This window comes from Mycobacterium sp. DHQP2018-32-09, from assembly GCF_058148405.1.
Map to the genome: position 1 here is coordinate 1 of NZ_JBYVYK010000020.1, position 56,549 is coordinate 56,549.

Genomic DNA, 56,549 nt, shown 5'->3' on the forward strand with positions numbered 1-56,549 from the left:
GGCCGCCGCGCCCGGCTGGCGTCGCACGCCCATGCACCAGCGCGCCGCCTGCCTGATCCGCGCCGCGGCCGAGGTCGACGCGCACGCCGAGGAGTGGGCGCGCGAACTCGCCCGCGAGGAGGGCAAGCCCATCGTCGAGGCGCGCGGCGAGGTGGGCCGGGCCGCCCAGGTCCTGCGCTACAACGCGCGGCACGCCGATGCCGCGACCGGCGAGATCTTCGCATCCCCCCGCCCGGGGGAGAAGATCCTGGTGGAGCGGACGCCGGTGGGCGTCGTCGCCGTCATCACGCCGTTCAACTTCCCCATCGCCATCCCGGCGTGGAAGATCGCCCCCGCCTTGGTCTATGGCAACGCCGTGGTGTGGAAGCCGCCGACCAGCGTGCCGCTGCTGGCGCTGCGACTGGCCCAGGCGCTGCAGGCCGCCGGGCTGCCCCAGGGCGTGCTGTCGCTCGTCCACGGCGACGGCGACGTCGGCCGCTGGCTCACCGAGCACGACTCCGTCGACGCGGTGACCTTCACCGGTTCCACGCCGGTGGGCCGCGCGCTGGCGGGTTCGTGCGCGACCCGCGGCGTGCCGGTGCAGGCCGAGATGGGCGGCAAGAACGCCGCGGTGGTGCTGCCGGACGCCGACCTGGACCGCGCCGTCGCCGAGGTGGTGGCCGGCGCGTTCCGCTCGGCAGGGCAGAAGTGCACGGCCACGTCCCGCGCCGTCGTGCACGGCGCCGTTTCCGAGCGGTTCCTGTCCCAACTGGGCGACGCTGCGGCCGCGCTGCGCGTCGGCGACCCGGAGGACGCCGAGAACTACGTGGGTCCCGTCGTCTCGGACGCCGCCCGCCGCCGGCTGGACGCCGCGGTCGCGCGCGCCGTCGACGGCGGCGCCATCGTGCGGGGACGGGCCACGCTGGACGGCTCGCTCGCGGGGCACTACGTGGCGCCGACGGTGCTGAGCGTCGACTCGCCCGCTGGAGAACTGTGGGACGAGGAACTGTTCGGCCCGGTGCTCGCCGTGACGGTGGTCGACGATGCGGAGGCCGCGATGCGGGCGGCGTCGGCAGGCCCGTATGCGTTGTCGGTGGCGGTGTTCACCGCCGACCTCGGTGCGGCCATGACGGCCATGGAGGAGTTGGGCACCGGCATGGTGCACGTCAACTCCGAGACCGCGGGCGCGGATCCGCACGTGCCCTTCGGCGGCAACGGATCCAGCGGTTACGGCCCGCGCGAACAGGGCACCGCGGCGCGGGACTTCTTCACCACCACGAGGACCGTCTACCTGAAGCCCTGACGTCGACAGGGCGGCCCGCTGAACGCCCAAGGCCCGCAGCCACCTCCCCCTCGGGTGGCTGCGGGCCTGGAGCGGTTCCGTCAGTCGGACGTGGACTTCGTGCCGGTGCCCGACTTCTCCGACGCACCGGACTTCTCCGACGCACCGGACTTGTCCGACGTGCCGGACTTCGTTGCACCCGAACCGGTCTCGCTCGCCGTGCCGGTGCCGGTGCCCGTGCCAGTCGAGGACGTCGCGCCACTGCCGGTCGAGCCGGAGTTCGTCGACCCGGTGGCGCCTCCCGGCTCCACCTTGTTGCCACCCTTGACGTCGGCGCCCTTGGTGCCGGCGGTCTTGTCCGTGGTGGGCTTGGCGGTCGGCTTGGCCGGTGCCGTGGCCGTCGCCTCCTTGGTGGCGCCGGTACCGGCGGTGATGGTGCCGGTGGTGCCGGTGGTGCCCGTGCCGTCCGCGGGAGTGGTCGAGTCGGACTGCTCGGTACCCGTTGCCGGCGTGGTGCTTTCACCGGTGGGCGTGGCGTCCTTGGCGCCGGTTTCGGTGGTCGCCTTCGCCGGCGGCGTGGACTGCTCCGCCGCGCCGGTGGTCAGTGTCACCGTCTTGGCCGCGACGTCGGGAAGTGCGGCCGGGTCGGCGGCGGTGCCGGCGGCGATGGTCGCGGCCGGCGTGATGGCCGTCTTGATGATGTCGAGCAACGACTGGATGGCCCCGAGCGGGCCCGACGTGCGAACGACGATGTTGCCCTGGTCGTCCAAGGTCAAGTCGGTGCTGCTGAGCCAGCCGCCCATGAGGACCTTGCTTCCTGCGGGAAGCAAGGGGACGAACTGCGCGAGGTTGGGACCGTAGCCACCGTTGAGGACGCCGTCCAGAACGGTGGCGGGAGCCGTCAAGATGGCATTGGCCACCGCTGCGATGTCGCCGGAACCTGCTGCGTTGATGACGTTCTGAATGGCGGCGCCGATCGCGCCGGGCGTGCTGATGAGTGGTGAGATGAGGCCACTCACCAGGAGCATGGCCGAGAGTTCGTCCTGCCCGGTGATGCCGTTGATCACGTTTGCGAAGTTCTGCAAGGGTTTGGCGAGGGCGGCGCCCAATGCCGGGATGACGCCCTGCAGCGGCAGTGCCACCCCCAGGGGTGCGGCGAGCAACGTGTTGACGGCGCCCTCGACGTTGCCGGTCACCAGTTGGTTCGCCGCCGTGAGCACCGCGGCGGGGACCTTGCCCAGGGCGTCGACGATGTTGGGACCCGCAGTCTGAAGTGCCTGACCGAGTGCGTCGAGGCTGGCCTGCTGGTTGGCGAGGATCTGCTGCAGGACCTGTCCGGGCAGCGCGTTGGCCGACAGGGTCTGGTAGTTCTTCCAGGCGTCCTGGAACACCTTCTGGTACACCTCGAGCGGGTTGACGGCCGCGGCGAGGCTCACGTCGAACGCCCGGATCGCGGGTAGGGGCGCGTCGGCCAGGTGGACGGCGGGCAGCTGCACGTCGGGCAGCGGCGCGGCGGCAGACGCGGCGAATACGCTTGCGCCCACCAGCGCGGCGCCGAGCGCGGCGCGCGGACGAACGGCAACTTGCATGAGAGACCCCTTGTACTGTGTGGTCGCCGTCACCGGCGGAACTTACTTGCGAGTAATGTCACAAGTAGCGATGACTCAATCACCGTTGCGGCCCCCTGCCCATCGCACGAATTGATGATCTTTGGCAGGTGGCGCAGCCACTTCGCTGGCATCGCGGTGGCGCCCCGGCCTACGTGATCCGACGTGCTCGCGATCCGTGCCTGGCGCGTTGCCAGGGGTGCCACGACCGCGGCCCGTGACGCCCGGTCCGCCGCCGCCGTCGCCGCCGCGCGGCGGCCGACCGTGACATCGACGTCAATATCGTTCGTTCGCGTGAGGCGCGTTGCTCGGCGCCGGATTCGTCGTGCGTCGGCGCCAACGGCAACGTGCATAGCCGGACTAGTCACCGTTGCGGGGCCCTACGGTGCGCCGACGTAAAGGCGGGCCACCGAAACTTACCTTTGGGTAATGTTTTCGGTCATCATGATCAGTCCCCGCTGCCGCGCACGGAATCCCTCGGCGGACCCCGGCGTTATGCCGTGCGTCACGTCCGCCCGGGCGTGCATCGAGGCGTCGGGATCGAGGGCGAGATGACCCGCTGATGGCGCGTGTCACGCTTCGGGGTCGCAGCGACCCGATGGCGCGGGCGCTCGGCGCCGTCGACCGAGCCGCCCGCACCGGACAGGGGGCGTTGCTGACGGTGACGGGCGAGCCCGGAATCGGGAAGTCCGCGGTGCTGGCCGAAATCGTCGAACAGGCCGTCCGGGCGGGTTTCGCGGCGGGTAGCGGGAAGGCCGAGCAGGGCGACCAGATCGCCCCCGGGGCCCCGCTGCTGGTCGCGTTGCGGTCCGGGCCGCACCCCCTGTTGCCGCGCGAGGCGTTCGAAAGCCTTGCGCCGCTGTACGACCGGCCGCTGTGGCTGATCGATCGGATCAGCGCGCTGCTCGAGGAACTCGCGGTACACGGCCCCGTGCTGGTGGCGATCGACGACCTGCAGTGGGTCGATCGGTTGACCCGGTTCGCGCTGCGCGTGCTGCCCGCCCGACTGGCCGGATGGCCCGTGGTGTGGGCGGTGGCCAGCCGGTGGGCGCCCGCCGAGCCGTTGAACGACGTGGTCGCCGGTGCCGACGCGGCCACCACGGTGACACCCGTGCCGTTGGGGCCGTTGACGAGCGCCGACATCGACGACATGGCGGCCGACCGGCTGGGCAGGCCGCCGTCGGATGCGGTGCGCCGAGTGCTCGCCGGCGTGGGCGGCAATCCCTTCTGGGCGGTCCAGGTGCTCGAGGGACTCACCCGACGGCACCAGCGCGGCCAGGGTCTCGGCTCGGACCTGGCGGCGGGCGTGCGGGCGCGGCTCGACCAGGTGGAGCCCGAGGCCGTCGCCCTCATCGAACTGGCGGCGATCTGGGGTAAGCCGCTGCCCGCCGAGGACGCCGCGCACCTGCTCGCCGACGTCACCGGCGGCCACCTCGGTCCTGCGGTGCGCGCCGCCGTCGACGAAGGCCTCCTCGGGGACGCCGACGGCGAGTTGTTCTTTCCCCACGATCTGGTCCGCGAGGCGGTCTACACCGACATCCCTCCGGCGCGCCGCCGTTCGCTGCATCGCCGGTGCGCCCGCTACGTCGTCGCGGGCGGAGGCTCGGCGCTCGCGGCGGCCACGCACTTCCTCGCCAGCGCCGTCCGCAACGACGAAGAGGCCGTGGTGGCGCTGGAACAGGCGGCGGGCGAGTGCATGGTCTCGATGCCGGACCAGGCGGCAGAGTTCGCTCAACGGGCCTTCGCGCTCTGCGACGAAGGCGATCCGCTGTGGGTGGTGGCCGGGTTGCGCAGCGCGCAGACGCTGGTCGACACCCAGCGGGAGGGCGAGGCGCTCGCGATCGCCGACCGCCTGCTCGCCGTCGCCACCGATCCCGTCGAGCGCGCCCGGATCGAACTCCAGGCGTGCCGCGCGCTGTGGTGCCTGGGCGACTGCGATCGGATGGAGCGGCGCGCGGCGGCCGCGCAGGCGATCGAGGACGTCGACGACGTCCTGCGAGCCCGGTTGGCCGCCATTCGGGCGCTCGCCGCCACCCGCACCGCGGCGGCGCCGCACGCCGAGAGCATGGCCGTCACCGCGCGCGCCGACGGGCAGCGCGTGGCCGACGAGTACGCCCAGCGGCTCGCGCTCGTCGCGCTCATCGAGACCGCGCGCAACGAGGGCAGGCACCGCCTGGCGCTGGACCGGTTCACCGATCTGCGTCGGCTCTCCGACACCGCCTACGAGGCCGAGGAGATCCGCACGCTGCAGCACCTGGACCTCTACGACGACGCCGAGGCGATGCTGGCCAAGGTGCGCGAGGCGCACGGTGGCGGCGGCGCCCTGCCCTCGGTGCTGTACGCCCAGATGTGGCAAGACCACAACCTGGGCAGGTTCGACGCCGCCGAGACCGGTGCCACCACGCTGTTGCGGCTTGCCGACGAGACCGGGAACACCGGGTTCGCCTTCAACGCCAGGTTGGTGCTGGCGATCGTCGCGAGCCACCGCGGCGAGCCGGCCAGGGCGATGGCGCATCTGACGTCACTGACCGGGGCGTGCGCGGCGTCGGCGGAGTCGCCGCGCCATCGGTTGGCACTGGCCTGGTTGCACGCCGGAACGGCCGATGCGCGGGGCGCGGCCGAGATGCTGCGGCCCCTGCTCGACGGCGCCGACCGGTTCCGGGATTCGTGGCCGTGGTCGCCGCCCTGGATGCGTGTCCTGGCGCGCGTCGCTCTGGACGCCGGCGATCGCGCCCTGGCGGGGGAGGCGGCGCGCATCGCCGACCTGGCCGCCCGGCGCAACCCCGGGGTGGCATCGCTGGAAGGCACGGCCCGCCACGTCGCGGCCCTGCTCAGCGGTGACCCGGTGGATCTGGACGACGCCGTGCGGGTGTTGCGTTCGTCGCCGCGGCCGATGTTGCTCGCCGATGCGCTACGAGACCTCGGCGAGGTGCTGCTGGGCCACGGCCTGACCGATCGCGCCGTTCCGGCGCTGGTGGAGGCGGCCGGCCTCTACGAGCGCCTCGGCGCCACCAGGGACGTCCACGTCGTGTCGAAGACGTTGCGTAGCAGGGGCATTCGCCATCCTGGCATCGCGACGGCGCAACCCCGGCCGCACAGCGGTTGGGCGGCGTTGACGCCGACCGAGCTGCGGGTCGTCGAACTCATCGGCACCGGACACACCAACCGGTCGGCGGCGACCGAGTTGGGTGTCTCGCCCAACACCGTGAACACGCACCTGCGCGCGGTGTTCCGCAAGCTCGACGTGAAGTCTCGCGTGCAGCTGACCATCGTCTACCGGGAGCGCGACGCGCAAGCCGACGCCACGCCCTGACGCACGCTCGTGAGATCGCTGGGTATTACCTACTGAACCCAGAGTGACCGACGTCACGCTCCCGAGCGGAAGGATCCCCGCGGTGGCGGCCTTACCTCCTGTGGGAGCCGGGCGAGGCGGCCCGAACCAGACTCGAGGAGACGGGCGGACACATGACGACACATGCGGCCACGGCGGACGGCGACCTTCGCGACGCGGGAATGCCGGCGCCGCCCCTGCCCGACGTGGTGGCCGCCGCGAGCGCCCCGGGGCAACGTCTCACCGGCGTCCTGGAGACGTTGGTGCGCGGCTACGCCGACCGGCCGGCGCTGGCCCGCCGCGCCACCGAGGTGGTGACGGATCCGGAGACGGGTCGTCGGCGTCGCCGGCTGCTGGCGGACGTCGAGACCACGACGTACGGCGCACTGTGGCAGGACGTCGCCGCCGTGGCCGCGGCGTGGTCGAACGATCCCCAGCCGCTCCGCGAGGGCGAGTTCGTGGCCACCATCGGATTCTCCAGCGCCGACTACCTCACCGTCGATCTCGTCACCAGCTACCTGGGCCTGGTCAGTGTTCCGCTGCAACACAATTCGCCGGCATCCCGGTTGCAGCCCATCTTGACCGAGGTGGCGCCCGCGGTGTTGGCGGTCGGGGCCGACTACCTCGACCTGGCCATCGCCGCCATGGTGCCCACCGTGCGGCGCGTGGTCGTGTTCGACTACGACGAGCGCGTCGACGACCACCGCGACGCCATGCTCCGGGCCGCCGAGGCCCTCGGTGACTCCGTCGACGTCGAGACCCTGGACCATCTGATCTCCCGCGGGCGCACCATGACCGCCCCACCTCCGTTCACCGGCGCGGATGACGAGCGCCTGGCGATGATCCTGTACACCTCGGGCAGCACGGGCCTGCCGAAGGGCGCGATGTGGACCGAGCGCATGTTGGTGCTGCTGTGGACGTCGTCGTTCTTCGGCGACGGCGACGTTCCCGTGGCCAACGTGAACTTCATGCCGCTGAACCACCTCGGCGGCCGCATCCCGCTGGTGTCGTCCTTCCAGGCGGGTGGCACGAGCTACTTCGTTCCCGAGAGCGACCTTTCGACGCTGTTCGAGGATCTGGCGCTGGTCCGCCCCACCCAGCTCGCCCTGGTGCCCAGGGTCGTCGAGATGCTGTATCAGCGCTACCAGACGCGCGCCGACCGGTTGCACGCCGACGGGCTGTCGCTGCAGGCCGCCGACGCCACCGCCAAGGCCGAACTGCGCGACGGCCTGCTGGGCGGCCGCGTGGTGACGGCGTTCGTCAGCACCGCACCGCTCGCGGCCGAGATGCGGTCGTTCGTCGAATCCCTGCTGAGCGTGCATCTCATCGACGGCTACGGCCTGACCGAGGTCGGCGCCGTCACCCGCGACGGCGTCATCAGTCGTCCGCCCGTGCTCGACTACAAGTTGATCGACATCCCGGAGCTGGGTTACTTCACCACCGATCGGCCGCACCCCCGCGGAGAGTTGCTCGTCAAGACCGCCACCGCCACCCCCGGGTACTTCAAGCGGCCGGAGGTCACCGCCGAGGTGTTCGACGCCGACGGGTACTACCGCACCGGCGACGTCATGGCCGAGATCGCGCCGGACCATCTGGTGTACGTCGACCGGCGCAACAACGTGCTCAAGCTGGCGCAGGGCGAGTTCGTGGCGGTCGCCAACCTGGAGGCGGTGTTCGCGAATGCGCCGCTGGTGCGGCAGATCTTCGTCTACGGCAACAGTGAACGAGCCGCACTGCTCGCGGTGGTGGTCCCCACCCCGGAGGCGCTCGAGCGGTACGCCGGTGACCAATCCGGTCTGCGCGCGGCCCTGCACGACGCGCTGCGCAACACCGCGCGGGCCGCCGAATTGCAGTCCTACGAGGTGCCCGCCGACCTGCTCGTCGAGGACCAGCCCTTCACGGTCGAGAACGGCCTGCTCTCGGGTGCGGGAAAACTGTTGCGGCCCAAGCTCAAGGAGCACTACGGTGCTCGCCTCGAACAGATCTACGTCGACCTCGCCGAGTCCCGCGACGACGAGCTGCGCGCACTGCGGGAGGCCGCACGAGACCAACCCGTCCTGGACACCGTGACGCGGGCCGCGCAGATCCTGCTCGGCCTGCCCGGTGACCCGCCGGGGTCCGGGGAGCGCTTCACCGACCTTGGTGGCGACTCCCTCTCGGCGCTGACGTTCTCCAACCTGCTCGGCGAGATCCTCCACGTCGACGTCCCGGTGGGCGTGATCATCGCGCCCGCGACCTCCTTCGCCGCGCTGGCGGACTTCGTGCAGACCGAGCGCGGCTCCGCGGGGCGCCGCCCCAGCGCCGCCGGCGTCCACGGCGCGCCGATCACCACCATCACCGCTGCGCAGCTGCGACTGGAGGCGTTCCTCGACGAGGCCACGCTCGCGGCGGCGCCGACGCTACCCGCCCCGACCGGCACGGTCCGCACCGTGTTACTCACCGGGGCCAACGGGTACCTGGGTCGCTTCCTGGCGCTGGAGTGGCTGAATCGCCTGTCGCGCAGCGATGGTCGGCTGATCGCGCTGGTACGTGGCGCCGATTCCGACGCGGCGTACCGCAGGCTGGAGCAGGCCTTCGACACCGGAGACGCCCAACTGCTGCAGCGGTTCCGCGACCTGGCGGCCCGCCACCTCGAGGTGATCCCCGGAGACGTGGCCGAACCGCGGTTGGGACTCGACGGCCCGACGTGGGAACGCCTCGTGCACGAGGTGGACGTGGTGGTCCACCCTGCCGCGCTGGTGAATCACGTGCTGCCCTACGACCAGCTGTTCGGCCCGAACGTGGTGGGCACGGCCGAGGTGATCCGGCTCGCCATCAGCGGCCGCATCAAACCGGTGACGTACCTGTCGACCGTCGCCGTGACGATGGGCGTACCCAACTTCGTGGAGGACGGCGACATCCGCACCGTGAGCGGCCGCCGCCCCGTCGACGCCGGGTACGCCAACGGATACGCCAACAGCAAGTGGGCCGGCGAGGTCCTGCTGCGCGAGGCGCACGACCTGTGCGGCCTGCCGGTGTCGGTGTTCCGCTCCGACATGATCCTGGCGCACAGCACCTACGCGGGTCAGCTCAACGTGCCAGATGCGTTCACGCGCCTGCTGATCGGCGTGATCGCGACCGGGTTGGCGCCCGCCACCTTCTACCGCGGCGACGGGTCGGGGGCACGGCCGCGGGCGCACTACGACGGCCTGCCCGCCGATTTCGTGGCCGAGGCCATCACCACCCTCGGCGCCGCGGGCGGCACCGGATTCACGTCCTATGACGTGATGAACCCGCACGACGACGGCGTCTCGCTCGACGTCATCGTCGACTGGCTGGTCGCCGCGGGCATCCCCATCACGCGGATCGACGACCACCAGGAATGGGTGACGCGGTTCGAGGCGGCCCTGCGGGCTCTGCCCGACGGGCTGCGGCAGCGGTCGATCCTGCCGTTGCTCGACGCCTACCGCGCCCCGGAGCAGCCCGTGCGCGGCGCCATCGCGCCGACCGAGGTGTTCCGCGGGGCCGTACGAGCGGCGAAGATCGGTGTCCAGCACGACATTCCGCATCTCGACGAGTCGCTGATCCGCAAGTACGTCGCCGACCTGAGGGCGTTGCAGCTGGTGTGACGGCCGCCGGAGCCCGCCTCAGGCGGCCCGCTCCAGGTCGAGCAGCTCCCTCTTGACGGCCGCACCCCCGACGTACCCGCCGAGGGTGCCGTCGCTGCGCAGCACACGGTGACAGGGCACCACCACGGGCAGGGGATTGGTGGCACACGCGGTGCCAACCGCCCGAACCGCCTTGGGATTCCCGACGGCGGCGGCGACCTCGGCGTAGGTGGCCGTGTGGCCGTAGCCGATGTCGGGCAGCGATCGCTGCACCCGCGCGCGGAAGCCGCCCGACAACGCATGGTCGAGGGGCACGTCGAACGTGCGGCGCGTGCCTGCGAAGTACTCGTCGAGTTGGCGCGCCGGCTCGTCCAGCCGCGCGGGGGCCGCCAGGATGCGGCTGCTCACCCGGGCGGCGAGCGCGTCGAGCACGGTGTCGAACCCCTCGCGCTCGAACGCGACCCGCACCAGTCCGCTCGGAGTCGAGGCCAGCAGCAGCCGTCCGACGGGCGTGTCGACGGTGCGGTACGCGACGTCGAGCAGTCCGCCGTCGGCCGCTGCCGCGGCGACCTTGCCGGCCAGGCCGGCGAGCTGGTCGCGGGTGATCGGGAACGCCTCGGCGAGTTCGGTGTTCACGGGGTGCCTCCTTCGGTGGCGAGGGTGATGCGCAGGGTCTTCATCCCGTCGGCGGCGGCGCGGCGCACGGCCTCCGGGGTGCTGCCGAGCAGTTCGGCGGTCTCGGTGTGCGGCAGCCCGCCGAAGTAGTGGTAGGCGATGGCCAGACGTTGCCGCTCGGGGAGGCGGGCCACGGCGGCCCATACGTCGTCCGACGGGGTCGGCGGTGGTGCCCGGTCGGGCAGGGTGGCGGTGGGTACGGCGTGGCGGGCCCGGGCCCGGGCCGCGTCGATGGTCTTGCGTTGGGCCACCCGCACCAGCCAGGCCTCGACGTTGGTGTCGTCGGCCAGGTCGGGCCAGTGTCGCAGCGCCGCCAGGAACGTCTCGGCGGCGGCGTCCTCGGCGTCCGCACCGGGCCCGAGGGCGGCCGTGCACACGCGCAGCACGGTCGCACCGTGCCTGCGCATCGCCCGTTCGAACGGAATCTTCGCTGTCATCACCCCGTAGACGCGCGGTCCACGCCGAACGTGAGGTGGACGTGCCGAGGATAGGCGCAGCGGCACGCGCGCGGTGGGGGTGGGCGGTGACCTTGCTAACGAATGGGTCGCGGTTCGGCGTCGGCGCTCGCATCTGCGGCGGCGGCGTGGTGTCGTGGACGGTGATGTCTTCGACTCGAGCGTTCGGACTTGGCCTCGCGACGGCGGCGGGCGCGGTGCTGCTGGCGATCGGCGTCCCCGCCGCGGTCGCCGAACCACCGGCCACCGACGACCAGGGATACGTCGACTCGACGGCGCGGTGTGCCCTGCCCGCCACGGCGGTGACCTTCGGTGCCACCAAGACCTCGCGCATCGCGATCTGTCGGGACACCGACGGTGACTACCAGTACCGCGGGGTGCGCATCCGTGACGGCGCCCGGCTGATCTTGCCTGCCACGCGCAACGCCGACGGGGCGTACCTCGCCGAGAACGGCCCCATCCACTACCTGATCACCTCCGAATCGCTCGTCGTGAGCGAGAACGAGAAGGTGGTGCGCGAGGAGGCGTGGGTCGACTTCCGCGGCCCCGGCGCAGCCAGTTCGGCGGGGACGACCACGTCGGGGAGCAAGCCCACCACCTCGACGTCGACCACCCCGCTGCCCCCGCCGCTACCCGCCGAGGTCGGCGGCACCCGCTGACCCGGGCCCGCGGCTTCCGCGGCGACGAGACACGTTTTGGCCGTCCTCAGGCGGGCACCGTCGAAGCATGCTGACACGACGACCACGCAGATTCGCCGGCTTCCGCACCCACCCGGTGATCGGGTTCGCGCTGCGATTCGTCGCCGGCGTGCATGCCGGCCACGGCGTCGCCCACGGGGTGGTCAGCCCCGCTCAGCGCGGGGACGCGTCCGCATCGGCGGGCGGGTCCGAATCGTGGCGCAGATCGTCGAACCTCACGCTGACGCGCTGAGAACCCTTGACCCGCTCCGCCTTTGCCTTCTTGATGTAGGTCCGCCGGTCGGCGGTAGTGAGTTCCACGTCGTCGACGAACGGGGTCATCAGGGCCCGCGGGTGCAGCTTGTCGACCCGCACCACGTTGATCTCCGCGCAGATCACCAGGCACACCGACGCCAGGAAGAGGAAGGCCAGCAGGCCCAACACCAACGCGAAGACGCTGTTGACCGCGCTGGCATTGCGCATCACGCGGCCGACGTAGCCGGCGCCGAAGGACTGCAGCAGCTGCCACACGACGGCCGCGGCCAGGGCCCCTGGTAGCACCTGGCGGTAGCCGAGTTGCCGGTTCGTGGTGACGCGGAAGGCCACCAGGCAGATACCCGCGTTGATGATCACCGCGGCGGCCGTGACCCCGGTGGTCCCCAGCCAGCCCAGCGATCCGCTGACGCGACCGATGGCGGTCAGCGCGGTGGCCGTGACGGCCGCCGTGCCGAGCACCACCAGCAGCAGCAGACTGCGCAACCGGGACCGGAACGGGTCCGGACGGTTGCGGCGGGGGACCGCCCACACCGTGTCCATGGCGTTCTGCACGGCCTGGCCCACGCCGAGGCCGCCGTACAGCGCGCCCACGATGCCGATGACGACGGCCATCGGCCCGCCGCTGAGCCCCTCCGGCTGCGCCAGTTGGTCACCGATCACCGGGAACTGCGCCAGCGTCGACTGCATGACGCTGCTCTGCACGTCGGGATGACCGGCGAGCACCACCCCGAGCACCGTGGTGAGCAGCAGCAGCATGGGGAACAGCGACACGAAGGCGTAGTAGGTGATCAGCGCGGCGAGATAACCGCCCTGGTCGTCGACGTACTTGTAGACGACCGCGATCGTGAACCCGAGTGGCCGGTGGGTGCGTTGCAGTTCGTCGAGTCGAGCCAGCACCTACGTCACCCCACTCTCCGCTACCGCCCCGTGGGGAGACCGACCGAATCCGAGCCGGAGTACCCCGGCCGGCCGTTCGGCAATCCCGCGACCGAGGTGGCACCGAGGTGGCTCGGTGGACGGCTTAGTGGGCGGCCTTCTTGCCGAAGGGCAGCACGTGCACCACCGCGGCGACCAGGCCACCGACGACGACGCCGATCACCGCCGAGACACCGGTGTTGGCGAGCCAGGCCAGGACCCCGCCGACGCCGGGCACGGCGTGCTCGATGGCCTCTTCCCAGTGGTGCACCACCCCGTACGGCCAGTGCCAGCCGAGCGTGTCACTACCGACGAGCAGGATGTGGCCGCCGACCCACAGCATGGCGACGGTGCCGACCGCCGACAGCGTCGCCAACACCTTGGGCATGGCCGCGACCAACCTGCGGCCGAACCGCTGCGCGAACGCCGACGACCGCTGCGCGAGGCTCAGCCCCACGTCGTCCATCTTGACGATGAGGGCCACCACCCCGTAGACGGCGACGGTGATCACGAACGCGACGACGACGAGGATGATCAGTCGTGGCCAGAAGGACTGGTCGCTGACCTCGTTGAGCGCGATCACCATGATCTCGGCGGACAGGATGAAGTCGGTGCGGATGGCGCTGGAGGTCATCTGCTTCTCGGTGTCCGAGCCGTTCTGGCCGCCCGTGCCGGTGGGCGCGGCGTGCGCGTCGTGACCGCGGACGTACCCCCAGGCCTTCTCGGCACCTTCGAAGCACAGGTAGGTGCCGCCGAGCATGAGGATGGGCGTCAGCAGCCACGGCGCGAACTGGCTCAGCAACAGCGCCGCGGGCAGGATGAAGAGCACCTTGTTGCGTAGCGACCCGAGCGCGATGCGCCGGATCATCGGCAGTTCCCGGTCGGCGGTGATGCCGTGCACGTACTGCGGGGTCACGGCGGTGTCGTCGATGACGACGCCCGCGGCCTTGGCGGTGGCGCGCCCGGCGGCGGCGCCGACGTCGTCGATGGAGGCGGCGGCCAGCCGCGCGAGCGCAGCCACGTCGTCGAGAAGCCCGAACAGACCCGCACTCATGGGCCGAAGGCTACTCCCACAGCCGACTGTCAGCCCGCGTGGAGCCCGATCAGCGACTCGATCCAGCCGCGCGCGAAGTAGACCACGAAACCGGCGGTGACGACCCACAGCAGCGGGCTGACGTCACGCGCCCTGCCGATCGCCGCGCGGGTCACCACCCAGGCGACGAACCCGATGCCGATGCCGTTGGCGATCGAGTAGGTGAACGGCATGGCGGCCACCGTCAGCACCACCGGCATCGCGACCGAGAAGTCCGAGACGTCGATGTGCCGCAGCTGCGACACCATCATCACGCCGACGATGACGAGCGCGGCGGCGGCCACCTCGGTCGGCACGATCGACGCCAGCGGCGAGATGAACATCGCGGCGAGGAACAGCACGCCGGTGACGATGTTGGCGAGCCCGGTGCGCGCGCCCTCCTCGATGCCGGCGCCGGATTCGATGAACACGGTGTTCGACGACGACGACGTGGCGCCGCCGACGGCCGCACCCGCGCCCTCCACGATCAGTGCGGCGCGCAGCCGCGGGAAGTTGCCCGCCGCGTCGGAGAGCCGCGCCTCGCGCGAGAGCCCGGTCATGGTGCCCATGGCGTCGAAGAAGTTGGCGAACACCAGCGTGAACACCAGCATGACGGCGGCGAGCACGCCGATCCTGCTGAAGCTCGACAGGCTGAACTCGCCGATCAGCGACAGGTCGGGCAGCGCGAACGGTGAGCCCGACAGCGTCGGTACCGACAGGCTCCAGCCGCCGGGGTGATCGACGGCGGAGCCCAGGTGCCAGATGGCTTCCACGGCTACGGCGACGAGCGTGCCGACGACCAGGCCGATGAGGATGCCGCCGCGGATCTTGCGGACCACCAGCACCCCGGTGAGCAGCAGCGTGAAGACGAAGATCAGGGCGGGCACGGTCCCGATGGAGCCGGTACCGCCGGCCCCCAGTCCGACGGGTGGCGACGGCCGTCCCGTCGAGCCGACGAAGCCGGCGTCGACGAGGCCGATGAACAGGATGAACAGGCCGATGCCCGCGGTGATCGCGAGCTTGAGTTCCATCGGGACGGCGTCGAACACCATGCGGCGCAGGCCGGTGGCCGCGAGCAGCACGATGATGAGGCCGTTGATGACGACGAGCCCCATGGCCTCCGGCCAGGTCACCGTCCCGACGACCGTGGTGGCGAGGAACGAGTTGATGCCGAGCCCCGCCGCGAAGGCGAACGGCAGCCGCGCGATGACGCCGAACAGGATGGTCATGACGCCGGCGGCCAGCGACGTCGTCGCCGACACCTGGGCGAAGTCGAGCGAGTTGCCCTCGACGTCCTGGGACCCGGACAGGATGATCGGGTTCAGCACGATGATGTAGGCCATCGCGATGAAGGTGACGACGCCGCCGCGGATCTCGTTGGGGACGGTGGAGTGCCGCGCGCTGATCTCGAAGAAGCGGTCGAGACGGTTCATGGGGGCAACCCTAGGGTCGGCGGTCCGAGTTTTCGCGGTGGCATGCTGGTGACGTGGGTATTTTGTTCCGGTTGGCCGAGCTGTTGCTGCTGCTCGTGCCGCTGGCCGGCGCGTTGTACGCGGGGTGGCGGACGTTCCGCCGCGTCAACCCGGGGCGCCAGGAACCGGTCGCGTCGGCGCCACCGGAGCCGGTGCGTGCGGTCGATCCGGGCCGCGACGACGCCGTCCGGTGGCGCACCATCACCCGCACCGTCGACGAGCATGCCCGCACCGACACCCGCTGGCTCGACTACGAACTCGACGCCGCCAAGCTGCTCGACTTTCCGGTGATGACCGACGTCACCGATCCGCACGTGATGCGGTTCCACAAGGCCAAGCTGCGCGCCGACCTGTTGCGGCCGGCCCGCGCGGAGGACCTGTTGGACGACCGGGAGGCCGCCGCCGACTACCTGAGCGCCGTCCAGGACTACGTGACGGCGTTCGACGCCGCGGAGGCCGAGGCCATGCGGACGCGGCGCAGCGCGTTCTCCGGGGAGGCGCAGCAGCGCATCGCGCGGGCGCAGAGCCTGCTGCGCGTCGCCGACGATCCGTCGGCGACGCCGGGTGAGCGGGCGCGCTCGCTGCAGCTCGCCGACCGCGAGCTGGAGGGGCTGATCGTGTTGCCACGGGCCACCCGCGCCGGCATCGAGCGGGGCATCGCCGGCGAGCTGGACGGGTAGTCAGGCGAACGCGGCGCGAAAGGCCGCGAGCGCCTGCTCGCTGGGGGCGCGGTTCCATGCCTCCATGCCGACGGTGCCGTCGAAGCCGATGTCGCGCAACGCGTCGGCGATGGCGGGGTAGTGGATCTCGCCGGTACCGGGTTCGCAGCGGCCGGGCACGTCGGCGACCTGGATCTCGCCGATCGCCGGACCGCAGCGGCGCACCAGTTCGACGAGGTTCCCCTCGCCGATCTGGGCGTGGTAGAGGTCGAGCATCAGCTTCACGTGGGGGTGCCCGACGCCCTCGACGAGCGCCAGGGTGTCCTTGGCGCGGGCCAGCGGCACTCCGGGATGGTCGACGATCGTGTTGAGGTTCTCCACGCAGAACGTGACGCCCGCAGCAGCTCCCAGTTCGCCGAGGCGTTCCAGCGTCCGCAGCGCGGTGACCCACATCTGGCCGCTGGCCCGCTGTCGGGGGCGGGCGGCGTGGCCGTCGACCAGCTCGGCGGTGTGCAGGTTGAGCCGCGTGATCCCGAGGGTCTGCGCGGCCTCGATGCTGAGCGCGGCCGTGCGCACCACCTCGTCGGCGGTGTCGGGGTCGACGAGGTCGCCGTGCAGGTAGCCCGTCATCGAGGTGAAGGTGGCGCCGGTGGCCGCCAGCGCGTCGAGATCCTTGTCGTGCCAACTCCAGATCTCGGCGGCGAACCCGAGATCGTCGATGCGCCGGACTCTTTCGACGATGGGCAGGTCGCGAAACACCATCTCCGCGCATACCGCCAACTGGAAGCTCATGTGGGTCCTCGTTCGGCTTGGACGTCGTGCACACCTGGAAACGTCGTGCCCACATTGGTAGCAGTAGCCGATCCCGTGCAAGACGACGGCGCCGCCGAGGTTTTGACGCCGAGCGCAGCGGCTACGTTCGGCTGGTGAGCAAGCACATCGTCATCGCGGGCGGACACGGCAAGATCGCCCTGCTGCTGGAGCGCATCCTCTCGGCTCGAGGCGACTCCGTCTCCGGAATCATCCGCAAGCCCGAACAGATCAACGATCTCGAACTCGCGGGGGCCAAGGCCATCGTGCTCGACCTGGAGAACACGACGGTCGACACACTGGCCGAGCACCTGCGCGGCGCGGACGCGGTGGTGTTCGCCGCTGGCGCGGGGCCGGGCAGCGGGGCGGAGCGCAAGGATACCGTGGACCGCGGGGCGGCGGTCGTGCTGGCCGACGCGGCGGAGGCTGCCGGCGTGCGACGCTACGTCATGGTCTCGGCGATGGGCGCCGACGACCGGAGCCGCGACGCCGACCTGGATCCCGTGTTCGCCGCCTATCTGCGCGCCAAGGCGGCCGCCGATGCCGACGTGCGGGAGCGTGCCGGGCTGCAGACGACGATCGTGCGGCCGGGCGGGTTGACCGACGACCCGGGGACGGGCCGTGTCACCGCGGCCACCGAGACCGGTCGCGGGGAGATTCCGCGGGCCGACGTCGCCGCAGTCCTGGCGGCCGTGCTGGACGACGACCGGACCGCCGGGCGGACGTTCGAGCTGATCGGTGGCGAGACCCCCATCGACGCCGCGCTGGCGGCGCTGGGCTGATCCCGGCCCGAGACGCCGAAAGGGCGCCCACCGGTTCGGTGGGCGCCCTTTCGGCCGAGATCGGTCAGTGCTGCACGGCGGCGTGGGTGCGGTGGCGGCGGCGCAGGAGGAACGCGAGCCAGCGAACGTCAATCGTCATGTCTTTCAACCCCTTCGCTAGGCGGACTTGGTGAGGATGGGCAGCAGACGCCGGCGCTCGTCGGCGACGTCCGAGAAGTGGTGCAGCGCTTCGGGAACCGTGCGCGAGATGGGCAGCAGCGGATCACCGGTGTGTACGCGCAGCACGTGGGCGACGGCCTCGCCGGCCACCAGCGACCACTCCACGCCGGCATCGGCGCACGCCTGGTCGATGGCGTCGAGCAGAGTCACGCCGGCTGCGGTGAACTCGTCGACGTCGGTGAGGTCGAGGACGAACGACTTCTCCGGGATCACGCAGTGCCGCGCCTGGTCGCCCAGGCATTCGGCATTGGTGCCGTTGACCGAGCCGGTGATCGACATGACCGACGCGAGCTGACGGCACAGCACGTGCACCTCGGCGCCCTTGCAGTCGATGGCCGGATTGCCGTAGCGGAACGGGGATTTCGAAGCGGGAATGCGAGCGGTCACGCCCATGGCCTGTCTCCCTTCGGATACCTCGTCAAAGCTGCCCGTACGGCGGTGAACGGTGTCGTGTCTTCGACGTTGAATACGAAGTTATTGAGCGAACTTAAGGTACTGGGGAGTCAGCACTAAACAGTTGCTAAGAGTTGCGCCCAGCTCGTCAGCAAATGCCGCTAGCGGCGCCCCTGCTTGCCGGAGTAGTTCTGCCACGGCGAGTAATCGGCGATCAACTCCTCTTGCGGAGGCCGCTGCGGCTGCGGTACGTGCTGCAGGTTGATCCGGATGCGGTACCAGAGCGAACTGGGCCCCCGCATGCCGTCGACCAGGACGTCGACGGGCGCCAGGCACGCCGCGGCCTCGGGATGCCGGCCCTTCCACGTCTCCAGCGCGGCGAGCGCCTCGTCCTTGGTCTTGGTGCGCGCGACCTCGATGAGGGGCATGGTCGACACCCGCCGCCCCGATCCGTCTCCCGCCGACGCGTCGGGGGAGCGGCGCGCCCCCTTGGGCGCCTTCTCGGCGGGTCCCAGTTCCTCGGCGCGCTGCAGCAGCGCGTCGAGGCTGCCGGGGAAGTCGTCCATGCCCTCCCACGGATCGCCGATGTCGGCATAGCGGCCGGGCACCGTGGCGATGGTGAACTCCTCGGGCCTGCAGCCCGGTACCTCGTCCCACCGCAGCGGCGTGGACACCCGGGCATCGGGACGCGACCGCACGGAGTACGCCGACGCGACCGTGCGGTCCTTGGCGTTCTGGTTGAAGTCCACGAAGACGCCTTCGCGCTCCTCCTTCCACCATCGGCTGGTGGCCAGTTCGGGGGCGCGCAACTCCACCTCTCGGGCCACCGTCTCGGCGGCCAACCGAACCTGCCGGTAGGGCCAGCGCGGGTGGATGCGGGCGTACACGTGGAACCCGCGCGACCCCGACGTCTTGGGCCAGGCGGTCAGTCCGAAGTCGGCCAGCACGTCGCGCACCACCAAGGCCACGTCGATGATCTGCGGCCACTCGACCCCGGGCATGGGGTCCAGGTCGACGCGCAGCTCGTTGGGATGCTCCAGGTCCTCGGCGAGCACCGGATGCGGGTTGAGGTCCACGCAGCCGAGGTTGACCGCCCACACCAGGCCCGCGACCTCGCGGATCACGGCCTCCTTGGCCGACGTGCCCGACGCGTACTTCAGCTCGGCGACCTCGATCCAGTCGGGCCGCTTCTCCGGTGCCCGCTTCTGGAACACCGCCTCGGCCCCGATGCCCTTGACGAACCGCTTGAGCACCATGGGCCTGCCCGCCACGCCGCGCAGCGCGCCGTCGGCGACGGCGAGGTAGTAGTCGATGAGGTCGAGCTTGGTGATCCCCAAGTCTGGGAAGACCACCTTGTCCGGATGCGTGACCTTGAGCGTGCGTCCACCCACGTCGAGCGTCGTCGCCGCCGTCATGTCGCCATGGTAGACGTGACGACCGACCGTTTCCCGGTGCCGCTCGACACGCGTCACATAGGCTGGTCCACATGGTGAACATCACTGACCTGCTGCCCGCGAAGGTGCGGGATACCGCCGAGCAGTATTTCGAGCGCGGCGCGGCCGAACTGCACTACGCCCGCAAGATGTTCCAAGCCGGCGCCTTCAAGGTGGAGCCGCCGCAGAACGTGGCCGGAATGCTGACCGACATCGTCAAGTGGGGCGAGTTCGGCATGATCCCGGCGCTGAACGCACGGCGCACGCCGCACCGCAACGCCGTCATCGACGACGACGGCTCGATGACGTTCGCCGAACTCGACAAGGCCGCCAACGCCGTCGCCAACGGCCTCATCGAGCGGGGCGTCACCGCGGGCGACGGTGTGGCACTGCTCATTCGCAACCACCGGTGGTTCCTGGTCGCGTTCTACGCGGCCGCCCGCACCGGTGCCCGCATCATCCTGCTCAACAGCGAGTTCTCCGGGCCGCAGATCAAGGAGGTGTCCGAACGCGAGGGCGCCAAGCTGATCATCCACGACGACGAGTACACGGCCGCGTGCTCGGCGGCCGAACCCGCGCTGGGCAAGCTGCGCGCGCTGCCCACCAACCCGGACAAGCCCGACGAGCCGTCCGAGAGCGATGCCGAGACGCTGGCGGACCTCGCGGCACGCAGCAAGAGCGACCCGCCGCCCAAGTCTGCCAAGCACGCCAAGATCATCATTCTGACCAGCGGCACCACGGGCACCCCCAAGGGCGCCAACCGCAGCACCCCGCCGTCGCTGGCGCCCATCGGCGGCGTCCTGTCGCACGTGCCGTTCCGCGCAGGCGAGGTGACCTCACTGCCCGCGCCGATGTTCCACGCCCTGGGCCTGCTGCACGCGACCATCGCCATGATGCTCGGCTGCACCCTGGTGCTGCGCCGCCGCTTCAAGCCTGCCGACGTGCTGGCCGACATCGAAAAGCACCGTGTCACAGCGCTCGTCGTCGTCCCGGTGATGTTGTCGCGCATCCTCGACGAACTCGAGAAGACCGATCCCAAGCCCAACCTGTCGAGCCTGCGGATCGTGTTCGTCTCCGGCTCGCAGCTCGGCGGCGAGTTGGCCACCCGCGCGATGAAGGACCTGGGTCCCGTCGTCTACAACCTGTACGGCTCCACCGAGATCGCGTTCGCCACCATCGCGCGCCCCAAGGACCTCCAGATCAACCCGTCGACGGTCGGCCCGGTGGTCAAGGGCGTCAAGGTCAAGCTGTACGACGACGACGGCCGCGAGGTGCCGCAGGGTCAGGTGGGGCGCATCTTCGTCGGCAACACGTTCCCGTTCGAGGGCTACACCGGCGGCGGCCACAAGCAGATCATCGACGGGCTGATGTCCTCCGGCGACGTCGGCTACTTCGACGAGAACGGCTTGCTCTACGTCAGCGGCCGCGACGACGAGATGATCGTCTGCGGCGGGGAGAACGTGTTCCCGGCCGAGGTCGAGGACCTGATCAGCGGTCATCCGGAGGTGGTGGAGGCCACCGCGCTCGGCGTCGAGGACAAGGAGTGGGGCCATCGGTTGCGGGCGTTCGTCGTCAAGGCCGAGGGTGCCAGCGTCGACGAGGACGCCATCAAGGCCTACGTCAAGGACAACCTGGCCCGTTATAAGGTGCCGCGCGAGGTGATCTTCATCGACCAGTTGCCGCGCAACCCCACGGGCAAGATCCTCAAGCGCGAACTCGCCAAGCACGAGATCGACGGCCAGACCGCCGAGGTCAAGGGCGAGAAGATCGAGCCCGACGACACCACCGAGGAGCAGTCCGGGGACCAGGCCGGGGAGCAGTCAGGGGAGCAGGCCGGGGAGCGGTCCGGGGTCCGCGAAGGCGCCGACGGGGAGTAGTCGCGGAATAGTTCGGCGCTCGCGGTGGTAGTACTGCCCCGTGAACATCGACCTGACTGGTAAGACCGCCCTCGTCACCGGCTCCACGCAAGGCATCGGCTACGCCATCGCCGAGGCACTGGCGACCAGCGGCGCCAAGATCGTGGTGAACGGGCGCTCCGCCGAGCGCGTCGACGACGCGACCGCCAGGCTGCGCAACGACACCGGCGCCGACGTCGTCGGCGTGCCCGTGGACGTCGCCTCGGAGTCGGGTGTGGACGCCCTGGTGGGTCAGGTGCCGCACGTCGACGTGCTGGTGAACAATCTCGGCATCTTCGGGGCCGTGCCGGCGCGGGAGATCACCGACGAGCAGTGGCGGCAGTACTTCGAGGTGAACGTGCTGGCGGCGGTGCGCCTGATCCGGGCGTACCTGCCCGGGATGGTGGAGCGTGGCTGGGGCCGCGCGATCCAGATCGCCAGCGACTCGGCCATCGTCATCCCGCAGGAGATGATCCACTACGGGGTGTCGAAGACCGCGCTGCTGGCGGTGTCGCGGGGTTTCGCCAAGGACGCGGCGGGCACGGGCGTCACGGTCAATTCCGTGATCGCCGGACCCACGCACACCGCGGGCGTGGAGGACTTCGTCTACGAGTTGGTGGACAAGGACCTGCCGTGGGACGAGGCGCAGCGCGAGTTCATGCGCCTGCACCGACCGCAGTCGCTGCTGCAGCGCCTCATCGAACCGGCCGAGATCGCGAACATGGTGGCCTATCTGGCCTCGCCCCTGGCGTCGGCGACCACCGGTGGCGCACTGCGCGTCGACGGCGGGTACGTCGACTCGATCCTGCCGTAACGACGAAAAGTGGAGTCTCCGTCGCGCTCAGCGCGACGGAGACTCCACGATTCGCTCAGTACTGGATGGCCTCGACCAGTGGGCCGGGCTCGTCCATCAGCGCCCAGAAGCGGTCGCGGATCTTCACGGTGAGGGGTCCGGGCGCACCGGTGCCGATCGGCTCGCCGTCGAGGGAGTTGATGGGCGTGACGCCGCCCGCGGTGGTGACGGCCATCAACTCGTCGGCCTCGTACAGCTCGTGGCTGGTGACGTCGCGCAACGTCGCCTCGATGCCCATCTGGTCGGCGATCTCGAACACCGTCTTACGGGTGATGCCGGGCAACGCATTCCGCGACGGTGAAGCCAGCTTGCCGTCCTTGACGATGCACACGTTGAAGCCGGGGCCCTCGGCCACACAGCCGTCGGAGTCGAGCAGGATCGCGGTGCGAGCACCGCGATCCTTGGCCTCGAAGCTGGCCGCGGTCAGGTCGCCCCACTGGTAGTTCTTGATGGTCGGGTCGACGGTGTTGCGCCCTGCCCGGCGCACGTGGCGCGGAACGATCGCGGTGGTCCCGAAGATCTGCTCGGCGGGCGGGAACGCCCACAGGTACGGGATGGCGTAGACGTAGACCTGGTGGTTGAGCTTGGTGAGGTCCTTCTCGCCCTTGCGCTTTCCGTAGCCGCGCGTCACCGTGAGGTTCACGAACGACTCGCGCAGTTGCGAGAGCGAGACGCACTTCTTGGTGATCTCGGCGAGTTCGTCCTTGGAGTACTCGACCTCGAGCCGCAGCTTGCGGGCGCCGTCGAGCAGTCGGTCCAGGTGGTCGTCCAGCCGGAAGATGTTGCCGTGCCACACGTGCGCCACGGTGTAGGTCAGGTCGGAATGCCCGAACCCGGTGTCGAAGATCGAGATTCGGGCGTCCTCGGCGGGGATGAACTCGCCCTCGATCCACGCCGCGCCACCGGCGAAGGGGCTGCTCTCGTCGAGTTCGTAGTCGCTGTACTGGATCACCGAGCCCGCCGGGGTGTCTTCCCGGATGGCGCCGGGTTCGACGGCGACGAGGTTGGAGGTTCCGGCATCGGTCACTGCGGTCATGAGCGTCTTTCTTTCCTTGTCTGCGTTGGGTTTTGACGTGTGGTTCTAGATGTCGTGGGTCTTGGCGTAGTCGGCGCCGGCGTCGCCGCGGGAGAGCCGGTTCTTCAGGCCGGTGCCCCACCACAGCGCCGCCAGGACGACGATGCCCAGGAAGACCCACTTGTTGCTGGTGAACTGCGGCAGGAAGAGCAGGGCCACGGCCACGCCGAGGAACACCACGAGCGCGGTGACGTACACCGGCAGCCGCCACCGGCCCAGGTCGAAGGTGCCGGGTTCGGCGGCGGGGATGGTGCCCCGGCGGTAGCCGACGAGCAGGCCGATGGTCTGCAGGATGTAGACGAAGAAGAACAGCAGCGAGGCGATGCCGATGATGTAGTTGAACGCCTTCTCGTTGACCAGTGCCGACAGCAGCAGCACCGTGGACAGGCAGCCCAGGCCGAGCACCGCGTACGTCGGTGCCTTGCTCTTCGGCGAGACGTGGCGCCACACGTGGGAGAACGGCAGCATGTTGTCGCGGGCCATCGAGTAGGTGAGCCGCGTGGCCACCAGGATGTTGGCCAGCAGGCACGCCAGGATGTTGGTCAGCGCGATGGCCACCACCACCTTGGTCACCATGGGACCGGCCTGCTGGGTGATGATCTCCTCGATGGGCGCGGCCGAATTGGCTTCCACGGCAGCGGGATCCTTGATGGCCAGCACGTACACGACGTACATCAGGAACTCGATGACGATGGACGTGATCAGCGCGTAGAACATCGTCTTGGGCACGACGCGCCTGGCGTTCTTGGTCTCCTCGGCGACGTCGGCGCCGGACTCGACGCCGATGAGGCCGAAGAACGGGCCCAGCGCCGCGGCCAGCCACGCCAGCACGTAGGAGTCCTTGTCGCCGGACGCCCCGCCGGTGAACAGCGTCGAGATGGGCTGGTGGTTCTCCGGCGTGCTGAAGGCGATGACGGCGATGAGCGCGGTCGCGCCCACGGTGATGACGAGTTCGAAGCTGACGCCGATGTTGTTGACCATGGTGGCGAAGCGCACGCCGTAGATGTTGATCAGCACGCAGACGAACACCACGGCGATGGCGAGCAGGATCTGCGTCGTCTGGGTCATGCTCCAACCCAGCAGGCCGCCCAGGTACCCGGAGAGGATGAAGCCGACGCCGGTCATGCCGCACACCCAGCCCATCAGCGCGATGAACCCGGTGAACCACGCGAGGTTGGGTCCGTTGATGCGGCTGATCCACTGATACGAGTAGCCGGCCAGTGGCAACTTGGCGGTGAGGTCGGCGGCGATGAAGGTCCACAGTGCGAACACCGCACCGGCGAGCAGCAGCGTCCACACGAACGGGGCGCCCGCGGTGAAGTAGCCGGCGCCGAAGCCGGTGAAGACGGCGGTGGTGGCGCTGATCGTCGCGAAGCCGATGGCGAACGAGGCCAGCGTGCCGACCGACCGGTCGAGACGCTGGGTGTAGCCGAGTTCGGCGAGCTTGGCGTCTTCGGCGTTCATGGCGCCGGTGCCGGTGCCGGTGGTGTGCGGTGGATCTGAATGAGCGGGTGACGTGAGGGCATCGGTCATGATCACTCCAGGTCAATGGGAGGGGATGGGTGCCTGAAGACAGGAAAACGCCGCGCGGCGTTCACCGGAAGTTCCATGTTTTGATCTATTGATAACCGAAATTTATCGGCCGGGGTCATCGGGGGCGACGTCACCGAAGTTCCACTCGGACTGCACGTGGTTGACGAGCGCCTCCGCCTGCGGCGACAGCGTCGCGGGATGCCACGCCAGCGCCGTATGGCTGGGTGGGCGATCGGTTATCGGTACGTACACGATGCCCGGGCGGTCGTAGAACCGGGCCACCGACGACGACGTGAAGCTGATGCCGAGACCGCGCGCGATCGCCGTCGTCTCGCCCTCGTAGGTGGCGGCGACGGCGGCGATCGTCGGCGGCTTGGTGCCGCGCACGTCCATCGCCAGCCAGTAGTCACGCCACACGCCCGCGGTCAACGGCGCGCACACGATCGGATCGTCGAGCAGTTCTCCGATGGACACCTCGGTGCGTTCGGCCAGCCGGTGGTCACGCGGCAGACACGCCACCCACGACTCGGAATCCAGCACCAGCATCCGGTGCTCGGGCAGCTCGACGGGCGGGCGGATGATCGCCACCTCGGTGGTGCCGTCGGCCAATCCGGCCGTGGGATCGGCGAAGTCGAACTCGATGGGTTCCACGGTGACGTCGGGATAGGCGGCCTCGAAGTGCCGCACCATGCGGAACAGCAGGTCGGCTCCGGTGCCGATGAGATACCCGACACGCAGCACGCCGTGGCGGGTGCCGGAGAGCATGACGAGGTTGTCGACCACCGCGTCGACGCCGGAGAGCGCCTGCTGCACCTGTGGCAGCCATGCGGCGCCCAGGTCGGTGAGCGCCACCGCGCGGGTGTTGCGGGTGAACAGCACCACGCCGAACGCATGCTCGAGCTGCTTGATGGCGGTCGACAACGCGGGCTGGGTGATGAAGAGCCGTTCGGCGGCCCTGCGGTAGTTGAGTTCCTCGCCGAGCACGGCGAAGTAGCGCAGCTGGCGCAGCGTGACGTCGGCGCTCATGCGCCGAAACTACGGTTGCCGACGCGACACGCCGAGGAGCGCGTCGACAACCGGAGTGTCGGGCTACGGATCGCGCGGCAGGCCCAGCAGCCGCTCGGCGATGATGTTCAGTTGCACCTCGGACGTGCCGCCGTAGATGGTCGTGGCCCGACCCGCCAGCAGGTACTCCGCCCACTTGCCCGGCAGCTGGTCGTGGTCGCCGATCGCGGCGTCGGTGCCGAACGACGAGACGCCGAACTCCGCGTACCCCTGACCGGTCTTCATTGACAGCAGCTTCGAGATGGCGGCCGCGGGCATCGGGTCACCCCCGGCCAGCGTCAGCAGCGTCGAGCGCAGGTTGAGCAGCTTGGCGGCGTGGCCCTCGGCGATCAGCCGGCCCGCCTCGTGCTGCTCGATCTGGTCGAACTGGCCGTCGCGCAGGAACTCCACGAACTGGTCGAGGCTCGCCAGGAACGGCGGCTCGCTGCTGCCGATCGACACCCGCTCGGCGGTCAGCGTGTTGCGGCTGACCTCCCAGCCCCGGTTCACCTCGCCCAGCACCATGTCGTCGGGGACGAACACGTCGTCGATGAAGACCGTGTTGAACATGGCGTTGCCGGTGAGTTCCCGCAGCGGCTTGACCTCGACGCCCTCGGAGGCCATGTCGAGCAGGAAATACGTGATGCCCTGGTGCTTGGGCGCACTCGGGTCGGTCCTGGCGAGCAGGGCGCCCCACTGGGAGTACTGCGCGCCGGTGGTCCAGATCTTCTGCCCGGTGATCCGCCAGCCGCCGTCGACCTTGGTGGCCTTGGTGGACAGGCTGGCCAGGTCCGAGCCCGCGCCGGGCTCGGAGAACAGCTGACACCAGATCATCTCGCCGCGGAACGTCGGCGGCAGGAAGCGCTGCTTCTGATCGTCGGTGCCGAACGCGACGATCGAGGGGATGATCCACGCCGCGATGCCCATCTGGGGCCGCTTCACCCGTCCGCTGGAGAACTCCTGGGCGATGATGATCTGCTCGATGGGGGACGCGGCGCGGCCCCACGGCTTGGGCAGGTGCGGCTGCACCCAGCCGCCCTCGGCGATGGCGACGGTGCGCTCCTCGCTGGGGATCGCCTTGAGCGCGGCGACCTCCGCGCGGATCTCGTCGCGCAGCTTCTCGGTGTCCGGGTCGAGGTCGATGTCGATGGACCGCATGCCGCGGCTGGTGGCGACGTCGACCACCTGCTGAGGGTGGTCGGCGGCGCGTCCGAAGGACGCCGCCAGCACGATGGCGCGCCGGTAGTAGACGTTGGTGTCGTGCTCCCAGGTGAACCCGATGCCGCCGTGCACCTGGATGCAGTCCTGCGTGGTGTGTTGCACGGCCACCGGGGCGAGGGTGGCCGCGACGGCGGCGGCGAACTCGACGTCGCCGTCGGCGGCGTCGTCGGCGTCGAGCGCGCGGGCGGCGTCCCAGACCGCCGCGGTGGCCCGCTCGGTCTCGGCGATCATGTTGGCGCACTTGTGCTTCACCGCTTGGAACTGGCCGATGGGCCGGCCGAACTGTTCACGGATCTTGGCGTACTCGGCGGCGGTGTCGGTGGCCCAGCGGGCCACGCCGATGCACTCGGCACCCAGCAGCGTGGTGATGAGTGCGCGGGCCCGGGTGCGGCCCAGCCGCGACAGCACGCGGTCGTCGCCGACCTCGACCGCGTTGGCGCGGACGTGCGCGATGGGACGCAGCGGGTCGACGCTGGGGACCGATTCGATCTCCACCTGGCCGGCGTCGAGCAGCACCCACTCCTCGCCGCCGTCGATGGCGACCGGCAGGACCAGCAGCCCGGCCTGCGCGGCGGCCGGGACGGCGCGGACCTCACCCCGGATCACCAGACCGTCACCCTGGCGGGTGGCGGTGAGGCCCGAGTCGATGGCGTACGCGGCGATGACCTCGCCCGAGGCGAGACCCTCCAGGCGGGGGTCGGCGGCGTCGTTCGCGGCGATCAGCGCGCTGGCGATCGCCGAGGGGACGAAGGGGCCCGGGACGGCGCCGTAGCCGAACTCGGCGAGCACGATCGCCAACTCGAGGATGCCGAAGCCTTGACCGCCGACGTCCTCGGCGAGGTGTACGCCCTGCAAACCCTGCTCGGCGGCGGCCTTCCAATAGCCCGGCGGGTTGGGCAGCGGGGTCTCGAGGGCCTCGTGCAGCACCTCCGACGGCGCGACCCGCGCGACGAAGGACCGCACGGAGTCGGCGAGGTCGGTGTGTTCGGACAGGATGGCGATGGGCATTCGTTGCCTCCCTACGTTGGGTTCGCGCGTGTCGATCGCTCGCCACGCTACCGAATCAACCGGTGGGTTGGGAACGAGGTCCCGCGTCAGGCCTGCGGATTGACGACGTGGGCGAGGTCTCGGCCGTCGCGCAGCCGCTCGCAGTTGTCGATCGCCAGGTGCAGATAGCGGCGCATGGTGTCGACGGTGTACCAGGTGACGTGCGGACTGAGCACGACGTTGTCGAGGTCCAGCAGCGGGTTGTCGTCGGGGACCGGTTCCTCGGCGAACACGTCCAGGCCCGCGGCCGCGAGGCGCCCGGTCTGCAGGGCATCGGCGAGGGCGGTCTCGTCGACGATGGCTCCGCGGGACGTGTTGACCAGCACCGCACCGCGTTTCATGGTGGCCAGGGCTTCGGCGTCGAGCAGTTCGTGGGTGTCCGGGGTCAGCGGCAGGTGCAGGGACACCACGTCGCAGGCGGCCAACAGCTCGGCCAGTGGGCGCCAGCCGGGATGACCGTCGTCGCGCGTGCTGGTGTGCAGCACCGTGGCGCCCATCGCGGCGACGATGCGTTCCACGGCCTTGGCCACGTTGCCGTAGCCGACCAGGCCCACGGTGCAGCTGCCGAGGTCGCGCACGGTCTCGCCGAGGCTGGGGTCGGTCGGCCAGCCCGCACCCTCGCGGGTGGCGTGGTCGAGTTCCGGCAGCCGGCGCAGGGCGGCCAGGGCCAGCAGTACCGTGCCCTCGGCGACGGACGGCGCGTTGGCGCCGGGCATGTTCGCCACGGCGATGCCGTGCCGGGTTGCGGCGTCGACGTCGATGGTGTTGACCCCCGCACCCAGCTTGTGCACCAGCCGGCAGCGGGATGCGGCGGCGAGGTGGTCGGCCGTCAGTGGCTGCAGCACGTGCCACACGACGTCGGCGTGGGGCAGCTCACGGGCGAACGTGGCGTGGTCGTCCTCGGCGCAGAAGTGCACGTCGAGCCAGTCGGCATGGGGTGCGAGGAGGCCGCGCACCGTCCTGCCGGGGAGGAAGTGGGCGAGCACGCGCAGGGTCACGGTGTCATCCTCGCATCGGCCGCACCGCCGGCTCGACGGGCCACTCGGGGCCGTGCGGGCCCTAGTCGATGGCCCAGCGCGGATCCCGCAGGTTGAGCTGATCGTGCCGGCGCGCCACCTCGTCGATCTCCTCGACGGTGGGCGGCGTCGCGCGCTGCGCCAGTTCGGCCATGGCGCGGAAGTAGTCCTCGCGGGGCGCGCCCGGCGCGAAGATCAGCAGGAACCGTGCGTCGGTCTCACCGGTGCTGCGGAAGGCGTGCACGCCCGTGGGCGGCACGTAGACGAAGTCGCCGGCAGTCGCCGTGCGCACCTCGGTGCCGGTCCGGATGCGCAGGCTGCCGTCGAGGACGTAGAACGACTCCGAGAACCCCTGGTGCACATGGGGAACCGCGCCCAGTCCGGGTGCCAGGCGCCCCTCGAACATGCCGAACTCGCCGCGCGTGGCAGAGCCCGGCGCGACGAACCGCGTCTGGAAGGCGGTGTCTTGATCGGACGCCGGCCGCCAGGTGCCGGTGATGCGGTCGTTCGGGAGGAAGCTCATGGACCCTCATCATGGCTCAGTGGCCTAACGCCAGCGTGCGTGGATCCACTTCGCGATCAGGTCGGCCTGCTCGCTGCGCGCGCCGGGCGTCGTGAAGTGGTGGTCGGTGTCGATGGTGCGCAGCGTGGTGTCGGAGGAGGCGAGCGCGTCGACGACGTGGGTGGCGTCCGAGGGGAACACCCCGGTGTCTTGATCGGCGCTGATGACCAGTGCCGGGCAGGTCACCCGGGCCAGGTGCGGCTCGGCTCGGGTCTGGGCGTGCCGCAGGCTCCACATGCTGGTCCAGCTGCGCAACGTGCAGGACGCCGCGATGCCGTTGGCCGAACGGTTGGCCGAGACGGGCCGCCCGGCATAGCAGGTGTTGGGTGCACGACGGGTCGGTTCGAGCGTCGGGTCGATCATGCGCAGGTCTGCCCACGTGCGGTGTACCGAGAACGACCGGTCCGAGAAACCCGCTGCGCGAACGCGTTTCATCTCGACGTCCACCCAATCGGTGATGGCGTGGTTGCGGGCGACCTGCGCGGCGCGGTAGCGCTGCACGAACGCCTGCGAGAACGGTGGGCCGTTGCGCGGGTCGAACGGGTCGAGGTCGGGGTCGGTGGCCACGGGGTCGGACTCGTCGACGACGGCGGGGTCCATCCATGCCGTGAGGACGTCCGGCCTGCCGGGGTGCGCCGCGCTGGCCACGTACCCGTCGGCGGCGGGTAGTTCGCCGAGTCCGGGTGCGGGCCGCATCCCGAACTGCGGCACGACGTGCGGGTCGACGGCCTGCGCCTGGTAGGCGGCCATGAGCGACCCGCCGCCAGAATTACCCAGTAGGACAATGGTTTCGATGTTCTGTTCGGTGCGCAGCCACTGCACGCCCACGGCGATGTCGACGAGGGCGTGATCGAGCAGGAACGTGTTCTCGAAGCCGCGGTACCGGGTGTTCCACCCCAGGAATCCGATGCCGCGCGTCGCCATGTACTCGGCGAGATAGTGTTCCGAGAAGTCGAGTTGATAGTGCGCCGCGAGCATCGCCACCTTGGGTTTGCGACCGACGCCGCGGTAGTAGATGCCCTGGCAGGGGTGGCCGCCCGAGCCCGCCCGGCGCGACGACGGTGACGTCAGGCCGACGAACTCGCGCAAGACACCCGGTGTGCCCCCTGGACTCCCAGCCATGTCGCCCCCCTCGAGCCGAATGCCGCGCCGACGGCCGCATCCCCCCGGACCGCCGCTGACTCGGGTATAGCAGAAGCGCTGCGGGACCGATACCGCCGAAAGTCGGCTCATGGCACACCCGCGTCAGTGCAGTCGGGGGTCGGTGATGGTGTCGAGGATCGCCGCGAGGTGGTCGACGAGTTGCTCGGGCGTCATCGGGACGTCGCCGGCGAGCCAGGCGGACAGCGTCTGGCCCACGCCGCCGACGGCGAAGTGGGCGGTCGCCATGCTGCGCAGCGTGCGGGGAGGATCGACGCGCAACGCCGCCGATACGTCGCGACCGTAGAGCGTGGCCAGCAGCAGCCCGGAGTCGGCTCGTTTGCGGGCCACCACGGCGTTGCTCAGTCCGACGTCGAACAGCACGCGGCCGATCCGGGGGTCGGCGGCGATGGCCCCGACGACGTTGGCCATGCCCGCGCGGTTCTGGCCCTCCGGCGGCGCGGCGGCCACCGCGGCCTGGGTGGTGGCGGCGAGGTCGGCGATCACGGCGTCGAACACGGCGCCCACGAATTGGTCCCGGTCGGTGAAGCTCTCGTAGAAGTAGCGCGCCGCCAGCCCGGCCTCGCGGCAGACCGCGCGCACGGTGACATCCTGCGGGGCGTCGGAGCCGCCCAGCAGGGTGAGGCCGGCCTCGAGGAACCTGCGCTTGCGCTCGGCGACGCGTTGCACGGCGTCGACGCCGCGGTAGGGCCGGGCCTGGGTCACGAACTCCATCTTGACACCCGTCCAGAGCGCCTTGCAATATCAGGAAACGCGCGTTCGCAGAATCGAGGGGGCCGGGCATGACGGTGAGTGAGAGCCACGTGGAACGGGGCGTGGCCGCCCCGCCCCGCCCGACGGCGCGGCGGCGCAGCCGCGGCGCCCGCATCGAGGACGGTCTCATGGGGGTGGCGCTGCTGGCCGGCCCGGCGAACGTGATCATGCAGTTGGCGCACCCTGCGGTCGGGTACGGCGTGAAGGAGAGCCGCGTCGAGAGCGGCCGCGTCGACCTGCATCCCGTCAAGCGCGCCCGCACCACGTTCACCTATCTCGCGGTCGCCACGAAGGGCAGTGACGCGCAGAAGGCGGCCTTCCGCCGGGCGGTCAACAAGGCGCACGCCCAGGTGTACTCCACCGCCGAGAGTCCGGTGACCTACCACGCCATGGACAAGGACCTGCAACTCTGGGTCGCGGCCTGCCTCTACAAGGGGGGCGTGGACGTCCACCGGCTGTTCGTCGGCGAGATGGACGACGAGACGGCCGACCAGCACTACCGCGACGGCATGCACCTGGGCACCACGCTGCAGGTCCCGCCCGACATGTGGCCCGCCGACCGCGCGGCCTTCGATGCCTACTGGCAGCGGTCCCTCGAGAACATCCACGTCGACGACACGATCCGCGACTACCTGTACCCGATCGCCGCCAACCGGATCCGGGGCGTCACCTTGCCCCCGGTGATCCGACGCCGCGCCGAGGCGCTGGCGTTGCTGATCACGACGGGCTTTCTGCCGCAACGGTTCCGCGACGAGATGCGGCTGCCCTGGGGCGCCGACCGGCAACGACGGTTCGACCGGTTGACGGCGGTGATCGGTGCGGTCAACCACGCGCTGCCGAGCGTGGTCCGGCAGTTCCCGTTCAACGTCCTGCTGTGGGACGTCGACCGACGAATCCGCAAGGGTCTGCCGCTGATCTGAGTCCACCGGGCGGGCGTACCCTCGCGTCCATGCGGCCCACCGGCAACGAACGCGACACCTGGGACATCACCACGAGCGTCGGATCGACGGCGTTGTTCGTCGCCGCGGCGCGGGCCCTGGAGTCGCGTCGACCCCGACCGTTGGCCGTCGACCCGTTCGCCGAACGGTTCTGCCGGGCGGCCGGTGGCGAGTGGGCCGCAATGTTCGAGGACACGGGGTTCGAGGAGACGGGGTTCGAGGACACGGGGTTCGAGGACACGGGCGGTGGCACCGACGGGGCCGGCAACGGCGACGTCGGTGCGCTGAGCCTGCGGTCGCAGTTCGGTGAGCACTTCACGTCGTTCCAGGGCGCGCGGACCAGGTACTTCGACGCCTACTTCGCGCGTGCCGCGGAAGCAGGTGCCGAGCAGGTCGTGCTGCTGGCCGCCGGGTTGGACTCGCGGGCCTACCGGCTGCCGTGGCCCGACGGCACGGTCGTCTACGAACTCGACCAACCGCAGGTGCTGGACTTCAAGCGGGAGGTCTTGGCGCACGGCGGCGCCGAACCCCGCGCCGAGCGGCGCGAGGTGGCCGTCGATCTTCGTGACGACTGGGTGGCGGCGTTGCGTGGCGCCGGTTTCGACCCGGCGCGGCCGTCGGCCTGGCTGGCCGAGGGCCTGCTGATCTATCTGCCTGCCGCGGCGCAGGAGCAGCTGTTCCGTGGCGTCGACGCGTTGGCGGCCGCGGGTAGCTGGGTGGCCGTCGAAGAGGGTGCGCCCATGCCGCACGAGGCGTTCGTCGCCAAGCAGCAGGCCGAGCGTGCGGCGGGCCGCGAGGGATCGTTCTTCACGCTGGTCTACAACGAGCAGCACGCTCCGGCCGAACGCTGGTTCGGCGCCCGCGGCTGGGACGTCGCCACCACCGGGTTGTCGGCCTACCTCGCGGAGGTGGGCCGTTCCATACCCGACGACGATCCCGAGGCCGGCCCGATGGCGGCCTCGATCGCCTTGGTCAGCGGCACGAAGGCGTAAGACGCGGCGCCGCCGCCGATCTCGACTCTTCCCTGCGCGGGGATCAGCGGAACATGAACGGTGCCATGAAGCGCGTCATGCGGCGCAGGTAGTCGGGTTGGCTGACGTGCAGCACGTGATTGCCGGGAAACCAGTGAAACGCGCAGCGGTCCCAGTGCTGCCACAACAGCTCGGCCTGCTGCGGCGGCGCCAGCCGATCGCCGAGGCCGGCGATGATGAGGCGCCGGTCCTTGGGCACCAGCGGTGCGTAGTTCAGCGGCGAGTGGTACGCCGACGCCGCCGCGAGCAACTCGGCGTCGATGCCCGCGAGCCGATTGCCTGCCGTGACCAACAGGCTGGCGGGAAACCAGTCGTCGAACGCCGCGTTCGGGGTGACGACGGGGACGTTGGGGATGACGGCCTGCACGCGGTCGTCGACCGAGGCGACCAGAGCCGCGGTGTAACCCCCCAGGGACATGCCCGTCAGGGCGATGCGGTCCACGCCGGTGTACTCGAGATGGTCGAGCACCGAACGGAAGTTGTGGACGGCCTGGGCCATGGCCTCGGCGAAGCCGGCGAGCCCGTCGGCGAAGTAGCCGTACCCGCTGTACGGCGATCCACGTTCGGCACGCCTGCCGTGGAACGGCAACGTGTACAGCAGCACGTCGTAACCACAGCGGTAGAACCAGGGCAGGGAGAAGAACAGGCCGTTGAACAGGTAGGCCGAGCCCATGAATCCGTGGATCAGGCACAGCGTCGGATGGGGGCCGTCGTCGTGGCGCCAGTGCTGGGCGTGCACGACGTCGTTGCGCGCGTACGTCGCCCGGCGTTCGCGGACGGCCGGGTTCATCGCGCGGTAGCTGCTGGTGAAGCGGATGTCGTCGACGTGTCCGTGGGCCAGCCACTCGGCCATCGGGTTGGCCCGCCGCGTGGCGACGCGGGGCGGCTCGGTGGGGGCGGGAAACGCCGTCAGCGGGTCTCGCGCAGCGGCCAGACCGGCGTAGAACTCCAGGGCGGCCCGTTCGGTGCTGCGGGTGCTGCCGAAAGCCGCAGCGGCGACCTTGGGCAGCATCGCGACGCCGATCATCGAGGCGATGGCCGTGCGCAATCCGAGATCCGCGACGGCCGACGCGTCGACGAGGGCGCGCTGCCCCCTGGTGAGTTCCGAACGTCTGGGGAGACCGCGGCGCGTGGCATCGGCCCCGGGAACGTCGGGGACGGGAAGCGGCGGGTCGACGGGGGCAACGGCGGCCGGATGCAGGGTTGCCACGTTCGCGATCGTAACCCGTGGCGGCTAGGTCAGACGGTAGACGAGCGAATCGCCCACCGTCCGGCTGGGAAACGTCGCGGCCACCCAGTCGGCGATCTCCCGGGTGTGGGTGCGCCCGTGCGTCGTCGACCGCACGACCTCGCCCGTGGGCTGGGTGGCCCCACCGGCCTGCACCCAGTAGCCGATGCGGCCGGCGTGCACGTCGGTGACGAACTGCTCCAGAGTCGGCACCGGATCCCCGCCGCTGAAGCCGCCTACCGCCATGACCGAAGTGCCGGAGGCGATTTCGAGAACCGCGGCCGATTGCGCACCGTTGGTCGCCGCCGACCACGGCGTGGAGGTGGCCGCCAGCAGCGCCGCGAGTTCGGCGTTGTCGCCCTCGTCGCCCAGCCAACTGCCCCCGGCCGCCGCATTCGGCGACGGATGGCCGTCGACGCGCCAGAGGCGGGCCGCCACCGGTGCCGTGCCATGGTGCGGTGTCGCGGCCGTCAGCATGGCGAACGTCGCCGAGCCTGCCAGCGCGGCCACCACGCCGACCGCCCCGGCGGGGCGGGCCGCCCGTCCGCCGGCCAGCAGGGCCAGCGCGGCCACCGCGCCGACGGCGAACACCGCATCCGAGAACGCCCCGAAGTGGTTGTCCCGCAACAACAGCGCCGACCACCCTGCCGCAGCCACGACCATGGCCGCCGCGCCGACGCGTCCGTCGAGCCCGTCACGCGCACGCCAGCACCACGCGGCACCCAGACCGGCCAGTGCCGCGACGGCCGGGGCCAGGGCCACGGTGTAGTAGGGATGCTCGGTGCCCTGCATGTAGGCCAGGACGCCGCCCGTCACCACCAGCCAGCCACCCCACAGCAGCAGTGCGGCGCGCTCCGTGCGGTCGAGTCGGCGTGCCAGGTAGACGCCGAATGCGAGCGCCAGCGCCGCGGCGGGCAGCAGCCACGAGATCTCGTCGGCCATCTCCCCACCGAACAGGCGGTGCACCCCGGTCCCCGAGCCCCGCGACGTGACGGTGGCCATCGGGCGGTCGGTGCCGACGATCCGGTGCAATCCGTTGTATCCGAACGCCAGATCGAGCACCGAGTCGGTGCTCGACCCGCCCACGTACGGTCGGTCGGATGCCGGCAGCAGCGTCACGATCGCGACCCACCAGCCGGCCGAGAGCACCAGGGTCGACGCCGCAACACCCAGGTGCGCCACACGGATTCGCCACGGCCGGGGTGCGCACAGCAGATAGGCCAGCCCGATGCCGGGAGCCACCAGGAACGCCTGCAGCATCTTGGTCAGGAAGGCCCCTCCGAGGAGGGCGCCCGCGACGGCCAGCCACCGCCATGAGCCGGAGTCGACGGCGCGGGTGGTGGCGTAGGCGGCCGCGGTCAGCGAGAAGACCAGCAGCGCATCGGGGTTGTCGTAGCGGAAGATCAGGGCCGCGGCCGGGGTCAGCGCGAGCACCGCCGCCGCCAGCAGACCGGCGCAGGCGCCCAGCGTGCCGTTCATGGTGCGCCGCACCGTATCGTCCATGGTGCGCCGCACCGTCGCATACAGCGTCGCCACCGCCGCCACGCCCACCACGGCCTGCGGCGCCAGCACCGCCCACGGCGACATGCCGAACAGCCGCACCGACAGACCCGTCAGCCACAACGCCGCGGGCGGCTTGTCCACGGTGATGAAGCCCTGCGCGTCCAATGCGCCGAAGAACCACGCACGCCAGCTCTGTGCGCCGGCCTGCGCGGCCGCGGCGTAATAGGTGTTCCCGTACCCCGACGCCGACAGCTCCCACAGGTACAGCGCCGCGGTGGCCAGGAGCAGGACGGCCAGACACCACCGCGGCCACCTCACGGTCCCCGAGCATCGCGACGGCTGCTGCCGAGAACCCGTGGAGCGGACTGTGAATCAGCTGTGGGACAGGTCGAACAGGCGTGCACCGTTGTCGTGCAGCACGTGGCGCCGCCACGCGTCGTCGACGTCGAGCCCGACGACGCAGCGCACGGCCTCGAGGTAGCCGTACGGGATGTTGGGGAAGTCGCTGCCGAACAGGATGCGGTCACCGACGTCGCGCAGGCGGGGGTATTCGGCCGCGGGGAAGGGCATGGTCTCCTCCACGAACGGCGTGAACGCCATCGTGGTGTCCAGGTGCACCCCGTCGTAGCGTTCGCAGAGGTCCAGGAAGTCCGAGTACTCCGGCATGCCGAGATGCGCGATGACGAGTCGGAGCCGCGAATGCCGTGCGAGCACCCGCGCCACGGGATCGGGCCCGGTGAACTCCCCGGGCTGCGGTCCCGATCCGCAGTGGATGACCACGGGGATGCGTGCCTCGGCCAGTGCCCCCCAGGCCCCGTCGAGCCGGGGGTCGGCGGGGTCGTAACGGCCCACCTGGACGTGCGCCTTGAACACCCGTGCCCCGCCCTCGATGGCGTCGACGACGTAGTCGGTGACCCCGGGTTCCGGGTAGAGCGTCGCGGTGGCCAGGCAGTCGGGCGTCTCCGCGGCGAACCGGGCGGCCCACTGGTTGAGCCACTGCGCCATGTCCGGTTTGTGGGGGTAGACCAGCGAGGTGAAGGCGCGGACGCCGAACTCGCGCAACCGTCGCAGCCGATCCGTTTCGGTGGTGCGGTAGGTGATGGGCCAGGGGCGGCCGACCAGTGGGCCCGCGTCGTCGAAGTACTGCCACACCTTGTCCATGACGCGGGTGGGCATGAAGTGCGTGTGCACGTCGACCAGACCCGGTAGGCCCAGCGACTCCCAGATCCCGCGTACCGCCGTGGTCTCGTCCATCACGGACGAGAATGTCAGACGTGACCTGGAACCCCGACGTGTACCTGGCCTTCTCCGACCATCGGGGTCGGCCGTTCTTCGATCTGCTGTCCCGGGTGGGCGCCGAATCACCACGCCGCGTGGTCGACCTCGGCTGCGGTCCGGGCAATCTCACGCAGACACTGGCCCAGCGCTGGCCCGACGCCACGGTGCACGCCGTGGACAGCTCGCCCGAGATGGTCGCGGCGGCACGCGAACGTGGGCTCGACGCCGTCGTCGGCGACATCGCGGAATGGGTGCCCGAGCCGGACGTCGACGTGGTGGTGTCCAATGCCGCGCTGCAGTGGCTGCCCGAGCACGTGGCCGTCGTCGAGCGCTGGGCCCGCGAGCTGACCGCGGGCGCGTGGATCGCGTTCCAGGTGCCCTTCAACACCGAGCTGCCGTCACATCGCGCCATGCGCGAGGTGGCCGCGCGGCCGGAATTCGCCGACGCCCTGCACGACATGCCCTGGCGCGACGGCAATTCGGTGGAACCACCGCAGCGCTACGCCGAGATGCTGACCGACGCCGGCTGCACCGTCGACGCGTGGGAGACCACCTACGTGCACCGATTGACGGGTGCGGACCCGGTGTTGGACTGGATCACCGGCACGGCGCTCACGCAGGTGAAGAGTCGGCTGTCGGAGGATGATTGGCAGGCCTACCGCGCGGCGATCGCACCGGTGCTGGCCGCCGAGTACCCGCGGCGCGCCGACGGCATCACCTTCTACCCGTTCCGCCGCGTGTTCGTGGTGGCCCGCGTGGCCGCGTAGCCGCTTGGTCATTCGGAGCGCGCGGGCCCGTCGTCCTGCGGGGGCCCGTCGCGCACGTTGCGCAGGGCCTCCAAGACGCGCCCGACCAGGACGTCGATGTCGGCTTCGGTGGTGTCCACCACGAGATCGGCGTGCTCGGGCGGCTCGTACGGGGCGTCGACGCCCGTGAGGCCGGTGAGTTCGCCTGCCCGCGCGCGTGCGTAGAGGCCCTTCGGGTCGCGCCGCTCGCACTCGGCCAACGAGGTCGCCACGTGCACCTCGACGAACGGCAGCTCTGCCGCTTCGTTGAGCTTGCGGGCGATCTCGCGGTCGGACGTCAGCGGCGACACCAGCGATGCCAACGCCACCACACCGGCGTCGGCGAGCAACCGCGTGAGATGGCCGACGCGTCGGATGTTCTCGGCCCGGTCGCCGGCGGAGAAACCCAGATCGTCGGACAACCCGTGGCGGATGTTGTCGCCGTCGAGGAGGTATGCGACGTCACCGGACTCGACGAGCGCTCGTTCGACGGCCACGGCGAGGGTTGACTTCCCCGATGCGGGCAGCCCGGTGAACCAGATGGTGGCACCGCGCTGGCCCGTGCTGGACCAGCGGTGGCGACGATCCAACGACGACGGGTGCCAACGGATGTCGTTGCGCGTCTGGGCGCCCGGTCGGACTTCGCGGGCCTCGGTGATGGTGCCCGCACCAACGGTGTCGTTCGACGTCTCGTCGATCAGGATGAAGGCGCCGACGTCACGGTTGTCGGCGTAGCGGTCCGCGACGACCACCGAGCTGGTGCGCAGCGTCACCGAGCCGATGTCGTTGAGTTCCAACTGGACCGGGCCATCGAGGTCGTCGAGCGTCTCGGGGTCCAGCTTGGTGTGCAGTTCCTGAACGGTGGCACGCACGGTCCGCGTACCCTGCTTGAGTGCGACGCGATCACCGGCGCGCAGCGGTGAGTCCGCGAACCAGCAGACGGTGGAGTACAACTCGCGCGCCAGCACGGGGTGGTCGGTCCGATCCGCCGCACCGCTGACCAGCACGTCACCGCGGCCGATGTCGATGCCGTCGGCCAACTCGACCGACACCGACAGCGGAGCGACGGCTACCGCCCGGTCGTCGTCGAGGGTGTCCAGGGCGGTGACGGTCGAGGTGGTGCCCGCGGGCAACGAGATCACCGCATCGCCGACACGCAGCGTTCCTGCCGCGATCCTGCCGGTGTAGCGGCGTCGCTGCTGCGCGGTGGGGCGTGAGACCCATTGCACGGGAAGCCGAAGCTTGGACGGTTCTGGTTGGGGAGCGGTCAATTCCACGTCTTCGAGGTAGTCCAGCAGAGTGGGTCCCGGATACCACGGCGTGCGCTCCGAGCGGTGCACGACGTTGTCGCCCGTCGTGGCCGCCATGGGGATCACCTGGAGGTCGGCCGCGGTGCCTGAGAAGTCCAACCGCTCGGCCAGCAGGCGGAGTTCAGCCCGCACCGAGTCGAACGCGGCCTCGTCGAAGTTCACCAGGTCGATCTTGTTGACGGCCGCCACGAAGTGCTTGATGCCCAACAGCTTGGCGATCCGCGCGTGTCGACGGGTCTGGCGCAGCACGCCTGCGCGTGCGTCCACGAGCAGGATTGCCACGTGGGCGTTGGATGCACCCGTGAACATGTTGCGCGTATAGCGTTCGTGGCCGGGCGTGTCGGCCAGGATGTAGCTGCGGTGTCGGGTCGAGAAGAAGCGGTAGGCCACGTCGATCGTGATCCCCTGCTCACGCTCGGCGCGCAAGCCGTCGGAGAGGGCGGCCAGATCGGCGACGCCGTCGTCGTCGGTGACGGCCTCCAGGTGATCCAACGGCAGGCTGTCGGTGTCGTGCAACAGCCTGCCGATGAGCGTGCTCTTGCCATCGTCGACCGATCCCGCGGTGGTGATGCGCAGTAGCTGGCGCGTCGCCGGTGCCATCAGAAGTAGCCCTCCCGCTTGCGGTCTTCCATTGCCGCTACCGATGTCCGGTCGTCGGCGCGGGTCTCGCCTCGTTCGGAAACCGTCGCTGCAGAGATCTCCTCGATCACGCCCGCGACGTCGGTGGCACGGGACCGGACGGCGCCGGTGATCGTCAGGTCACCGACCGTGCGGTACCGCACCCACTCCAGTAGCGCGGTTTCGTCGTCTCGCGGTTGGACGTACTCGGAGACGGCGAGCAGGATCCCGTCGCGCTGGAGGACGTCACGCTGGTGGGCGAAGTAGATCGACGGCAGCGCGAGGCCTTCCATGGCGATGTAGCGCCAGACGTCCAGCTCGGTCCAGTTCGACAACGGGAACACCCGGACCTGCTCACCCTTGCGGATCCGCCCGTTGTACAACGACCACGGCTCCGGTCGCTGCGCGCGCGGATCCCATTGGCCGAATTCGTCGCGGAAGCTCAGGATGCGCTCCTTGGCGCGGGCACGCTCCTCGTCACGTCGGGCCCCACCGAACGCCGCGTCGAACCCGCCCGCCTCCAACGCGTCCAGCAGCGTGCGCGTCTGCTGACGGTTGCGCGAGGCGCCTGGTCCGGGGTCGGCGACGCGGCCGTCGTCGATGGCGGTCTGCACCGAGGCCACGATGAGATCGTGCCCGTGCTCGGCGAGGCGTCGATCTCGGAACTCGATGACTTCGGCGAAGTTGTGCCCGGTGTCGACGTGCATGACGGGGAAGGGCAACGGTGCGGGGCGGAACGCCTTCTCCGCCAGGCGCAGCAGCACGATCGAGTCCTTGCCCGCCGAGAACAGCAGCACGGGGCGGGTCAGTTCGGCGACGACCTCACGGATGACGTGGACGGCCTCGGCCTCGAGGGTACGAAGTTCGTCGACGTGGGTGGCGTCGAGCGGGGCCGCGGTCACGTCGGCAGCCCGTCACGCTCGGCGTCGGTGCGGTAGCGCTCCACCCACTCGTCGGAGCGTTGATCCGCCTGGCGTTCCAGCACGGGGGCGGGTGCCAGGCTGGGATCGAGGCCGAGGGCCTCGAGCACGGTGCCCACCACCTGGGTCAGGTTGCGCCACAACACCGGATAGGGCACGTCGAGGGGGACCACGCCCTCCTCGGCGAACCACGTCCGTCAGCCTTCCTCCTGCGCCCGCAACATCGTGACCACGTGCGCGATGGCGCCCGCGTGATATTCGGCCCTGAGGTCGCGGGCCGGATCGGGCCGGCCGCGCCACACCCGCGTCTGCACCGCCCGCCAGAACGACACGGCCTGTGACACCACGTCGGGGCGGTAGACGTGGATGAGGACGGGATCGCTGCCCACGACGTCCCGGATGGCCGCGAGCAAGCCTTCGCCGGATCGCTCGGTGAGCCCGGCTGCCCGGTCCAGCAGGAGCGGAGTCTGGTTCCACATCAGCTTGCCGCCCCACACGCCGTTGGGCGTGCGTCCCACGGTGCGTACGTAGTCGCGCCAGATGTCGGCGGGAGCGATGTCGGGCTTGCCCTCGTCGAGCGGATCGAGCAGTCGCAGGATCGACTCGTCGGACACGCCTTCGAACCACTGTCGGGGCTGGGGTGACTGGCTGGTCGACGGCAGGTACTGGAAGAACTCCTGGGGTTCGCCGGCGACGCCCGTGGCGCGCAGGGACTCCACGAGCAGGGTGCTGCCACTGCGCTGCGACGCGAGCACCAGATATGCGGTGGGGGCGGCCATGTGCCAGAGCGTAACCCGAACCGAAAAGTGCTGCTAGACAGGCATTTTTATCACGATGAGTTTAACCGTGGTCGACGTGTACGCCGCGCCCCGCGGCCTCGGAAGACCGGCTGGGGAGCGGTCGGCCCAGGATGCTCAGGTAGGTGCTGGTGTAGCGCTCCGAGATCCGGGTGCCCGCGAAGTCCGACGGGATCACGTCGCCCGTCTTCTGGCGCCACGCGTCGAGTCGCAGGGCCAGGTCGGCCGCCACGGCCTCGTGGGCCGGGTCGACGTCGCCGAGGAGGAGGTTGACGCTCTCGGCGGGGTCCACGGTCAGGTCGTACAGTTCGCGCGCCGGGCGGGGGCCCTGCGTCCGGGGTGCCACCAGCCGCCCCGGTGGACTGTCCGCGATGTCCCAGGGCAGGTCCAATTCTGGTCGGGGAGCGTAGTTCTCGATGTAGGCGTACTGCTTGGTGCGGACGGCGCGGATGGGGTCGAACGAGTCGTGGTACGTCTTGGCGGTGTACACCTCGGCTCGCGCCGGGGACGGCTGCGAGGACGACTGGGGGGCCGCCAGCAGCGGGCCGGCATGCGAGACGCCCTCGACGTCGTCCGGCACGTCGCGGCCGAGAAGTTCCAGCAGCGTGGGCACCAGGTCGACGCCACTGAACATCTCGTCGTAGACCCGGCCGACGGTGCCCAGGCGCCGTGGCGGCCGCACGATGAAGGCGATGCCGGTACCCGCGTCGTACAGCGTCGACTTGGCCCGGGGGAGCGCGGGCCCGTGGTCGGTGGTGAACACCACCCACGTGTCCTGATCACGGCCGGTCGCGTCGAGGGTCTCCAGCAGGCGGCCCACGGCGGCGTCGGCGACGCGGATCGAGCCGTAGAAGTCGGCGAGGTCTTCGCGGACGTCGGCGGTGTCGGGGAGATAGGGGGGCACCTCGACGGTGTCGGGGTCGGCGGGTGCATAGCGCTCGCGGGGATACGGCCGGTGGGTCTCGAAGAATCCCGCCGTGAGGAAGAACGGCACGTCGGGAGCGTCCTCGAGGAACGAGCCTGCACGTGCCACCACGTAGTCGCACAGGGAGTCGCTGACGTCGAAGTGGTCGAATCCCAGTCGATCGGGGAAGGACGTCTCGTGCTGCATGCCGAACAGCACGGTGTGCCAACCTGATTCGGAGAGCAACCGGGGCAGGGTCCGTACGCCGGGTCGATACTCCCAACCGTGGTGCGCCAGTCCGATCAGGCCGTTGCTCTGCGGGTAGCGGCCGGTGAACAGTGATCCCCGCGACGGCGAACACAGGGGAGCGGTGGCGTGGGCGCGGGTGAACAGGATGCCCTCGGCCGCCAGCCGATCCAGGTTCGGGCTACAGACGTCCGCGTGACCGTAGGCCCCGAGGTGGCGGCCGAGATCGTGCCAATGGATCAGCAGCACGTTGTCCGTCATCGGGACAACATAGCGATGCGGTCGGCGACGAGTCGGCGGCCCGCGGCGATGGGCGCGACGTCGCGTTCCAGCTTCGACCCCAGCAGTGCCCCGTCGTAGATGAGCTGTACGTCGGAGGCCAGGGGGGCCGCGTCGGCGGATCCGATGCCCGCGGCGACCAGCAGGTCGGTCACGGTGTCGCGCAGCCAGGCGCGGTGAGCGCGCACGGGTTCGAGGTCGACGCCCGGATACTCCGACGCGGCGTTGGCGTACAGGCACCCACGGAAGTCCCGTGCCCGCGCGGACGCCGCGGCCAGGTCGAAGAAGGCCAGCACCTTCGCCACGGGGTCGGCGACGGCGGTGGTGGCGGCGATCCAGCGGTTGCGATCATCGTGATCCAAACCCCGCAGGTATGCCGTGACGAGTGCGTCCTTGGAGCCGAAGGTGCCATACAGGCTGGCCTTGGCCACGCCTGCCTCGCGCAGCAACTGATCGACACCGACGGCGCGAATGCCCTGGTCTGCGAACAGTTTCGTCGCTGCGTGCAGCAGTCGCTCGGCGGGCCGGCCGGTGCCCGCGCCCGCTGGGGGCGCCACCGCCGCGTGCGGTGTGGTGGAGGTCATGTTCCGAAGGTTAGCTCAGCGGAACAGATAGACAGACCGGTCTGTCTATAGCAGAGTGCGGGTGACCGAGCCCGCCGACGAAGGGATGCCACCGTGACGCTGTACCTCTACGAGATCACCGATCGCCGTTCGGACCGCACTACGATCGACCGGGTGCTCTCCGACGTCGATGCCCACGTCCGCAAGGCGGACGGCGAGCTGATCGAGGCCCAGGTCACCCGCGAGACCGGACGCATCTTCGCGATTGCCGAATTCGCCTCCGCCGCTGCGGTTCTGCAGGCCGAGGAGCTGGGCGTGCCCGAGGTCAGCGGGCCTCACCAGGTGCGGCTCGTCGGTACCGATCTGGCCGCCCTCAAGGCGGCCAAGCCCTCGGCGGGCTACCTGGTGGAATGGGATCTGCCCGCCGAACTCACGATGGACGCCTACCTCGCGCGCAAGAAGGCCAACGCGCCCAAGTACGCGAACGTCCCCGAGGTGTCCTTCCTGCGCACCTACGTCCGCGAGGACATGGACAAGTGCCTCTGTTTCTACGACGCCCCCGACGAGGCGGCCGTGCTGCGGGCACGCGACGCCGTCGAGACGCCGGTCGACCGGGTGCACCGATTGGCGGACGAGGGGTGAGCCCACTGGTCTCGCGGGCGGCTCCTGCCCCGTCCCCCTCGGCTTCGGATGCGCTGGGCCAGGTTGCCGCGGCCGTGGCCGACCGGGCCGCCGACATCGACCAGCAGCGCACGGACGTCCGCGTCGACATCCGCGCCCTCGGTGCGGCGGGCCTGTTCGACGCGGCCCTGGCCGACGACGGTCTCCCGGACATGGTGCGCGTCGTCGACGAGATGGCCGAGCAGAGTCTGGCCGTCGGGTTCTCCACCTGGGCTCACACCATGGCGCTGCAGTACGTGCGCCGGGCCCCGGAACCGTTGCGCTCCAACCATCTCGGCGAGTTGCGGACCGGAACGCGGATCGGGGTCACCGCGATGGCCGCCGCGCTCAAGCACATGGCGGGTCTCGGTGACCTGCCGCTGCGCGCCGTCGGTGATGGTGACGGCGTGCGCATCTCGGGACCCGTGCGGTGGGCCTCCAACCTGTTCGCCGGTGCGCTGATGGTCGTCCCGGCCAAGGCCGACGACGGTACGGCCTACGTCGCGCTGCTCGACGTCGACGCCCCCAGCGTCACCGTGGACCCGGCGCCGGCCCTCATGGCGCTGGGCGGCACGGCGTCGTCGTCGCTGCGCCTCGACGCCGTGTACGTCCCCCGGGACCGCATCGTCAGCGCCGACCTCTACGGATTCGTGCCGCACATCCGGCCCACGTTCCTGCTGTTGCAGTCGGCGTTCTGCGTGGGCGCCGCGCGCGCGGCGCTGACGGGCGCGGCCCGCGTCGGCGGGGTGCTGGCCGGGCAGTTCGCCGCCGAGTTGGACGAGCTGTCGACCCGCGGCGCCGAGATCGGCAACGAGCTGTACCGGCTGGCCGCCTCCCAGCCGACCAAGCGTGCGGTGACCCAGCTGCGCTTGGACGCCGCGACGCTGGCGCTGGCGGCCACGCGTCTGGAGACCACGCTGGTGGGAGGGGCCGGCTACGCGCTGGGCAGCGCGGCCAACCGGAGGTTCCGGGAAGCCGCCTTCCTACCCGTGCAGTCGCCATCGGAAGGACAGTTGCGGTGGGAACTGAGTCGGTACGACTGACCAACGCCGGCAAGCGATTCGGCGCCGCCGCGGCCCTGTCCGGAGTGGACCTGACCATCGGTGACGGGGAGTTCCTCGCATTGCTGGGGCGCAGTGGCAGCGGGAAGTCCACGCTGCTGCGCGTGTTGGCGGGCCTCGAGGAGCTGACGTCGGGCACCGTGCGGTGGCTCGCCGACGGCGGCAGGCCACGCACCGGCGTCGTGTTCCAACGGCCGCTGCTGATGCCGTGGCTCACCGTCGCCGAGAACGTATCGTTCGCACGGCGATTCGCCGCGCACCGCAACGACTTCGACGACGGTGACGTCGCCGGGCTGATGGCGCGCTTCGGCGTCGGCACGTTGGCCGACCGCTACCCCGACCAACTCTCCGGCGGTCAGGCGCAGCGGGTGGCGATCCTGCGGGCGGTCGCGACGTCACCGCGGTTGCTGCTGCTCGACGAACCCTTCAGCGCCCTGGACCCGGCGACGCGCGGCGAGCTGCAGAGCTGGCTGGCCGATCTCGCCGCAGCGCTCGAGGTGACGGTGGTGCTGGTCACCCACGACGTGGACGAGGCATTGGCGTTGGCACATCGCATCGTGTCGATCGACGACGGAAGACTCACCGGCGCCTGGCATCTCGTCGGTACGTCGGCCGAACGCAAGGCCGAGCTGAGGCGCGAGGTGCTCGCCGCGTACGCGATCCGGACGGCGCCGTGAGCGCCACGACCAGGCGCACCCTGCTTACCGGAGCGGCCGCGCTCGCCGCGGCGGGCGGACTGTTCGGCGTGGCCGACCTGGCTCGTAGCGCCACGACCGAGCCCGGCGCGGGCGGTGCCGGGCTGCGCATCGGTTATCTACCGATCACCGACGCGGCGCCGCTACTGGTGGCGCACGCCGCCGCGCTCTACCCGGCGGGCGTGGTGTCCTCGGCCAAACCCGTGCTGTTCCGCAGCTGGGCGGCGTTGGCCGAGGCCTTCATCACCCGCCAGGTCGACGTCGTCCACCTGCTGATGCCCATGGCCGTCCAGTTGCGCTACGCCCTGGGCGGCGGGGTGCGGGTGCTGGGGTGGAACCACACCAACGGCTCGGCGCTCACCGTGTCGCCCGACGTGCACGACCTCGCCGACCTGGCGGGCAGGCAGGTCGCCATCCCGTTCTGGTGGTCCATCCACAACATCGTGCTGCAGCAGTTGCTGCGAGCCCACGGTCTGACGCCCGTGGTGCGCACGGCGGCGTCGCGGCAGCGTCGCACCGTCGAGCTGATCGTGATGAGCCCGTCGGACATGGTGCCCGCGCTGGCCAACCGGTCGATCGCGGGCTACGTCGTTGCCGACCCGTTCAACGCCATCGCCGCGATCAAGAAGATCGGCCGCATCCACACGTTCCTCGGAGACGTGTGGCGCGATCATGCCTGCTGCGTCCTGATCACGCGCGACGACGTCATCGCACGTCGGCCGGACGCCGTGCAGGCCGTCACCGACGCCGTCGTCGCGGCGCAGCTGCGCATCGACGCCGACCGGCCGGGGGCGGCCGCCCAGCTCGCCGGCGGCGCCTATCTGCCGCAGCCGGTACCCGCCGTCCGCCTGGCGTTGACCTACCCGCAGCCGCCGTACGCGTTCGCCCACCCCGAGTGGCAGCCGCAGCGGCTGGGTTTCGCGCCGTTCCCGTTCCCGAGCTTCACGCGACGGTTGGTGGAGTCGATGGGCGAGACCGTCGTCGACGGTGACCGCCGCTTCCTCGACCGGCTGGACCCGGCGGCGGTGCACGCCGAGCTGGTCGACGACACCTTCGTCCGCACGTCCCTGGCCGCCCGCGGCGGCGCGCAGACGCTGGGGTGGAACCCCGGTGTCACCAGAACCGAACAGGTGCAACCCCGATGACCGAGACCCGGATGACCGCGACCCTCACGTCCTCGGCCGAGACCACCACGGGCGATGACGGCCGCCCGCTCGTCGCGCGGTGGCGGCGCATCTGGCCGCCGCTGGCGGCCGTCGCCGTGACCGTGGCGCTGTGGTGGCTCGGCACCGCCGTGCTCAGCGCACCCGACTCGCTGTTGCGCCAGACCGCGCCGCAGCACGTCGGACCCGCGCTGGTCGGGCTGTTCGAGCGCGGTGTCCTGCTGCCGGATGCGGGGGTCAGCGTCTACCGCCTGCTCATCGGGTTGCTGGTCGCGGCGGTGCTCGGCATTCCGATCGGCCTGCTGCTGGGCCTGAGCGTGTGGGCCGAGCGCGCCGCGACCCCGGTGGTGCAGTTCCTCCGGATGATCTCGCCACTGTCGTGGACGCCGATCGCCGTGGCGGTGTTCGGCATCGGCAATCAGCCGGTGATCTTCCTGATCGCGGCCGCCGCGGTGTGGCCCGTAGTGCTGAACACCGTGGCCGGCGTCCGGGCCATCGATCCCGGCCACCTCGACGTGGCGCGCACGTTCCACGCCACACGCCGTGAGCTGCTCACCGCCGTGGTGCTGCCCGCCATTCGCGGACACGTGCAGACCGGGCTGCGGCTGGCCGTGGGAATCTCCTGGATCGTGCTGGTGCCCGCCGAGATGCTGGGTGTGCGTTCGGGTTTGGGCTATCAGATCCTCAACGCCCGCGACCAGCTGGCCTACGACCAGGTGGTGGCGGTGATCGTGGTGATCGGCGCCATCGGTTATCTGCTGGACGTGCTGACGCGGCGCCTGCTCTCGTCGCGTCGTGGGTGATTCGTGGAGTTTCCGTTGCGCTCAGCGCGACGGAGACTCCACGAATCGACGGTTACGATGCCACGATGTGTCCCTGTGGAAGCGGTGTCGACTACTCCTCGTGCTGCGAGCCCCTGCACGACGGGACGGTGGAGGCGCAGCGCGCCGAACAGGTGATGCGGGCCCGCTACAGCGCCTACGCCAAGGGCATGGCGGACTATCTCTTCCGCACCTGGCATCCACGCACCCGGCCTGACGACGTCACCCTCGAGCCCGACCTGACGTGGACGGGATTGCAGGTGACCGACGTAGTGGCCGGCGGGATGGACGACGAGCAGGGTGAGGTGGAGTTCGTCGCGCACTTCCGCGCGCCGGACGGTGAGGGCGTGCTGCGGGAGCGCAGCAGCTTCGTCCGGCGCGGGAACCGCTGGGTGTACGTCGACGGGACGCAGTACCCGTAGCGGTGGTGGTGCGGGTCAGCGCACCGCGCGACGCAGGCGGATCGCGGCGCTGACGACGAGCGCGATCACCGCGCCAACGACGGCGGCACCGAGTAGCGAGACGCCTTGGGCGAGATCGAAACTCCAGCCGATGAAGTTGATCTTGGTGTGAATCGTGTTCTGCAACACGAAGATCACCAATGCGACCGCGAGCACCGCGGCCACGACGAGGGAGAACTTGGCGGCGAAGCCGCCGCGGGTGGGCTTTCGCTCGGGCGTGAGCTGCGTCATGGGAGGACCTTTCGTTCGGATGGGGATGTCCATGGGGATGTCCATGGGGATGTTGGTGGTCATGGGAGAGCGCGGCCGCGCCCCCGGATGTCGGGGACGCGGCCGACGTCGGCGGATCAGCTCAGCTTGTCCTTGATGTTCTCGCCGACCTTCTTGACGCCCGAGACGCCCTGGTCCTTCTGGCCCTCGGCCTTGAGGTCGTCGTTGCCGGTGATGTCACCGACGGTCTCCTTGACCTTGCCCAGCGCGTCCTCGGCGGCGTTCTTGGCCTTGTCGACGATGCCCATGATGTGATTCCTTTCTCCTGTTTTCGATTTCCTTGCGATCCGGGTGCCGGACGGCACCCGACGGCTAACGCGGGCCGGACTGCCCACGGTGGTCGCGGACGACGTGCACGCCGAGACGTGCCGCCCGGACGGCCGGGTGACGCTTGACCGACGCCTTGGCGATGCGCCACGCCAGCCAACCCACGCCCAGGGCGGCGACCGCACCGGCTACGCAGAACACGGGAGTCCTGCCCGAGCGCGCCCCCGAATGGGCGGCGCCGCCCGGCGTCGGCTCGCCCTTGGAGTAGGCCCGCCGCACGGCGGTCGTGACACGCTCGTCCTCGTTGCCGAGAACGTCTGAGACCTCGCTCATCGAGTTACCTCCTCGCCGGGCCCCGCGCCGCGGAACCGATGCCGTTGCCAATGGAGACGGGACCAGCGGCGGAAACCGAACATCGGTTTGCCGTGATCTACGCCACGGGTCCTGTACCCAGGAGGGTGGGTTTCCACCGCCCGGCCCGACGGCCGGCGGCACACGTCAGCTGCGCGGCACTCCGCACGCCGAGTAGACGAACCGGGGCGGGACGTCGACGGTGAACTGCCGCTGCGGCACGCGCGCCAGCACGTCCTCGGACAACGGTGACTTGAAGTGCAGCGAGAGGCCGCCCGAGAACGTCGGATCCACCTCGGAGATGTCCGGGACGTCCAGTGTCAACCCGGAGGCGTCGAGGGTGCCCGTCACCATCGAGCCGGCCGGATCGGACCAGCGGTGGTCGACCGCGCGAACCGCCTTCTTCGGCGCCGACGACAGGGTGGCGAGCACCCGGGCGTCGGTGATGACCAGCGCCCCGACGTAGCTGCGCAGGTTGCCCTTGGCGGTCTTGCCGGGCACCCGACCGGAGAACCGGAAGGTCACCGGGACGGACTCGGCGAGGTGGACGATGCCCTCGGACGCCAGGCCGGCGCGCATGTCGTCGGGCAACTGCCCGATGCCGATCAGCTTGCGCAGGATCACTGCCATGGCTGCACGGTAGCGCTCCGGCTCGCAGCATGTTCGGATTCGTTCGTCACCGCCGACGGAGCTTTGCTCGCTACCGTGGTCGGATGGGACGAGGCAAGACCTGGCCGCTGGTCGCCGCGATGTGTGTCGCCGCGGTGGTCTACGTGGCGGCGTGGCTGGGCTGGGCGGCATCGTGGTCGTGGGTCACCGACGTCGACGACTCCACGCTGGCGGCCGCGCATCACGTCGGCGTCGACAGCGGCGTGTGGATCGGTTCGTGGGACGCGCTGTGCACGGTGTTCTCGCCGTTCGTCCTGCGCGTCGTCGCCCTGGGCGTGGCCGTCTACGCGTTCGTCCGCAGACGGCACCGCATCGGGTGGTTCCTGATCGTCGTCGCGGTGCTGTCCGGGCTGCTCACCGAGGGCGCCAAGCAGTTGGCCGATCGGCCGCGGCCGGGTACGGCCATGGTGTCGGCGTCGTCGTCGTCGTTTCCGTCGGGGCATGCGTTGGGGGCCATGTCCTGCGTGCTGGCGTTGACGGCGGTGCTGCTGCCATACGCGGCGGCGCGCTGGCGGCCGTGGTGGCTGGCGCTGGGCATCGCGGTGATCGTGCTCGTCGGAGTGGGGCGGGTGGCGCTCAACGTGCACCACGCGTCCGACGTGGTCGCGGGATGGGCGCTGGGCTTCGTGTGGTTCGCCGGGTGGCTGCTGGTCCTGCGGCCGGATGCCTTCGAGCGGCAGGTCAGCGAATCGGTCCGAATACCGGAAGGCCGCGGTAGTGCACGCTGAAGCTGGCCTCCTCGAGCATCATCTCCACCTCGCCGTCGTGCGCCAGCGGCGTCGGTCCGTCCAGTGACCGGAAGCTGAACTGCGGTACGCGCAGTTCGTGATAGAGCGGGCTGCGCACCAGCCGGCCGAGGATCAGCGAGGTGAGGATCCGCAGCCGGGCCAAGGGTTTTCCGGTCTCCAGGATGCGGACGTCGATCAACCCGTCGTCCAGCCTGCCGCGACGCGACGGGGCGAATCCCGACGGCAGGTACACCGAGTTGCCGAGGAAGAACAGCGAGGTCTGCAGTTCCCGATTGTCGTAGCAGATGCGCACCGGCGCGTCGCGACGCAGCGTGTGGAACAGCGCGTACGCGCCGGCGAGCGGCTTGCCGATCCGTTTCTCGAGCTTCTCCCGCGTGCGGACGAAGGCGGGATAGGCGCCGATGCTCGCGGTGTTGATCACGGTTCCGGTCTCGTTGAGGCGCACGACGTCCACGCACGCCACGGTGCCTTCGCGGATCGCCGCCACGGTGCGCGCGACGGTGTCGCAGCCGATGTCCTTGGCGAAGTGGTTGAACGTCCCCGCCGGGAACACGGCGAGCGGCACACCGGCTGCCACGGCCACCCCGGCCGCGGCCGACACGGTGCCGTCGCCACCTCCGACGGCGAGCACCTGGGCGCGGCTCGCGGCGTCCCGCATGATCTCCACCGGGTCGGCGTCGCCGTCGAGTTCCACGATTTCCATGGCGGGCAACGCTTCTCGCACCTCGTCGATGACGCGGGCGCCGGTGCCGCTGCCCGAGGCCGGGTTGATCACCAGGACGACGCCCTCGCCGTCGGGCCGCTTGGGGGTGTCGACGTAGAGCGGTTGCGAGGTGGCCGTACGGACCTCGACGACGGGCGGCACGATGCGGCCACCCACCACGGCGATCGCGGCGCCGATGCCGAAGCCCGCGAGCACGTCGCCGGGGTAGTGCGCGCCCGTCGCGACGCGCGACAGCCCGACCAGGCCCGCCAGCAGCGACAGGCCCAACCCGGTGGACGGGCTCTCCAGGCCGACGCCGACGGCGAACGCCGCCGCGCTCGCCGAATGCCCCGACGGCAGCGAGTTGGACGTGGGCATGCGACGCGACCGCCGCACCAGCGGCACGTTCGCGAAGTTCGGGCGGGGCCGCACCCACACCCGCTTGGCGACCTGGTTGGTGAGCAGGCTGGTGAACGCCAGCGTGATCACGCCGCGGGCAGCGCCGCGTCGGATGGCGGGCGTGCCGACCGTGCCGAGGCCGGCGGCGATGGCGAACCACAGCTTCGAATGGTCGGCGGCCCTGGTCAGCCGGGGCATGGCGGTGTCCAGCAGCGGACTCGGCGACCCTGCGACGGCCTCGAAGATCTCGCGATCCAAGGTGCCGAGCCCCTGGCCGATCTGTCGTAGGCCCCGACGACTGCGCCACGGTGTCATGCCGACCAACCCTACGGGCTGCGCTCTTGGTTACCGGATCGTGTCCGCTCCTTGATTGACCCGGCCCGGGTCCGCTACCGACGATGGAGGGCGTGCGCCGACTCCTCACCACGCTGGGCGTCGCGCTGCTGACCCTGCTGTGCGCCCCGGCCGCGCACGCCGAACTGCGACCGTGGTTCGAGGGCCGGGTGGGTCCCGCGACTCAGGTGATTTCCGTTGTGGGCGTTGGCGACACCGACGCCAAGATGGACGTCTACGAGCGCACCTCCGCCGGTTGGCAGGCCGTGGGCGCCGGCATTCCCGCCAAGATCGGGGCACGCGGGATGTCGGCCGATCACTTCGAGGGCTCGATGAAGACGCCGATGGGCGTCTACGGCCTCGACTACGCCTTCGGTACGCAACCCAATCCCGGGGGCGCCCTGCCCTACGTCCAGGTGGGGCCCGATCACTGGTGGGACGGCGACGTCGACAGCCCGACCTACAACACCATGCAGGTCTGCGAGCGGTCGCAGTGCCCGTTCCGCACGTCCGGCGCCACCGAGAACCTGGACATCGCCCCGTACGCGCACGCGATCGTCATGGGGGTGAACAAGGAGCGCACGCCCGGGGCGGGCAGCGCGTTCTTCGTGCACGGTTCCGACGGCAGCCCGACGGCGGGGTGCATCGCCATCGACGACGCCATGGTGGTGAAGCTCATCCAATGGCTGCGTCCCGGCGCCGTGATCGCCGTCGCCGAGTAGGGCCGGGTAGGTCAGCCGTGGGTGGCCAGGGCCGTGCCGGGGTGCACGGTGAAGTTCGTGATCGACGCGGTCGACATGGTGACCTCGTAGGTGCGCTGGTAGCCGGTGGCGCTGATGCGCCAGCCGTCGGGCGTCCGCCGGTAGCGGTCGGTGTAGAACGCCGCGCCGTAGAGCATGAAGTCGAAGTCCGGTGCGATCACCCGGTCCTGCAGGTACCAGATCCCCGTGGCCTCGTCGCCGTCGACCGTGATCTCCGGATGCGTGACGCGGTGCTCGGTGAGGATGCTCGCGGGCATCGAGGTGCGCATGAACTCCACCAGCGTGTCGCGGTCGGTGAAGTGGTGTTCCTCGCCCAGCGAGCTGCCGTAGTCACCGACGATGTCCTCGGTGAGGGTGTCGGCGAAGTCGTCCCAATGCTTGGTGTCGAGTGCGCGCAGGTACCGGTACTTGACTTGCTGGATCTCGTCGATGTCACCCATGGCGGTCATTGCAGCACAACGGCCGCACCCGCGATGGGGGTTCGACGCCAATTGACCAGCGGGTCAACGGTCCAGATGTCGACCACCGACGCAAATGCGCGATGTGAGAACGCTGTTGGTCGCATGACGATCGGGTGGGGGCGGTGTGTCCGCACCGGGGCCGGCCGCGCATCCGCGTTATGGTGGGGTCCGTTATGAGCGACCCCTTGGGGTTGTCGATCGGGACCACGAACATGGTTGCGGCTCGCGTCGGCAACCCGCCCGTCACCCGACCATCCGTGCTCACCGTGTCCGGACGCGAACTCGGGGGCTTCGTCGAACGCGTCGGAGATCCGGTCCCGCTGGTGGCGGCCGACGGCACGGCCCACCGTGCCGACGATCTCCTGGTCGCCCTGCTGGAGGAGCTCGTCGAGGGGGCCGAGGAGACCGCCGAGCAGATCGCGATCGCCGTCCCCGCCCACTGGAACGGTGCGACGTTGCGGTCACTGCGCAATGCCGTGCGGGCCAGTACGGGTCTGGGCGGAACGTCGACTCGGCTGGTCTCGGATGCGGTCACCGCGCTGACCGCGTTGCACGCCGGTCCCGGATTGCCGACGCACGGGGTGACGGTGCTGGTGGATCTCGGTGGTGGCGGAACCACGATCACGCTCGCCGATGCCGCGGCGGCGTTCGAACCCATCGAGACGCGCCGCGTCCCGGACTTCGCCGGAGCCCAGATCGACCAGGCGCTGGTGACCCACGTTCTCGACCACGTCGGCGCGGCAGGCGGCGTGGACCCCGCGGGGACCGTCGCGGTGGGCTCGTTGACGCTGCTGCGCGACGAGTGTCGCCGCGCCAAGGAGACGCTGTCGACCCACGATTCGGCCGACGTCACCGTCGAGTTGCCGGGTCATCGTTCGGTGGTGACGGTGACCCGCGAGCATCTCGACCCCCTACTGGCCGTACCGCTGGACGCGGTACTGTCCGAGCTGGACGATCTGCTGCGGCGCAATCACGTTGCCGCTGACGATGTTTCGTCGATCGCTGCCGTCGGCGGCGGTGCCGGCATCCCGTTGGTCGCCCGGCGTCTCGCCGAGCACGGCTCGGCACCCGTGCTCGTCAGCGCCGCACCGGCGTTGGACGCGGCGCTCGGCGCTGCCGTATTCGCCGCCCACGCAGCCGATTCCGACGCCGCGACGGGCATGGCTCAGGTACCCGCGATCACCGAGGTGATCAGCGACGCCGAACCGGGATCGGCGACGTTTCGCGCGCTTGCGTGGTCCCAGGACGAGGCCGGTGACGACGGCGTGCTGCCCTTCGCGGGCGAGTACGGCGGTTCCCCGTACGGCGGTTCCTACGATGTCAGTTCCTTCGATGACGCCTACGACGCCAGCACCACGCGTGCGGTGGCCGAGTACGTGCCGCCCGCCGAACCCGTGGCCCGAGGCGGCGCATGGCAACGCCTGCCGCTCGTGGTGTTCGGCGTGTCGGCGGCGGTGGCGCTGGTGGCCGTCGGGGGCGTCGCGATCGCCTTGACGAGTTCGTCCGAGGACACCCGTCCCACGTCTCCTCCTGCCGCGCCGGCGCCCGTCACCTCGACGCTGCCGTCCACGCAGCCCGCGGCCCCGCCGCCGACCACGGCGCCTCCGCCTCAGCCCGCCACGCAGGCACCCCCGCAGACCGTGACCGTCACCAGCGAGGCTCCGCCGCCGACCGTCACGGTGGAACGGCCCGCGCCGGTGACCACCACGACCACGACCGTCGCTCCGACCACGACCCCGACCACGACCCCGACCACCCCGACCACGACCCCGACCACCACGCCGCCGGCCGAGACGACCACGACCACCACGACCCCCGAGGGTCCGGTGATGACGACGAGTTACCTCACGGTGCCGTTCGTGCCGGTACCCATCCCCATCCAGGTGCCGTCGACGTCGAGCGCGCCACCGGTGTATCAGCAGCCGCCGTACTATCAGCAGCCTCCGGTGTATCAGCAGCCGCCGTACTACCAACAGCCTCCGGTGTATCAGCAGCCGCCGCAATTCCCTTACTAGCAACCTCACAGCTCGGTGGCAGCGCTTCCGGCGGGATTGACCTCACCATTGGTCACCATGAAGAGCGAAGAGACCCAGCCGGACCGCGGCAACGCTCGGCTACTCGCCGTAATGGGTGCGTGCGCCGTCGCCGGACTGGCAGTACTGGGAATTCACTACGGCGCGAACACGTCTGACGGTCCCAGCGTGCTCGCGGGTTCGGGCCATGGCGCCACGAACGAGCAGTACGTGCAGCCCGTCGTCGGCGCGGCCAACTTGGGGGCCACCGCGACGTGGACCACGCCGCTGCCGACGCCAGAGGTGGAAAAGGCGACCCCCGCGATCAAGGCGCACTGACGTGCGACGGCTCGCCATCGGCGTGCTCGCCGCCGCCGCCCTGACCGCGGGTCTGGGTCAAGGGATCGCCTACGCCTCGACCCCGGACGTGACCGGCCAGAAGTACTCCGACGCGAAGACCGCCATCAGTCAGGCGGGCCTGACGCCGGTGGTCGTCACCACCGTCGGAGACCGCAAGGACTGGAGCAAC

52 protein-coding genes and 1 pseudogene (1 of these 53 running past the window's edge) are annotated in these 56,549 nt (G+C 70.4%); 22 read left to right on the plus strand and 31 right to left on the minus strand.

Going from position 1 to position 56,549, the window contains the following annotated elements:
* The coding region (locus tag AC30CM_RS11815) for an aldehyde dehydrogenase family protein (RefSeq protein WP_490117062.1) at nucleotides 1-1,282 on the plus strand (1,282 nt) is incomplete at its 5' end.
* Between the two features lie 80 nt (nucleotides 1,283-1,362).
* Here the strand turns inward: AC30CM_RS11815 and AC30CM_RS11820 are convergent.
* Nucleotides 1,363-2,850 carry a hypothetical protein gene (locus AC30CM_RS11820; RefSeq protein WP_490117063.1) on the minus strand — a complete coding sequence of 496 codons (1,488 nt, stop codon included), beginning with the start codon at nucleotides 2,848-2,850 and terminating at the stop codon, nucleotides 1,363-1,365.
* A 580-nt stretch (nucleotides 2,851-3,430) separates the two neighbouring features.
* Here AC30CM_RS11820 and AC30CM_RS11825 point away from each other — a divergent pair.
* A complete protein-coding gene (locus AC30CM_RS11825) occupies nucleotides 3,431-6,181 on the plus strand; it encodes a helix-turn-helix transcriptional regulator (protein WP_490117064.1) in 2,751 nt (916 codons plus the stop codon).
* Between the two features lie 152 nt (nucleotides 6,182-6,333).
* Nucleotides 6,334-9,807, plus strand: a complete 3,474-nt coding sequence (gene car, locus AC30CM_RS11830) for a carboxylic acid reductase (protein ID WP_490117065.1) — start codon at nucleotides 6,334-6,336, stop codon at nucleotides 9,805-9,807.
* An 18-nt stretch (nucleotides 9,808-9,825) separates the two neighbouring features.
* On the opposite strand, the gene AC30CM_RS11835 is transcribed toward car, so the two are convergent.
* On the minus strand, nucleotides 9,826-10,368 hold the full coding sequence (locus AC30CM_RS11835; RefSeq protein ID WP_490117139.1) for a methylated-DNA--[protein]-cysteine S-methyltransferase: 543 nt from the start codon (nucleotides 10,366-10,368) through the stop codon (nucleotides 9,826-9,828).
* A gap of 50 nt (nucleotides 10,369-10,418) precedes the next feature.
* On the minus strand, nucleotides 10,419-10,898 hold the full coding sequence (locus AC30CM_RS11840) for an RNA polymerase sigma factor (protein ID WP_490117066.1): 480 nt from the start codon (nucleotides 10,896-10,898) through the stop codon (nucleotides 10,419-10,421).
* 164 nt (nucleotides 10,899-11,062) lie between these two features.
* On the opposite strand from AC30CM_RS11840, the gene AC30CM_RS11845 reads away from it, so the two are divergent.
* The gene (locus AC30CM_RS11845; protein ID WP_490117067.1) at nucleotides 11,063-11,575 is read left to right on the plus strand and encodes a hypothetical protein; all 513 of its coding nucleotides are present in this window, start codon (nucleotides 11,063-11,065) and stop codon (nucleotides 11,573-11,575) included.
* Between the two features lie 192 nt (nucleotides 11,576-11,767).
* Here the strand turns inward: AC30CM_RS11845 and AC30CM_RS11850 are convergent, their stop codons facing one another.
* The 3 genes from AC30CM_RS11850 to AC30CM_RS11860 form a co-directional block, all read right to left on the minus strand.
* Nucleotides 11,768-12,766, minus strand: a complete 999-nt coding sequence (locus AC30CM_RS11850) for a YihY/virulence factor BrkB family protein (RefSeq protein WP_490117068.1) — start codon at nucleotides 12,764-12,766, stop codon at nucleotides 11,768-11,770.
* 124 nt (nucleotides 12,767-12,890) lie between these two features.
* Nucleotides 12,891-13,838: a DUF808 domain-containing protein gene (locus AC30CM_RS11855; protein ID WP_490117069.1), complete on the minus strand. Its 948-nt coding sequence runs from the start codon at nucleotides 13,836-13,838 to the stop codon at nucleotides 12,891-12,893.
* A 29-nt stretch (nucleotides 13,839-13,867) separates the two neighbouring features.
* Nucleotides 13,868-15,289: an NCS2 family permease gene (locus tag AC30CM_RS11860; RefSeq protein ID WP_490117070.1), complete on the minus strand. Its 1,422-nt coding sequence runs from the start codon at nucleotides 15,287-15,289 to the stop codon at nucleotides 13,868-13,870.
* 53 nt (nucleotides 15,290-15,342) lie between these two features.
* Here AC30CM_RS11860 and AC30CM_RS11865 point away from each other — a divergent pair, with 53 nt between their 5' ends.
* Nucleotides 15,343-16,008: a hypothetical protein gene (locus tag AC30CM_RS11865; protein ID WP_490117071.1), complete on the plus strand. Its 666-nt coding sequence runs from the start codon at nucleotides 15,343-15,345 to the stop codon at nucleotides 16,006-16,008.
* Here the strand turns inward: AC30CM_RS11865 and AC30CM_RS11870 are convergent, their stop codons facing one another.
* On the minus strand, nucleotides 16,009-16,779 hold the full coding sequence (locus AC30CM_RS11870) for a TIM barrel protein (protein WP_490117072.1): 771 nt from the start codon (nucleotides 16,777-16,779) through the stop codon (nucleotides 16,009-16,011).
* Nucleotides 16,780-16,913: 134 nt separating this feature from the next.
* Between AC30CM_RS11870 and AC30CM_RS11875 the strand changes: the two genes are divergently transcribed.
* Complete coding sequence (locus AC30CM_RS11875; RefSeq protein ID WP_490117073.1) at nucleotides 16,914-17,579, plus strand: NAD(P)H-binding protein; 666 nt, start codon at nucleotides 16,914-16,916, stop codon at nucleotides 17,577-17,579.
* A 156-nt stretch (nucleotides 17,580-17,735) separates the two neighbouring features.
* On the opposite strand, the gene AC30CM_RS11880 is transcribed toward AC30CM_RS11875, so the two are convergent.
* Together AC30CM_RS11880 and ligD are read right to left on the minus strand one after the other, a co-directional pair.
* Nucleotides 17,736-18,191 (minus strand): STAS domain-containing protein, encoded by a 456-nt coding sequence (locus AC30CM_RS11880; protein ID WP_490117074.1) that lies wholly within the window; start codon nucleotides 18,189-18,191, stop codon nucleotides 17,736-17,738.
* A gap of 161 nt (nucleotides 18,192-18,352) precedes the next feature.
* Nucleotides 18,353-19,606, minus strand: coding sequence for a non-homologous end-joining DNA ligase (ligD, locus tag AC30CM_RS11885; RefSeq protein WP_490117075.1), 1,254 nt, complete (start codon nucleotides 19,604-19,606; stop codon nucleotides 18,353-18,355).
* 71 nt (nucleotides 19,607-19,677) lie between these two features.
* Here ligD and fadD2 point away from each other — a divergent pair, with 71 nt between their 5' ends.
* Together fadD2 and AC30CM_RS11895 are read left to right on the plus strand one after the other, a co-directional pair.
* On the plus strand, nucleotides 19,678-21,501 hold the full coding sequence (gene fadD2, locus AC30CM_RS11890; protein WP_490117076.1) for a long-chain-fatty-acid--CoA ligase FadD2: 1,824 nt from the start codon (nucleotides 19,678-19,680) through the stop codon (nucleotides 21,499-21,501).
* A gap of 40 nt (nucleotides 21,502-21,541) precedes the next feature.
* Nucleotides 21,542-22,333, plus strand: a complete 792-nt coding sequence (locus AC30CM_RS11895; RefSeq protein WP_490117077.1) for an SDR family NAD(P)-dependent oxidoreductase — start codon at nucleotides 21,542-21,544, stop codon at nucleotides 22,331-22,333.
* Between the two features lie 55 nt (nucleotides 22,334-22,388).
* Here AC30CM_RS11895 and AC30CM_RS11900 read toward each other — a convergent pair whose 3' ends face one another.
* The 8 genes from AC30CM_RS11900 to AC30CM_RS11935 form a co-directional block, all read right to left on the minus strand.
* Nucleotides 22,389-23,408, minus strand: coding sequence for an aminotransferase class IV (locus tag AC30CM_RS11900; RefSeq protein ID WP_490117078.1), 1,020 nt, complete (start codon nucleotides 23,406-23,408; stop codon nucleotides 22,389-22,391).
* Nucleotides 23,409-23,453: 45 nt separating this feature from the next.
* A complete protein-coding gene (locus tag AC30CM_RS11905; RefSeq protein WP_490117079.1) occupies nucleotides 23,454-24,980 on the minus strand; it encodes an APC family permease in 1,527 nt (508 codons plus the stop codon).
* Between the two features lie 102 nt (nucleotides 24,981-25,082).
* Complete coding sequence (locus AC30CM_RS11910; protein WP_490117080.1) at nucleotides 25,083-26,006, minus strand: LysR family transcriptional regulator; 924 nt, start codon at nucleotides 26,004-26,006, stop codon at nucleotides 25,083-25,085.
* Nucleotides 26,007-26,069: 63 nt separating this feature from the next.
* The gene (locus AC30CM_RS11915; protein ID WP_490117081.1) at nucleotides 26,070-28,253 is read right to left on the minus strand and encodes an acyl-CoA dehydrogenase family protein; all 2,184 of its coding nucleotides are present in this window, start codon (nucleotides 28,251-28,253) and stop codon (nucleotides 26,070-26,072) included.
* 86 nt (nucleotides 28,254-28,339) lie between these two features.
* Nucleotides 28,340-29,284, minus strand: coding sequence for a 2-hydroxyacid dehydrogenase (locus AC30CM_RS11920; protein WP_490117140.1), 945 nt, complete (start codon nucleotides 29,282-29,284; stop codon nucleotides 28,340-28,342).
* A gap of 67 nt (nucleotides 29,285-29,351) precedes the next feature.
* Entirely contained in the window at nucleotides 29,352-29,831 is a 480-nt protein-coding gene (locus AC30CM_RS11925) for a cupin domain-containing protein (RefSeq protein WP_490117082.1), read from the minus strand.
* 24 nt (nucleotides 29,832-29,855) lie between these two features.
* Entirely contained in the window at nucleotides 29,856-30,992 is a 1,137-nt protein-coding gene (locus AC30CM_RS11930) for an alpha/beta fold hydrolase domain-containing protein (RefSeq protein ID WP_490117083.1), read from the minus strand.
* A gap of 123 nt (nucleotides 30,993-31,115) precedes the next feature.
* Entirely contained in the window at nucleotides 31,116-31,745 is a 630-nt protein-coding gene (locus tag AC30CM_RS11935; protein ID WP_490117084.1) for a TetR/AcrR family transcriptional regulator, read from the minus strand.
* Nucleotides 31,746-31,813: 68 nt separating this feature from the next.
* On the opposite strand from AC30CM_RS11935, the gene AC30CM_RS11940 reads away from it, so the two are divergent.
* Nucleotides 31,814-32,704, plus strand: a complete 891-nt coding sequence (locus tag AC30CM_RS11940) for an oxygenase MpaB family protein (protein WP_490117085.1) — start codon at nucleotides 31,814-31,816, stop codon at nucleotides 32,702-32,704.
* A 29-nt stretch (nucleotides 32,705-32,733) separates the two neighbouring features.
* The gene (locus AC30CM_RS11945) at nucleotides 32,734-33,714 is read left to right on the plus strand and encodes an SAM-dependent methyltransferase (protein ID WP_490117086.1); all 981 of its coding nucleotides are present in this window, start codon (nucleotides 32,734-32,736) and stop codon (nucleotides 33,712-33,714) included.
* 43 nt (nucleotides 33,715-33,757) lie between these two features.
* On the opposite strand, the gene AC30CM_RS11950 is transcribed toward AC30CM_RS11945, so the two are convergent.
* The 3 genes from AC30CM_RS11950 to AC30CM_RS11960 are packed head-to-tail and all read right to left on the minus strand — an operon-like array spanning nucleotide 33,758 to nucleotide 37,738.
* Entirely contained in the window at nucleotides 33,758-34,963 is a 1,206-nt protein-coding gene (locus AC30CM_RS11950) for an alpha/beta hydrolase family protein (RefSeq protein WP_490117087.1), read from the minus strand.
* Nucleotides 34,964-34,987: 24 nt separating this feature from the next.
* Nucleotides 34,988-36,802, minus strand: coding sequence for a glycosyltransferase family 39 protein (locus tag AC30CM_RS11955; protein ID WP_490117088.1), 1,815 nt, complete (start codon nucleotides 36,800-36,802; stop codon nucleotides 34,988-34,990).
* A 54-nt stretch (nucleotides 36,803-36,856) separates the two neighbouring features.
* On the minus strand, nucleotides 36,857-37,738 hold the full coding sequence (locus tag AC30CM_RS11960) for an amidohydrolase family protein (protein ID WP_490117089.1): 882 nt from the start codon (nucleotides 37,736-37,738) through the stop codon (nucleotides 36,857-36,859).
* Nucleotides 37,739-37,758: 20 nt separating this feature from the next.
* Between AC30CM_RS11960 and AC30CM_RS11965 the strand changes: the two genes are divergently transcribed.
* Nucleotides 37,759-38,529 (plus strand): trans-aconitate 2-methyltransferase, encoded by a 771-nt coding sequence (locus AC30CM_RS11965; RefSeq protein WP_490117090.1) that lies wholly within the window; start codon nucleotides 37,759-37,761, stop codon nucleotides 38,527-38,529.
* An 8-nt stretch (nucleotides 38,530-38,537) separates the two neighbouring features.
* Here AC30CM_RS11965 and cysC read toward each other — a convergent pair whose 3' ends face one another.
* The 5 genes and pseudogenes from cysC to AC30CM_RS11990 form a co-directional block, all read right to left on the minus strand.
* The gene (gene cysC / locus AC30CM_RS11970; protein ID WP_490117091.1) at nucleotides 38,538-40,457 is read right to left on the minus strand and encodes an adenylyl-sulfate kinase; all 1,920 of its coding nucleotides are present in this window, start codon (nucleotides 40,455-40,457) and stop codon (nucleotides 38,538-38,540) included.
* Complete coding sequence (cysD, locus tag AC30CM_RS11975) at nucleotides 40,457-41,377, minus strand: sulfate adenylyltransferase subunit CysD (protein WP_490117092.1); 921 nt, start codon at nucleotides 41,375-41,377, stop codon at nucleotides 40,457-40,459. Before cysD ends, cysC begins: the two co-directional genes overlap by 1 nt.
* Nucleotides 41,374-42,174 (minus strand): annotated as a pseudogene (stf0, locus tag AC30CM_RS11980) (trehalose 2-sulfotransferase). The gene cysD and the pseudogene stf0 overlap by 4 nt, the downstream one beginning before the upstream one ends.
* A gap of 61 nt (nucleotides 42,175-42,235) precedes the next feature.
* Nucleotides 42,236-43,603 (minus strand): sulfatase family protein, encoded by a 1,368-nt coding sequence (locus AC30CM_RS11985; protein WP_490117093.1) that lies wholly within the window; start codon nucleotides 43,601-43,603, stop codon nucleotides 42,236-42,238.
* Nucleotides 43,600-44,205: a TetR/AcrR family transcriptional regulator gene (locus AC30CM_RS11990; protein ID WP_490117094.1), complete on the minus strand. Its 606-nt coding sequence runs from the start codon at nucleotides 44,203-44,205 to the stop codon at nucleotides 43,600-43,602. The genes AC30CM_RS11985 and AC30CM_RS11990 overlap by 4 nt, the downstream gene beginning before the upstream one ends.
* 144 nt (nucleotides 44,206-44,349) lie before the next feature.
* Here AC30CM_RS11990 and AC30CM_RS11995 point away from each other — a divergent pair, with 144 nt between their 5' ends.
* The 6 genes from AC30CM_RS11995 to AC30CM_RS12020 all read left to right on the plus strand — a co-directional run bounded on the left by AC30CM_RS11995 (nucleotide 44,350) and on the right by AC30CM_RS12020 (nucleotide 49,006).
* Entirely contained in the window at nucleotides 44,350-44,826 is a 477-nt protein-coding gene (locus AC30CM_RS11995) for a DUF4242 domain-containing protein (RefSeq protein ID WP_490117141.1), read from the plus strand.
* Between the two features lie 5 nt (nucleotides 44,827-44,831).
* The gene (locus AC30CM_RS12000) at nucleotides 44,832-45,887 is read left to right on the plus strand and encodes an acyl-CoA dehydrogenase family protein (RefSeq protein ID WP_490117142.1); all 1,056 of its coding nucleotides are present in this window, start codon (nucleotides 44,832-44,834) and stop codon (nucleotides 45,885-45,887) included.
* Nucleotides 45,863-46,582, plus strand: a complete 720-nt coding sequence (locus tag AC30CM_RS12005; protein WP_490117095.1) for an ABC transporter ATP-binding protein — start codon at nucleotides 45,863-45,865, stop codon at nucleotides 46,580-46,582. The genes AC30CM_RS12000 and AC30CM_RS12005 overlap by 25 nt, the downstream gene beginning before the upstream one ends.
* Complete coding sequence (locus tag AC30CM_RS12010; protein ID WP_490117096.1) at nucleotides 46,579-47,745, plus strand: ABC transporter substrate-binding protein; 1,167 nt, start codon at nucleotides 46,579-46,581, stop codon at nucleotides 47,743-47,745. Before AC30CM_RS12005 ends, AC30CM_RS12010 begins: the two co-directional genes overlap by 4 nt.
* 11 nt (nucleotides 47,746-47,756) lie before the next feature.
* Nucleotides 47,757-48,566: an ABC transporter permease gene (locus AC30CM_RS12015; protein ID WP_490117143.1), complete on the plus strand. Its 810-nt coding sequence runs from the start codon at nucleotides 47,757-47,759 to the stop codon at nucleotides 48,564-48,566.
* Nucleotides 48,567-48,631: 65 nt separating this feature from the next.
* Nucleotides 48,632-49,006, plus strand: coding sequence for a YchJ family protein (locus AC30CM_RS12020; protein WP_490117097.1), 375 nt, complete (start codon nucleotides 48,632-48,634; stop codon nucleotides 49,004-49,006).
* A gap of 15 nt (nucleotides 49,007-49,021) precedes the next feature.
* Here AC30CM_RS12020 and AC30CM_RS12025 read toward each other — a convergent pair whose 3' ends face one another.
* From AC30CM_RS12025 to AC30CM_RS12040, 4 genes are all read right to left on the minus strand, one after another.
* Nucleotides 49,022-49,276, minus strand: coding sequence for a lipopolysaccharide assembly protein LapA domain-containing protein (locus tag AC30CM_RS12025; protein WP_490117098.1), 255 nt, complete (start codon nucleotides 49,274-49,276; stop codon nucleotides 49,022-49,024).
* A gap of 116 nt (nucleotides 49,277-49,392) precedes the next feature.
* Nucleotides 49,393-49,563, minus strand: coding sequence for a CsbD family protein (locus AC30CM_RS12030; RefSeq protein WP_490117099.1), 171 nt, complete (start codon nucleotides 49,561-49,563; stop codon nucleotides 49,393-49,395).
* 64 nt (nucleotides 49,564-49,627) lie between these two features.
* Nucleotides 49,628-49,915 carry a hypothetical protein gene (locus AC30CM_RS12035; RefSeq protein ID WP_490117100.1) on the minus strand — a complete coding sequence of 96 codons (288 nt, stop codon included), beginning with the start codon at nucleotides 49,913-49,915 and terminating at the stop codon, nucleotides 49,628-49,630.
* A 165-nt stretch (nucleotides 49,916-50,080) separates the two neighbouring features.
* A complete protein-coding gene (locus AC30CM_RS12040; RefSeq protein WP_490117101.1) occupies nucleotides 50,081-50,563 on the minus strand; it encodes a hypothetical protein in 483 nt (160 codons plus the stop codon).
* An 83-nt stretch (nucleotides 50,564-50,646) separates the two neighbouring features.
* Here AC30CM_RS12040 and AC30CM_RS12045 point away from each other — a divergent pair, with 83 nt between their 5' ends.
* The gene (locus AC30CM_RS12045) at nucleotides 50,647-51,330 is read left to right on the plus strand and encodes a phosphatase PAP2 family protein (RefSeq protein WP_490117102.1); all 684 of its coding nucleotides are present in this window, start codon (nucleotides 50,647-50,649) and stop codon (nucleotides 51,328-51,330) included.
* On the opposite strand, the gene AC30CM_RS12050 is transcribed toward AC30CM_RS12045, so the two are convergent.
* Nucleotides 51,284-52,768, minus strand: a complete 1,485-nt coding sequence (locus AC30CM_RS12050) for a bifunctional phosphatase PAP2/diacylglycerol kinase family protein (RefSeq protein WP_490117103.1) — start codon at nucleotides 52,766-52,768, stop codon at nucleotides 51,284-51,286. The two genes, AC30CM_RS12045 and AC30CM_RS12050, sit on opposite strands and share 47 nt — an antisense overlap.
* 92 nt (nucleotides 52,769-52,860) lie before the next feature.
* On the opposite strand from AC30CM_RS12050, the gene AC30CM_RS12055 reads away from it, so the two are divergent.
* Nucleotides 52,861-53,508, plus strand: coding sequence for a L,D-transpeptidase family protein (locus AC30CM_RS12055; RefSeq protein WP_490117104.1), 648 nt, complete (start codon nucleotides 52,861-52,863; stop codon nucleotides 53,506-53,508).
* An 11-nt stretch (nucleotides 53,509-53,519) separates the two neighbouring features.
* On the opposite strand, the gene AC30CM_RS12060 is transcribed toward AC30CM_RS12055, so the two are convergent.
* Nucleotides 53,520-53,987 carry a nuclear transport factor 2 family protein gene (locus tag AC30CM_RS12060; protein WP_490117105.1) on the minus strand — a complete coding sequence of 156 codons (468 nt, stop codon included), beginning with the start codon at nucleotides 53,985-53,987 and terminating at the stop codon, nucleotides 53,520-53,522.
* A 194-nt stretch (nucleotides 53,988-54,181) separates the two neighbouring features.
* Between AC30CM_RS12060 and AC30CM_RS12065 the strand changes: the two genes are divergently transcribed.
* The 3 genes in view from AC30CM_RS12065 to AC30CM_RS12075 are tightly spaced (at most 57 nt apart) and all read left to right on the plus strand, a layout consistent with a single transcriptional unit that may run on beyond the window.
* Complete coding sequence (locus tag AC30CM_RS12065; protein WP_490117106.1) at nucleotides 54,182-56,023, plus strand: Hsp70 family protein; 1,842 nt, start codon at nucleotides 54,182-54,184, stop codon at nucleotides 56,021-56,023.
* Nucleotides 56,024-56,080: 57 nt separating this feature from the next.
* Nucleotides 56,081-56,359, plus strand: coding sequence for a hypothetical protein (locus tag AC30CM_RS12070; RefSeq protein WP_490117107.1), 279 nt, complete (start codon nucleotides 56,081-56,083; stop codon nucleotides 56,357-56,359).
* A gap of 1 nt (nucleotide 56,360) precedes the next feature.
* Nucleotides 56,361-56,549, plus strand: the start of a protein-coding gene (locus tag AC30CM_RS12075; RefSeq protein WP_490117108.1) for a PASTA domain-containing protein. The gene runs 207 nt beyond the window's last position; 189 of the gene's 396 nt are visible here — the first part of the coding sequence; it begins with the start codon at nucleotides 56,361-56,363; its stop codon lies off the right edge, out of view.

Excerpts from the sequence above, each read along its gene's own strand:
- AC30CM_RS11870 (WP_490117072.1), bottom strand. The coding sequence starts at position 16,779 with ATGAGCTTCCAGTTGGCGGTATGCGCGGAGATGGTGTTTCGCGACCTG.
- AC30CM_RS12030 (WP_490117099.1), bottom strand. The coding sequence starts at position 49,563 with ATGGGCATCGTCGACAAGGCCAAGAACGCCGCCGAGGACGCGCTGGGC.
- AC30CM_RS11915 (WP_490117081.1), bottom strand. The coding sequence starts at position 28,253 with ATGCCCATCGCCATCCTGTCCGAACACACCGACCTCGCCGACTCCGTG.
- AC30CM_RS12020 (WP_490117097.1), top strand. The coding sequence starts at position 48,632 with ATGTGTCCCTGTGGAAGCGGTGTCGACTACTCCTCGTGCTGCGAGCCC.
- AC30CM_RS11930 (WP_490117083.1), bottom strand. The coding sequence starts at position 30,992 with ATGGCTGGGAGTCCAGGGGGCACACCGGGTGTCTTGCGCGAGTTCGTC.
- AC30CM_RS11935 (WP_490117084.1), bottom strand. The coding sequence starts at position 31,745 with ATGGAGTTCGTGACCCAGGCCCGGCCCTACCGCGGCGTCGACGCCGTG.
- AC30CM_RS12035 (WP_490117100.1), bottom strand. The coding sequence starts at position 49,915 with ATGAGCGAGGTCTCAGACGTTCTCGGCAACGAGGACGAGCGTGTCACG.
- AC30CM_RS12040 (WP_490117101.1), bottom strand. The coding sequence starts at position 50,563 with ATGGCAGTGATCCTGCGCAAGCTGATCGGCATCGGGCAGTTGCCCGAC.
- car (WP_490117065.1), top strand. The coding sequence starts at position 6,334 with ATGACGACACATGCGGCCACGGCGGACGGCGACCTTCGCGACGCGGGA.
- AC30CM_RS11945 (WP_490117086.1), top strand. The coding sequence starts at position 32,734 with ATGCGGCCCACCGGCAACGAACGCGACACCTGGGACATCACCACGAGC.
- AC30CM_RS12015 (WP_490117143.1), top strand. The coding sequence starts at position 47,757 with ATGACCGCGACCCTCACGTCCTCGGCCGAGACCACCACGGGCGATGAC.
- AC30CM_RS12060 (WP_490117105.1), bottom strand. The coding sequence starts at position 53,987 with ATGGGTGACATCGACGAGATCCAGCAAGTCAAGTACCGGTACCTGCGC.
- AC30CM_RS11845 (WP_490117067.1), top strand. The coding sequence starts at position 11,063 with ATGTCTTCGACTCGAGCGTTCGGACTTGGCCTCGCGACGGCGGCGGGC.
- AC30CM_RS11990 (WP_490117094.1), bottom strand. The coding sequence starts at position 44,205 with ATGACCTCCACCACACCGCACGCGGCGGTGGCGCCCCCAGCGGGCGCG.
- fadD2 (WP_490117076.1), top strand. The coding sequence starts at position 19,678 with ATGGTGAACATCACTGACCTGCTGCCCGCGAAGGTGCGGGATACCGCC.
- ligD (WP_490117075.1), bottom strand. The coding sequence starts at position 19,606 with ATGACGGCGGCGACGACGCTCGACGTGGGTGGACGCACGCTCAAGGTC.
- AC30CM_RS11855 (WP_490117069.1), bottom strand. The coding sequence starts at position 13,838 with ATGAGTGCGGGTCTGTTCGGGCTTCTCGACGACGTGGCTGCGCTCGCG.
- AC30CM_RS12025 (WP_490117098.1), bottom strand. The coding sequence starts at position 49,276 with ATGACGCAGCTCACGCCCGAGCGAAAGCCCACCCGCGGCGGCTTCGCC.
- AC30CM_RS11925 (WP_490117082.1), bottom strand. The coding sequence starts at position 29,831 with ATGAGCTTCCTCCCGAACGACCGCATCACCGGCACCTGGCGGCCGGCG.
- AC30CM_RS11840 (WP_490117066.1), bottom strand. The coding sequence starts at position 10,898 with ATGACAGCGAAGATTCCGTTCGAACGGGCGATGCGCAGGCACGGTGCG.
- AC30CM_RS11940 (WP_490117085.1), top strand. The coding sequence starts at position 31,814 with ATGACGGTGAGTGAGAGCCACGTGGAACGGGGCGTGGCCGCCCCGCCC.
- AC30CM_RS12070 (WP_490117107.1), top strand. The coding sequence starts at position 56,081 with ATGAAGAGCGAAGAGACCCAGCCGGACCGCGGCAACGCTCGGCTACTC.
- AC30CM_RS11860 (WP_490117070.1), bottom strand. The coding sequence starts at position 15,289 with ATGAACCGTCTCGACCGCTTCTTCGAGATCAGCGCGCGGCACTCCACC.
- AC30CM_RS11820 (WP_490117063.1), bottom strand. The coding sequence starts at position 2,850 with ATGCAAGTTGCCGTTCGTCCGCGCGCCGCGCTCGGCGCCGCGCTGGTG.
- AC30CM_RS12045 (WP_490117102.1), top strand. The coding sequence starts at position 50,647 with ATGGGACGAGGCAAGACCTGGCCGCTGGTCGCCGCGATGTGTGTCGCC.
- AC30CM_RS11905 (WP_490117079.1), bottom strand. The coding sequence starts at position 24,980 with ATGACCGATGCCCTCACGTCACCCGCTCATTCAGATCCACCGCACACC.
- AC30CM_RS11900 (WP_490117078.1), bottom strand. The coding sequence starts at position 23,408 with ATGACCGCAGTGACCGATGCCGGAACCTCCAACCTCGTCGCCGTCGAA.
- cysC (WP_490117091.1), bottom strand. The coding sequence starts at position 40,457 with ATGGCACCGGCGACGCGCCAGCTACTGCGCATCACCACCGCGGGATCG.
- AC30CM_RS12050 (WP_490117103.1), bottom strand. The coding sequence starts at position 52,768 with ATGACACCGTGGCGCAGTCGTCGGGGCCTACGACAGATCGGCCAGGGG.
- AC30CM_RS11985 (WP_490117093.1), bottom strand. The coding sequence starts at position 43,603 with ATGACGGACAACGTGCTGCTGATCCATTGGCACGATCTCGGCCGCCAC.
- AC30CM_RS11880 (WP_490117074.1), bottom strand. The coding sequence starts at position 18,191 with ATGGGCGTGACCGCTCGCATTCCCGCTTCGAAATCCCCGTTCCGCTAC.
- AC30CM_RS12065 (WP_490117106.1), top strand. The coding sequence starts at position 54,182 with ATGAGCGACCCCTTGGGGTTGTCGATCGGGACCACGAACATGGTTGCG.
- AC30CM_RS11910 (WP_490117080.1), bottom strand. The coding sequence starts at position 26,006 with ATGAGCGCCGACGTCACGCTGCGCCAGCTGCGCTACTTCGCCGTGCTC.
- AC30CM_RS11960 (WP_490117089.1), bottom strand. The coding sequence starts at position 37,738 with ATGGACGAGACCACGGCGGTACGCGGGATCTGGGAGTCGCTGGGCCTA.
- AC30CM_RS11825 (WP_490117064.1), top strand. The coding sequence starts at position 3,431 with ATGGCGCGTGTCACGCTTCGGGGTCGCAGCGACCCGATGGCGCGGGCG.